50 protein-coding genes (1 of these 50 running past the window's edge) are annotated in these 57,671 nt (G+C 49.8%); 23 read left to right on the top strand and 27 right to left on the bottom strand.

Translation table 11 applies throughout. The features are described 5' to 3' along the window. The 10 genes from trbG to G006_RS0124095 all read left to right on the top strand — a co-directional run. A protein-coding gene (gene trbG, locus G006_RS0124140; protein ID WP_020485798.1) for a P-type conjugative transfer protein TrbG crosses the window boundary here: on the top strand, positions 1–132 show its 3' end. It extends 771 nt beyond the left edge of the window; the window shows 132 of its 903 coding nt (coding positions 772–903); its start codon lies off the left edge, out of view; its stop codon occupies positions 130–132. Position 133: 1 nt separating this feature from the next. Beyond that, positions 134–574, top strand: coding sequence for a hypothetical protein (locus G006_RS0124135; protein ID WP_020485797.1), 441 nt, complete (start codon positions 134–136; stop codon positions 572–574). A 4-nt stretch (positions 575–578) separates the two neighbouring features. Further along, the gene (locus tag G006_RS0124130) at positions 579–1,982 is read left to right on the top strand and encodes a TrbI/VirB10 family protein (protein WP_020485796.1); all 1,404 of its coding nucleotides are present in this window, start codon (positions 579–581) and stop codon (positions 1,980–1,982) included. Between the two features lie 23 nt (positions 1,983–2,005). Further along, the gene (gene trbJ / locus G006_RS0124125) at positions 2,006–2,809 is read left to right on the top strand and encodes a P-type conjugative transfer protein TrbJ (RefSeq protein ID WP_020485795.1); all 804 of its coding nucleotides are present in this window, start codon (positions 2,006–2,008) and stop codon (positions 2,807–2,809) included. Positions 2,810–2,815: 6 nt separating this feature from the next. Then, positions 2,816–3,100 (top strand): entry exclusion lipoprotein TrbK, encoded by a 285-nt coding sequence (gene trbK, locus G006_RS0124120; protein ID WP_020485794.1) that lies wholly within the window; start codon positions 2,816–2,818, stop codon positions 3,098–3,100. Positions 3,101–3,115: 15 nt separating this feature from the next. Further along, complete coding sequence (gene trbL, locus G006_RS0124115) at positions 3,116–4,507, top strand: P-type conjugative transfer protein TrbL (protein WP_020485793.1); 1,392 nt, start codon at positions 3,116–3,118, stop codon at positions 4,505–4,507. Between the two features lie 14 nt (positions 4,508–4,521). Continuing rightward, complete coding sequence (locus G006_RS26450) at positions 4,522–5,160, top strand: transglycosylase SLT domain-containing protein (RefSeq protein WP_020485792.1); 639 nt, start codon at positions 4,522–4,524, stop codon at positions 5,158–5,160. Between the two features lie 38 nt (positions 5,161–5,198). Continuing rightward, the gene (locus tag G006_RS0124105) at positions 5,199–5,897 is read left to right on the top strand and encodes a TraX family protein (protein ID WP_020485791.1); all 699 of its coding nucleotides are present in this window, start codon (positions 5,199–5,201) and stop codon (positions 5,895–5,897) included. Between the two features lie 10 nt (positions 5,898–5,907). Then, positions 5,908–6,396: an OmpA family protein gene (locus tag G006_RS26445; protein ID WP_020485790.1), complete on the top strand. Its 489-nt coding sequence runs from the start codon at positions 5,908–5,910 to the stop codon at positions 6,394–6,396. A gap of 151 nt (positions 6,397–6,547) precedes the next feature. After that, a complete protein-coding gene (locus tag G006_RS0124095; RefSeq protein ID WP_026147275.1) occupies positions 6,548–6,757 on the top strand; it encodes a cold-shock protein in 210 nt (69 codons plus the stop codon). A gap of 376 nt (positions 6,758–7,133) precedes the next feature. On the opposite strand, the gene G006_RS29570 is transcribed toward G006_RS0124095, so the two are convergent. The 11 genes from G006_RS29570 to G006_RS0124045 form a co-directional block, all read right to left on the bottom strand. Further along, positions 7,134–7,337, bottom strand: a complete 204-nt coding sequence (locus G006_RS29570; RefSeq protein ID WP_442785770.1) for a KTSC domain-containing protein — start codon at positions 7,335–7,337, stop codon at positions 7,134–7,136. Between the two features lie 23 nt (positions 7,338–7,360). Continuing rightward, on the bottom strand, positions 7,361–9,136 hold the full coding sequence (locus G006_RS0124090; RefSeq protein ID WP_020485787.1) for an ATP-binding protein: 1,776 nt from the start codon (positions 9,134–9,136) through the stop codon (positions 7,361–7,363). Then, positions 9,133–10,422, bottom strand: coding sequence for an SIR2 family NAD-dependent protein deacylase (locus tag G006_RS0124085; protein WP_020485786.1), 1,290 nt, complete (start codon positions 10,420–10,422; stop codon positions 9,133–9,135). The genes G006_RS0124090 and G006_RS0124085 overlap by 4 nt, the downstream gene beginning before the upstream one ends. 83 nt (positions 10,423–10,505) lie before the next feature. Beyond that, entirely contained in the window at positions 10,506–12,506 is a 2,001-nt protein-coding gene (gene recD / locus G006_RS0124080) for an exodeoxyribonuclease V subunit alpha (RefSeq protein WP_020485785.1), read from the bottom strand. Then, positions 12,503–16,216, bottom strand: coding sequence for an exodeoxyribonuclease V subunit beta (gene recB, locus G006_RS0124075; RefSeq protein ID WP_020485784.1), 3,714 nt, complete (start codon positions 16,214–16,216; stop codon positions 12,503–12,505). The genes recD and recB overlap by 4 nt, the downstream gene beginning before the upstream one ends. Next, positions 16,213–19,779: an exodeoxyribonuclease V subunit gamma gene (gene recC / locus G006_RS0124070; protein WP_020485783.1), complete on the bottom strand. Its 3,567-nt coding sequence runs from the start codon at positions 19,777–19,779 to the stop codon at positions 16,213–16,215. Before recC ends, recB begins: the two co-directional genes overlap by 4 nt. Before the next feature lie 398 nt (positions 19,780–20,177). Beyond that, on the bottom strand, positions 20,178–20,702 hold the full coding sequence (locus G006_RS26440; protein WP_020485782.1) for a DUF6527 family protein: 525 nt from the start codon (positions 20,700–20,702) through the stop codon (positions 20,178–20,180). Then, positions 20,699–22,228: a hypothetical protein gene (locus G006_RS0124060; protein ID WP_152429039.1), complete on the bottom strand. Its 1,530-nt coding sequence runs from the start codon at positions 22,226–22,228 to the stop codon at positions 20,699–20,701. The genes G006_RS26440 and G006_RS0124060 overlap by 4 nt, the downstream gene beginning before the upstream one ends. 13 nt (positions 22,229–22,241) lie before the next feature. Beyond that, positions 22,242–23,558 carry a HesA/MoeB/ThiF family protein gene (locus G006_RS0124055; RefSeq protein WP_020485780.1) on the bottom strand — a complete coding sequence of 439 codons (1,317 nt, stop codon included), beginning with the start codon at positions 23,556–23,558 and terminating at the stop codon, positions 22,242–22,244. Continuing rightward, positions 23,555–23,941 carry an E2/UBC family protein gene (locus tag G006_RS0124050; RefSeq protein WP_020485779.1) on the bottom strand — a complete coding sequence of 129 codons (387 nt, stop codon included), beginning with the start codon at positions 23,939–23,941 and terminating at the stop codon, positions 23,555–23,557. Before G006_RS0124050 ends, G006_RS0124055 begins: the two co-directional genes overlap by 4 nt. Continuing rightward, positions 23,938–24,606 (bottom strand): multiubiquitin domain-containing protein, encoded by a 669-nt coding sequence (locus G006_RS0124045; RefSeq protein ID WP_020485778.1) that lies wholly within the window; start codon positions 24,604–24,606, stop codon positions 23,938–23,940. Before G006_RS0124045 ends, G006_RS0124050 begins: the two co-directional genes overlap by 4 nt. A 198-nt stretch (positions 24,607–24,804) precedes the next feature. Between G006_RS0124045 and G006_RS0124040 the strand changes: the two genes are divergently transcribed. After that, the gene (locus G006_RS0124040; RefSeq protein WP_020485777.1) at positions 24,805–25,728 is read left to right on the top strand and encodes a WYL domain-containing protein; all 924 of its coding nucleotides are present in this window, start codon (positions 24,805–24,807) and stop codon (positions 25,726–25,728) included. A 139-nt stretch (positions 25,729–25,867) separates the two neighbouring features. Here G006_RS0124040 and G006_RS0124035 read toward each other — a convergent pair whose 3' ends face one another. The 7 genes from G006_RS0124035 to G006_RS0124005 all read right to left on the bottom strand — a co-directional run bounded on the left by G006_RS0124035 (position 25,868) and on the right by G006_RS0124005 (position 35,189). Then, complete coding sequence (locus G006_RS0124035; protein ID WP_020485776.1) at positions 25,868–29,002, bottom strand: type I restriction endonuclease subunit R; 3,135 nt, start codon at positions 29,000–29,002, stop codon at positions 25,868–25,870. A gap of 43 nt (positions 29,003–29,045) precedes the next feature. Beyond that, on the bottom strand, positions 29,046–30,194 hold the full coding sequence (locus G006_RS0124030; protein ID WP_020485775.1) for a Fic family protein: 1,149 nt from the start codon (positions 30,192–30,194) through the stop codon (positions 29,046–29,048). A 101-nt stretch (positions 30,195–30,295) separates the two neighbouring features. Beyond that, entirely contained in the window at positions 30,296–31,669 is a 1,374-nt protein-coding gene (locus G006_RS0124025) for a restriction endonuclease subunit S (RefSeq protein ID WP_020485774.1), read from the bottom strand. Further along, positions 31,666–32,730, bottom strand: a complete 1,065-nt coding sequence (locus tag G006_RS0124020) for a PDDEXK nuclease domain-containing protein (protein ID WP_026147274.1) — start codon at positions 32,728–32,730, stop codon at positions 31,666–31,668. Before G006_RS0124020 ends, G006_RS0124025 begins: the two co-directional genes overlap by 4 nt. Then, the gene (locus G006_RS0124015; protein ID WP_020485772.1) at positions 32,720–34,273 is read right to left on the bottom strand and encodes a class I SAM-dependent DNA methyltransferase; all 1,554 of its coding nucleotides are present in this window, start codon (positions 34,271–34,273) and stop codon (positions 32,720–32,722) included. The genes G006_RS0124020 and G006_RS0124015 overlap by 11 nt, the downstream gene beginning before the upstream one ends. Positions 34,274–34,334: 61 nt before the next feature. Continuing rightward, on the bottom strand, positions 34,335–34,565 hold the full coding sequence (locus G006_RS0124010) for a WGR domain-containing protein (protein WP_020485771.1): 231 nt from the start codon (positions 34,563–34,565) through the stop codon (positions 34,335–34,337). A 3-nt stretch (positions 34,566–34,568) separates the two neighbouring features. Then, the gene (locus G006_RS0124005) at positions 34,569–35,189 is read right to left on the bottom strand and encodes a recombinase family protein (RefSeq protein ID WP_020485770.1); all 621 of its coding nucleotides are present in this window, start codon (positions 35,187–35,189) and stop codon (positions 34,569–34,571) included. 228 nt (positions 35,190–35,417) lie between these two features. On the opposite strand from G006_RS0124005, the gene G006_RS0124000 reads away from it, so the two are divergent. The 4 genes from G006_RS0124000 (at position 35,418) to G006_RS28530 (ending at position 38,820) form a co-directional block, all read left to right on the top strand. Further along, positions 35,418–37,061, top strand: a complete 1,644-nt coding sequence (locus G006_RS0124000; protein ID WP_020485769.1) for a Mu transposase C-terminal domain-containing protein — start codon at positions 35,418–35,420, stop codon at positions 37,059–37,061. 38 nt (positions 37,062–37,099) lie between these two features. Continuing rightward, positions 37,100–37,957, top strand: coding sequence for a TniB family NTP-binding protein (locus G006_RS0123995; RefSeq protein ID WP_235048920.1), 858 nt, complete (start codon positions 37,100–37,102; stop codon positions 37,955–37,957). Next, positions 37,958–38,314, top strand: coding sequence for a TniQ family protein (locus G006_RS29565; protein ID WP_020485767.1), 357 nt, complete (start codon positions 37,958–37,960; stop codon positions 38,312–38,314). A gap of 269 nt (positions 38,315–38,583) precedes the next feature. After that, entirely contained in the window at positions 38,584–38,820 is a 237-nt protein-coding gene (locus G006_RS28530; RefSeq protein ID WP_152429037.1) for a hypothetical protein, read from the top strand. A 225-nt stretch (positions 38,821–39,045) separates the two neighbouring features. On the opposite strand, the gene G006_RS0123985 is transcribed toward G006_RS28530, so the two are convergent. Further along, on the bottom strand, positions 39,046–39,921 hold the full coding sequence (locus G006_RS0123985; RefSeq protein ID WP_020485766.1) for a LysR family transcriptional regulator: 876 nt from the start codon (positions 39,919–39,921) through the stop codon (positions 39,046–39,048). A 115-nt stretch (positions 39,922–40,036) separates the two neighbouring features. Between G006_RS0123985 and G006_RS0123980 the strand changes: the two genes are divergently transcribed. Genes G006_RS0123980 through G006_RS0123970 form a run of 3 tightly spaced genes read left to right on the top strand, consistent with a single transcriptional unit; the run spans position 40,037 to position 41,914 of the window. Next, positions 40,037–40,363: an EthD family reductase gene (locus G006_RS0123980; RefSeq protein ID WP_020485765.1), complete on the top strand. Its 327-nt coding sequence runs from the start codon at positions 40,037–40,039 to the stop codon at positions 40,361–40,363. Positions 40,364–40,407: 44 nt separating this feature from the next. Further along, a complete protein-coding gene (locus tag G006_RS0123975) occupies positions 40,408–40,995 on the top strand; it encodes a hypothetical protein (RefSeq protein ID WP_020485764.1) in 588 nt (195 codons plus the stop codon). A gap of 34 nt (positions 40,996–41,029) precedes the next feature. Then, positions 41,030–41,914 carry an alpha/beta hydrolase family esterase gene (locus G006_RS0123970; protein ID WP_020485763.1) on the top strand — a complete coding sequence of 295 codons (885 nt, stop codon included), beginning with the start codon at positions 41,030–41,032 and terminating at the stop codon, positions 41,912–41,914. A gap of 49 nt (positions 41,915–41,963) precedes the next feature. On the opposite strand, the gene G006_RS0123965 is transcribed toward G006_RS0123970, so the two are convergent. From G006_RS0123965 to G006_RS0123940, 5 genes are all read right to left on the bottom strand, one after another. After that, positions 41,964–42,311, bottom strand: coding sequence for a Y-family DNA polymerase (locus G006_RS0123965; RefSeq protein ID WP_081608005.1), 348 nt, complete (start codon positions 42,309–42,311; stop codon positions 41,964–41,966). 254 nt (positions 42,312–42,565) lie between these two features. After that, positions 42,566–44,365 carry a hypothetical protein gene (locus G006_RS0123955; protein WP_020485760.1) on the bottom strand — a complete coding sequence of 600 codons (1,800 nt, stop codon included), beginning with the start codon at positions 44,363–44,365 and terminating at the stop codon, positions 42,566–42,568. A 385-nt stretch (positions 44,366–44,750) separates the two neighbouring features. Continuing rightward, positions 44,751–44,933 (bottom strand): hypothetical protein, encoded by a 183-nt coding sequence (locus tag G006_RS26435; RefSeq protein ID WP_020485759.1) that lies wholly within the window; start codon positions 44,931–44,933, stop codon positions 44,751–44,753. Positions 44,934–45,080: 147 nt separating this feature from the next. Continuing rightward, entirely contained in the window at positions 45,081–45,698 is a 618-nt protein-coding gene (locus tag G006_RS0123945; RefSeq protein ID WP_020485758.1) for a recombinase family protein, read from the bottom strand. A gap of 1,097 nt (positions 45,699–46,795) precedes the next feature. Then, the gene (locus tag G006_RS0123940; protein ID WP_020485757.1) at positions 46,796–47,761 is read right to left on the bottom strand and encodes a DNA-binding protein; all 966 of its coding nucleotides are present in this window, start codon (positions 47,759–47,761) and stop codon (positions 46,796–46,798) included. A 206-nt stretch (positions 47,762–47,967) separates the two neighbouring features. On the opposite strand from G006_RS0123940, the gene G006_RS0123935 reads away from it, so the two are divergent. Further along, positions 47,968–49,338, top strand: coding sequence for an SEC-C metal-binding domain-containing protein (locus G006_RS0123935; RefSeq protein ID WP_020485756.1), 1,371 nt, complete (start codon positions 47,968–47,970; stop codon positions 49,336–49,338). A 116-nt stretch (positions 49,339–49,454) separates the two neighbouring features. Here the strand turns inward: G006_RS0123935 and G006_RS0123930 are convergent, their stop codons facing one another. Beyond that, complete coding sequence (locus G006_RS0123930; RefSeq protein ID WP_020485755.1) at positions 49,455–49,766, bottom strand: integration host factor subunit beta; 312 nt, start codon at positions 49,764–49,766, stop codon at positions 49,455–49,457. A gap of 97 nt (positions 49,767–49,863) precedes the next feature. Then, positions 49,864–50,139, bottom strand: a complete 276-nt coding sequence (locus G006_RS0123925; protein ID WP_020485754.1) for an HU family DNA-binding protein — start codon at positions 50,137–50,139, stop codon at positions 49,864–49,866. A 228-nt stretch (positions 50,140–50,367) separates the two neighbouring features. Between G006_RS0123925 and G006_RS28975 the strand changes: the two genes are divergently transcribed. After that, positions 50,368–51,744 carry a hypothetical protein gene (locus G006_RS28975; protein ID WP_200860498.1) on the top strand — a complete coding sequence of 459 codons (1,377 nt, stop codon included), beginning with the start codon at positions 50,368–50,370 and terminating at the stop codon, positions 51,742–51,744. Between the two features lie 252 nt (positions 51,745–51,996). Here the strand turns inward: G006_RS28975 and G006_RS0123910 are convergent. Next, a protein-coding gene (locus G006_RS0123910; protein WP_235048809.1) for an IS3 family transposase occupies positions 51,997–53,180 on the bottom strand; the annotation gives its coding sequence in 2 pieces (ribosomal slippage) (positions 51,997–52,916 and positions 52,916–53,180; 1,185 coding nt in all). Positions 53,181–54,221: 1,041 nt separating this feature from the next. Between G006_RS0123910 and G006_RS0123900 the strand changes: the two genes are divergently transcribed. The 3 genes from G006_RS0123900 to G006_RS26425 all read left to right on the top strand — a co-directional run. Beyond that, positions 54,222–55,505, top strand: coding sequence for a TolC family protein (locus tag G006_RS0123900; protein WP_152429036.1), 1,284 nt, complete (start codon positions 54,222–54,224; stop codon positions 55,503–55,505). After that, a complete protein-coding gene (locus tag G006_RS0123895) occupies positions 55,498–56,934 on the top strand; it encodes an efflux RND transporter periplasmic adaptor subunit (RefSeq protein ID WP_020485751.1) in 1,437 nt (478 codons plus the stop codon). The genes G006_RS0123900 and G006_RS0123895 overlap by 8 nt, the downstream gene beginning before the upstream one ends. Continuing rightward, a partial coding sequence (locus G006_RS26425; protein ID WP_020485750.1) for an efflux RND transporter permease subunit occupies positions 56,927–57,671 on the top strand: 745 nt, incomplete at its 3' end. The genes G006_RS0123895 and G006_RS26425, both read left to right, overlap by 8 nt.

Raw genomic sequence — 57,671 nt, 5'->3', positions numbered from 1 at the left:
GATGAAACCGTGATGGTGAATTATCGTGTACAGGGCGACCGTTACATTGTCGACACTGTATTCGATAGAGCAATCATGATTGCAGGTGTTGGCTCTAACCAAGACACCGTAACCATTCAACGGGTGAAATAACATGATCAGGATCTTAGCGTTCGTCATCAGTATTGCCGGACTGGTTGGATGCGCAACGGAACGATTCGGCAATTTCGAATCAAATGCGCCTTCTGGGCTTCATGAAGGCATTGCGGCAGATACCATTCATCATTTGGAAAAGATATATCCACCTGCTCAAACTCAATTCAATTTCGGCCAAAGCATTCCAAAATCAGATAGATTCGGAATGTTATTGGTGGATTCGCTGAGAGCAAAAGGCTATGCAGTGAAGGAGTATAGCCCGAAGCAAAGCGTTAGCGGCACGGGGTTGAGGCTTCAGTACGTCGTTGATAAGCCGTCTATCAATGTGACCGACTTGTACCGCATTAAGCTCAAGATTGACGACGTGACGTTTACTCATGCTTATGAGGCGAAGAACAACACCGCCTTATCAGCAGGCGCTTGGGCAAAAATGGAGTAAGGCAATGGAATCGACAGCAAATACCGTCAATGAAGAATACATGTCGCCTGAATTGTCACCGGATGAACCAGAAGCCAGTCACGGCGTTCGTCGGGTAAATAACTTACCCGTACTTATCCTGGGTGTAGCCATATCGATCTTCTTAATCATAATGGTTCTGGTGGCCGCTGACCGTGCAAACCAGCAAAACAAACCAGAAACGGCGGACCGGCAAAAAGCAGGAAACGCCAATATGCTCGCCAAAGAAATAGTGGGCAATAACCTGGGCGGTATTATTCCCCCCGAATCCAATCCGCAACCTGATCCGCAGCTAGAGCCCGCACCGCCAGTCAAAATAGTACGGGCCGATATGCCTCCAACGCCGCCATCCGCCGCACCCAATAGAGCGCGTACCCCGGAAGAGGATGCAGCCGCACGTATTGCCGCAATGAAGCGACAACAATTCGAAGATGCAATTAAAGCAAGAACGATGGTGACGGTTACAGCTCCGCGCAGCTCCGGTTCACCTCCTGGCGTAATTGCAGCATCACAAGTGCAAACAACCGGAAGAGATGGGGTACTTGCTAAGCTTGCCGCAGTCAGAGAACAGATGACAGATACCGACCCTATGACCGCATATAAGAAACGGCTCGCGGCATTGCAGGATTCGGGAATCGTGGGAGCAGACGGGGAAAATGAAACTGGCGGCAACGAAAGATCGCCGCAACTTGTTAGTTCCGAGACTCTGGGCGAAAAAAATAATATTAGCCAATTCGGCAAATCAGGATCAAGCGATAGATGGCGACTGGACTCACTACCGGAAGCGCCAAGAACGCCATTCGAACTTCGGGCCGGTTTCATTATTCCTGGGACGTTAATTTCTGGAATCAATTCCGAGTTACCTGGGCAGATCATGGCCCAAGTTTCACAGGACGTGTTTGATACGGCAACCGGAAAATATCTATTGGTTCCGCAAGGCTCCCGATTAGTTGGTGTTTATTCAAGTGAAGTGGAATATGGGCAATCTCGGGTTCTTGTTGCATGGCAACGTATCGTATTCCCCGATGGTAAGGCAATGGATATTGGCGCTATGCCGGGCGCAGATAGTGCCGGTTATGCGGGATTCACCGACCAAGTTAATCATCATTTTGTCCGGATATTTGGGTCTGCGTTGTTAATGTCCGCCATTACAGCAGGCATTACTTATAACCAGCAACAAAACCAACAAAACGGGGTTTATACAGCTCCGAACGCCAATAGTGCGATGAGTAATGCGCTGGGACAACAACTAGGTCGAGTCACCTCACAAATGATCGCGAAAAACATGAATATCGCGCCGACTTTGGAAATAAGACCTGGCTATAGATTCAATATTATCGTGACGAAAGACTTAACTCTAACCAAACCGTATCAAGCATTTGATTATTAAGGTTTACACCACAGGAGTCATTTATGAAAAACAATAGCATTTTAGCCGCTAAAAAAATATTGGTAGGGGTGTTGACCGCAACTGTCATGTTTAGTCCATCCATTTCAGTCGCGGGAGTTCCTGTAATCGACGGTACGAACTTGACACAAAACATTATGACCGCGGTCGAAGAAATCGCTCAGACAATAAAGCAGGTTCAAGAATATGGTACTCAATTGGAACAGTATTCAACGCAGATACAGCAATATGAAAATATGTTGCAAAACACAGCGTCGCCAGCGGTCAATATTTGGGATAGAGCGACCGCAACTATGGGACGGCTTCGTGGAACCATTGATACCGTCACCCGGTATAAAGACAGATTCGGTAACATTGATAACTATTTGGCAAAGTTTAAAGACATAAACACCTATCGGGGGTCGCGTTGTTTTAACGGCGACGCCTGCACGAATGCCGATTTAGCCGACTTACGCGACTCTGTACACCTTGGCTCGGAGGCGCAACAGTCAGCAAACAAGGCCGCAATAGAAGGCCTAGATAGCCAACAAACAGCACTAGAAGCGGATGCCGCAACTCTCGAAGATATTCAAGCAGCGGCACAAGGCGCCGATGGTCAAGTCAAGGCTATCGGATATACCAATCAAATTGCCAGCCAACAGGCCAATCAGCTTCTACAAATACGTGGATTGCTGATAGCGCAACAAAACGCCGAAATAACCCGCAATCAGGCCTTGGCCAATAAAGAAGCGCAACAACAAGCCGCATCCGACAAGGCCCACGAAGTGCCCTATGCATACCGGGATAATGATGGCTGGGCCATCAGGTAATTGCGCATGTCCATTAAATATACCTTGGTCGTTATTTTTATCGTGGCCGCTATTGCAACAACCGTCAGTAACTGGGATGAGTTGGTCAATCAAGGCGAAGACTCCTTGCCAGTGGCTGAGGATACCGAGACGGATGCAGATGCGGATGCGCTTATTGTTAATGAAATAAATTGTAGGCACGAAAACCTCATTCGCATCGCCAATGAAAAAAAGCGGAGACGACTAGCCTCCGCTTGCGCCCGCCGTGTGACTTTCGGTGCTGCGAACAATCGAAACTGGTCAATCAAATAGCGCGAGAAACGGCAAATGAATAGACAAATATTCTTGTTTTTAGCCTTCTTGATGCTCGCATCCACTGACGCCTTAGCGGCAATAGATGGGCCGAACATTATGGACGATGTTCAAGGTCGGTTTGCCGGTGCTGCGGCGGGGTGGGCCGCCGCCATTACTGCACGAGCGACCTGGCTATTCTGGGTATTGGCCTTAATTTCTATGGTATGGACGCATGGTTTTTTACTATTGAGAAAGGCAGATATTGGCGAGTTCTATGCCGAATTCCTCCGTTTCACTATTACCACAGGGTTTTTCTGGTGGCTTTTGAGTAACGGGCCTGCAATGGCAACCAGCATTTTTGCATCAATGCAAACGTTAGGGTCAAATGCGGCCGGATTGGGCGCGGTAACGCCGTCCGGCATTATCGATGCAGGATTCCAAGTATTTGGAAAAGCGATTACCGCTTCATCAATCTGGGAACCGGTAGAGGGCGCGGCGCTAATTATCATGGGCGCAGTCGTGCTAGTGATCATGGCCCTGATCGCCACTAATATGCTTGTGCTCTTTGTTAGTGGATGGATTCTTGCCTACGCAGGCGTTATATATCTTGGCTTCGGCGGTGGTCGATGGACCACGGACATGGCCATCGGCTTTTACAAAACGGTATTGAACGTCGCCATCCAATTGATGGCAATGATTCTGATTGTTGGAATTGGACAAGCCTTTATCAATGATTATGTGGCGGCAATGGAAGCCGATATGACCTACGCGGATATGGGTTCATTTCTCGTAGCAGCAGTGGTCTTGCTGCTATTGGTCAATAAAGTGCCCCCAATGCTTGGGCAAGTCGCATTCGGAGGGGGAACCGGCGCACTTGGTAATGGATTTGGAGCCGGCTCGGCAATGGCGGCTGCCGCAACTGCCGGGGCGGCTATTGGCGTTGCCGGTGGAGCGATTGCTGCCGGAGCAACAAATATTAGCGGTGGCATTCAAGCCATTATGGCGGCATCAAATAAAGCAGCGGAATTCGCCGGCAGTGGGGCGGACGGAGCTTCCAGAATGACAGCCGACTATCTTCAAAGCAGTCAGAGCACCGCTAACGGTGGTTCTACCTCAAACTCAACAACTCCACTTGGCGAAGCAATGGGGGGTAGTGGTTCGTCAAAGCAGGCAAATGATTCCAAATATGGACCATCAATGGTTAAAAATCTTGCAACCGGAATTGGAGAGGTTGCAAAGCAAAAAATTAAGGACAGAACCAACAATACGTTTGGCGGACAAGTCGCGGCTGCAATTAGCAACAGTGCTCAATCAACACCCACGTTTGGCGGCGATAGCCTATCGGGATCTGATGAAACAGTAGATCCGGATGAAGAGGTCGCGGCATTCACCAACAACGATAGCGGTAATGCACATTCAGCATAACAGGAGAGCAATTCATGAATGCTATAAAGCTTTGTATTGTTGCAATCAGCATACTCCCGATGCTAGTGCATGCTCAGCCTAACAATCAGAGTCCACAACAACAAGAGCGGATCGTATGCTCTATCACTGCTGCCGCGAAATACGATATACCTGCAAATATTGTGCTGGCAATCGCCGAGAAAGAAGGCGGAAAGCCTGGGCAATGGGTAAGGAATACCAACGGCACTCACGATGTGGGACCAATGCAATTCAACACCTCGTACCTAACCCAATTGGCGAAATATGGCATTACGCCAGAAGACGTAGCCCGCTCAGGTTGCTATCCCTACGATTTAGCCGCATGGCGACTGGCCGTTCATATCAAAGACGATAAGGGTGATTTATGGACAAAAGTCGCCAATTATCATTCAAGAACCCCTTATTACAACGGAGTGTACAAAGCCGATTTGATGGTAAGGGCCAACAAATGGGCCGATTGGCTGGATGCATTTTTAAAGGGCGGAATAGTAGAGGTTGTTCAGGTACAGAAAACAGACTCGACACCTGTTCAAGCACAACCCGAGCCCATAACGCCGGTATATAAAAAACCGATGCAAATACACGCCGCAAGCATGGCATATATCCCTCGCAAAATTATGGTTAGTTCTGACTAACAACCATATTTTAGCCGCTAAAAAAGAGGAAGCACGAAATGAACTATCCTCGTGTAGTTGTCGCAGATGGCACCATCGAAGCCATCAAGTGGTTTTCCCTGATCCTAATGGTGATCGATCACACCAACAAATATCTATATAAGGGAGCCATTCCTGTTTTATTCAACATAGGCCGTTTGGCAATGCCGCTATTTGTTTTGGTCCTTGCCTATAACCTTGCAAGGCCAATGGCCTTCGAACGTGGTGTGCATATCCGGATAATAAAGCGATTAGCTTTGTGTGGATCGCTGGCAACACCGGCCTTCCTTGCCCTCGGTGGATTACTTGCTGGGTGGTGGCCGTTAAATTTTATGTTTGCGTTGTTGGTTCTCACCCTCACCATTTATCTAATTGAGTATCAAACAATCACGGGCTACCTAGCTGCTGCGTTAGTGTTTGTGCTGGGCGGTTCAGTGGTCGAATATTGGTGGCCTGGACTTGTGCTGGGCTTATCGGCATGGTGGTACTGTAAAACACCAAGGCTTGCTCCAGTGATTATTGCAGTTATATCCATTCTTTCCTTACGCTTGATCAGTGGCAATTATTGGGCACTGGCCGTACTGCCAGTTGCATTGTTGGCATGCTTAGTGAGATTGCCAATCCCGCGCGTTCAATGGGCTTTCTATGCCTTTTACCCATTGCACCTAACCGTTCTGTGGATCATTTCCATGACAGACACCGCATTTACCAATCTATAAGGAAATATTTATGACCAAGAAACGACTAGCAATATTCGCATTACTTTCGACCTGCGCAAACGTTGGCAATTCACAAACATTCCACGTTGAACCGATTACAGCGAACGTAGTAGCTGAAGATGCTTACGGAACCCCGCAATCAAATACCGTAACAGTCTTATTCGACAATTGTAGTGTTATTTTCCGCCCGAACTTTAGCGACTCAACCATTCTTGACGGTGCCCAGAATGCCGCCTTGATAACGGTCCGAGGGAGAACCAGTACACCTATACCCAGCGTCAAAGATGAACAGCTTGCATTGTCAAGGGCGTTATCTGCCCGAAAATATCTGATAGAGCGCGGCGTGTCTCCTTTGAAAATTCACGTGAATTACGCTTCCGGATCTGATTTTATCGCAGACAATTCAACACCCAAGGGAAAGCGTCAAAACCAGAGGGTTGAAATTGAACTGGTGTACGTCACACCGACAAGCAGTTACTCGTCGGTCCCCCAATTGTAGGAAAGTAAAGTACCTACCCACAGTAACCTTGCCGGCATTTTTTGTGGTTTTATTTTATCGATCACGCATTTCACCTTAAATAAGCGATAATCGGCATTCTGTCCGTATGAACAATACGCCAGCAATGGTTTTTTTAAAGAAAGAGAATTTTATGGCAGCACTAGTAGAAGGCAAAGTAAAGTGGTTCAACGATGAAAAAGGCTTTGGTTTCATTGAGCAAGCCGGCGGCAAAGATGTCTTTGTCCACTTTAGTGTGATCCAAGGCAGCGGTCGGAAAAGCCTGATCGAAGGCCAGCGCGTGACCATGGAAGTGACCTCTGGGGCTAAGGGCCCACAAGCTGAAAACGTGACGCCTTTATAGTCGTCTCATCAGAGGTCTGCCAAGCGTGACCCCGATCCGGTCTAAACGCTTGTTTTGTAGGAAGGCAATCAAGAATCCTACCGGGTAATCAAGTCGCATACTGGCGAGGTAATACTGTTGCATGCCATCGCACCATCAACCCCAGTGGTGGATCGGGTCTGCAACGAAACCCCGCGTTCAGTAGGCAGCTTGATTTCCTAACTACCTATTTTTATTATAAAAACAGACGGTAAAAATCAACAATTTAACATAATCGATCTTATGCGAAGTCATAAACAATGTTAGTGCAATAGAGTCATGTCCTGTTTTAGCAAAGTTGAAATGTCCTATCCGGAGTCACTTAACAACGTGGGTTAATTTACCCGGGGGTCGGTAGCTAAACTCGCTCGTAAGGATAGACGTTTTTATAGTTCCTATTGAGATAGGAACCAACGGATGAAGCAGTTCTCAGATTTTCAAACTCGTATTCGGTTACGCCTTTATATACATATACTGAACCATCAAGGAACTGAACATATACCCCCTGATTCTCTGCATCGTAACCTACAGCTGATATGTTTGATGAGCTAACTGATTGCATTTCTGGCAATGACATAATTTCTCCTAATTGAATGTTTGGTTTCTCCAGTTACGGACACTAATTTTGTATTCTTCCTCGTTTGGTCGTGCGTTTGTCCAGAGTTTCGAGGCAATCGGATCAGAACTTTTTACCGCATTATCGGCCTGGAAGAATTTGATGCGTGAAGGAATGCGAACGGCCTCGCCACTAACAATGGCTTCACCAGTTCTCAAGCTTGATAATACATCTGCCATTTCTCGCAACTCGTCCTGCATTGCTGATGAAACATGCCCCTTATCACGTGTATTCGTCATTCTCAGAGCGATAATTGAGCCACATTGGCTTAAAACAGTTTCGTCTAACTCTGATGGTCGTTGTGTGACGAGCAGCATACCAACTCCATACTTTCTCCCCTCTTTTGCAATCACTTGAACAGTCCGTGAAGAGATGGAGTCCTCGCCAGACTTTAGGTAGGCATGAGCCTCATCCAAAACAACGAGCAACGGTTGCTTTTTCCCCCCGACGAGAGTGTTTTGTCCCCAATAAAGTGCGTCGTAGGTGATCTTTAAAATGCAGCCTGCAATTGTCTGCATAATATTTGATGGAATTGTAGATAAATCCAAAATTGAAATTGGAGTGCCGTGGCTGAACCAAGTTGAAAACAATTGTGGTAAGTCATTAGCAGTCATCCCGCTGATGTCTGGAGAATAGCCACTCGGCCTGAATAAAAAATTATAGCGTTGATCCAAAAGACGAGAACGCATGCCGTCTAGGAATCCAAGGATTCCTTTTGCTTTGGTGTTTAGAAATGGAGCACTACTTCCTAAACCGGCTGGTGGATACTGATTTGATCTCAGTGTCTCTGCGTCTCCTTGAACTATAAGTTCTTCTGGTGTTATTCGGTCAGCCTTAAGGGTTGTTCGTTCAAAATTATCCAATTCGAACCATAGTTGGTTAATAGAAAATGGAATTGGGCTATCCGCAGTAATTGCTTCTTCCCGCAAGTCGCCAATGGCCGTAGCCGAGACTCGCTTAAGCTCCAGAACTCTACTGCGAATATAATCTTCATTCTGATCGGAGAGTTTCCCCGGAAATATTGCCATTAGCTCCTTAAACGGAAGTGCCCAGAAAGGAACGCACAACTCCCCTTCACCGAGTTTGGCATTTGCCTCCACTCTAAAAACACGGCACTTTCCAGACAATGAGCTTGCATACTCACCATGGGGATCGATCATAAGAATTCTATTGCTCGGAAGCGGTTTTTCAGCAATTGCGTTAACGACAATGCTTACAGCGTTTGATTTGCCGCTACCTGTTGAGCCAATAATCGCACAGTGTCTGGATATGAGCTTGTCCATATCCAGTTGCGCGGAGAGACCTTCAGATGCACTTTGATTGCCAATAACAATCGACGACTGGGCATCGTATCCCCCATATACAATACGAAGGTCTTCATTTGTTACGAGGTGTACTTGGTCACCAGAAGTTGGTGATTGCAATACTCCTCTCTCAAAGGAAGCGCCAATCTGCTCACCGACTAGTATCATTCGTAACCAGCGATGTCCGTCAACGATTGATGGATTTTCTTTGTACGCGATTAGTAGAGGCTCTGGCATTGCCAGCATGCCAGCCTGTGTAATGAGGCCATACAGGTTAGCGTATCCGAGTGGGATTTTAAGGAATGAGCCTATTTGTCCAATTCTATAAACAGTGCCATCTACTATTGGCATGTTAGATGGATAGCTACTGGCCATTTTGATCGTCACTGTATTGCCACTGACGCTTTCAACTTCTCCAATATGTGTAGGGTTATGTTTCATACTGATTTCGCAGAATCACGAACGGTTTCAGTTGTCGATAATCCATAGAGGAATTCAGTTAGCTGGCAAAAATCTGGGAGAAGAAATCTACCGGCCCCCGTCCATTTTTCATTTCCTTTATGCTCGCCTGTTTCTTCGGATGGTATGGCTGCGTCTTCATCAAAGTATTGATCGATCCGAATTGATTCATCGGATTTCGGCTCACTTCTTAGTTGCCATTCACCGAACTTGCCACCGATCACTGCATGTCTTAACCCATAAACTGACATTTTTCCACCAGTGCCATGTGTAGCCATGGATCGGACTTTGTCGGTTACATTAGTAAGCCCAAAAACTGTCGTCTTATTGTCGATATCCTTATATTGGTCGTAATATAATGCAATAACGTGTGAGTTGGCTCCGCGTCGCAGTGAGGTCGCTATCCGTTCGTTAATATGGTTATCTCCAAAGGAATAACCGCAGGTAATAAGAACCGCATCATCCTGTTGTAGAAATGAACAAAGGCGATCAATGAGACCAACATAGGGTTGCTTTTTTGATGTGTTGTATTTTAGGTGAGACGGATAAATCAAAATTGATTCCGCAGCTGCTGAGTTATTTCGAATTACCGCTTTATCGCTATCGCGGTATGTCCACCCGAGAGAACCGTGCATTTTCCACAGCTTCACCAAATGCGGATATGCCTCGACATCTTCAACGGCCTCAGGGCAGAAGAACGGCTCATAACTTCCCGAAAATCCGTCAAAATAAGGGATTCCAGAACCTTCCAGAGCTATTTCAAAAAGATAGTCATAGTTAGTGGTAAAGATTTCTGCTGGGAAGCTCCTCCTTGCTTTTGAAATCCAATTTGAAAGTTTTGAATGTGCTAAATTGTTTCTATCCTCTGGCTTTAAAGTATTATGGATCGATACAAGATTTACTACATGACCTTTCACGCAAGTGGCGAGGTCTGTAAAACCTGAGGAATCGAGTCCATTTAGCATTCCGGATCCAATGACCGCTCTTTTAGCTTCAATGCTAGAAAGGAGCGATTCAATGTTGAAAAGCTCGTCGCCGATCTCTCCACGTATCTCCTTAACGGCGGCGGCAAATATTTCAGAACACTTTTCAACTTCAGAGACTATCTTAGTTGTCATGTCAGCGACGGCTGGCACGCGAGTTGACGGGATGCCAGTTGCAAAAGATGAACCCGCTCCGAAGAGAAAACCGATGCGTTTTTTGTCGGAAATTAATATTTGATGGATGCCGCGAATATATTCGCGTGGGTCGTGTGTGTGCAAATTCATAGTGTTTTTTCCGAACCAGTTAGTTGAAGTTTTGGGGCTCGCTCGATAACCCGCAGACGACAAGGGCTTGCGTCAATCATCCACTATATGCAAGATGCCAAAATAGCTTGATTAAACACATCCCCACTACTTTCCAGCAAGGTGAAGTTTTCTTTCGCTCGGGTGATGCCCGTGTAGATCAGTTCACGGGTGATAACAGGACTTCTGTTTTCAGGCAGTACCAAGGCAACGTGGCTAAACTCTGAGCCCTGGGATTTATGGACCGTGATGGCAAAAGCCGTTTCCACATCCGGCAGCCGCATCGGTGATATCCAGCGTATCTTTATATCGGCCAAGGGATCGTCGTTTGGAAATGCCACCCTCAGTTTTCCGTTGCTGTCTTTAAGCGCAATGCCGATATCGCCGTTCATCAGGCCCAAATTGTAATCATTCCGAGTCACCATGACGGGACGGCCTTCATACCAAAGGCTGGGTTTTTGTTGTAGAAACAACCAGTCTTCGATACGCTGATTGAGCTCTTCTATCCCCCAGACGCTACGGCGCAGAGCGCAGAGCACCTGGAAGGTATCAAAGGCTACCAGTACTTGTTTAGCCCAGTCATCGTATTGGGTGCTATCGGCTGGACGATTTTCCTCGATCACGGCCAGATAATAGCCATAGCCTTGACGATCATTGGGTTTGCCGTTGTCATTGACGCCGGCATTCAAGGTCACCAGCTTTTTTAACAAGCGGTTTGCCGCATCCGGATTAGGCTGTTCTCTCAGCTTTAAATACTCTGTACGCGGTTCAGGTATTAAATCCGCATAGGTGCTTAGATTATTCAAGACGGTTTGGGCTTGCTCGGCATTCCCTAGATTCACCGCTTTGGCCAGCTGGCCAATACCACTGAGTTCATTAAACCGGTGGCTATAACGAAGCATGATGGTTTGTTGGTTGATCGCCGAACCGGTAATGGCGGGCGCATCTAACAGCGCACCCGCATACTGGCTAATCCATGCCCGTGTTGATTCGTCGTAGGCACTGTTTTCGGCGCCAAAGCATAAATCCCCCATCACAGAACCGGCTTCGACAGATGCCAATTGATCCTTGTCGCCCAGCAATATTAATTGGGCGGCATCTGGCAGCGCCTCGAGCAACGAGGCCATCATTTCCAGATCTATCATCGAGCCCTCATCGACAACCACTATATCCGCGACGATGGGATTATCTCGATGATGAATAAATTGCCGAGAGTCGTGCCGGCTTCCCAATAAGCGATGCAAAGTGCTGGCTTTCTTGGGGATGGCTTGTTTGATGTCCTCACTGACGTTCAGATGATCGAGCGCCTTGCCAATGGATTCACTGACCCTAGCGGCCGCTTTGCCGGTGGGTGCGGCCAATAAAATATTCAGCTTTTTCGTGTGGTTTGATTCGTATTGCGTCAGGTTAATCAATAGTGCTAAGAGCTTCGTCAAAGTCGTGGTTTTACCGGTACCCGGTCCACCGGTAATGATGGTAAACCGCGAACGCAAAGCCAACACACAGGCGATTTTTTGCCAATCTGGGATCTTTGAGTTTTCAGCTGTTTCAGGGATAGCAGGAAACAAGGCTGTTAATTGATCGAGCAACGCTACGGGCAAATGCTCTCGGATTGGCAACAAGCGTTGTTGAATACTCGTATTCAGGGTTTGCTGATAGTGCCAGTAACGTCGTAAATATAAACGCCCCCCTTCCAAAACCAAAGGTGTGCTGCCCTGCCCCAACGCAACCAGCTTCGATTGTTTCAGCGCCGATAGCCAATGTTCCAAATTAAATGCTTGCAGCGCCGATAACTCGCGGTTTGCAAATTCATGCTCGACTATCCAGGCATCATCGGTCGGAATGGCCAGCGTCAAGCCAGGCTGTTGACAGAGTTTTTCCAAATCCAGATACACTTCGCCGCGATCCAACTGGTGACTGACCAGGGCTCCGGCCCACAGGACGGCATCGCTCGCCTCCTGATCCTGATCGAGCAGAAATCGGACGAAAGCTCTGTTCAAGTGGCTTAACCAACCCCGCACTATCCATTGATCCATGTTTTCAAGTACGGATAATCCCTGCGTCATAGTGTGTCTCCATTCAGCGTCGATGCCGAAAAAAGTTTATCCAGGTCTTCGATGAGTTCACGCGGCGGTTTAGTAAACAGCCTGCCACCGCTTGGGCTTTCCGATCCACGCAGAAACAAGTAAAGCCCGCCGCCAATATGTGTTTCGTAATCGTACTGCGTACCCAGCCGAACCTTCAGCAAACGGTGCAACGCCAGTAAATAGAGTGAATATTGCAAATCGTAGCGTTTTGACAGCATCGCCTTTTCTAGCGCCGCCGGCGTATAACTCGCATCATCATTGCCCAGGCTATTAAATTTGTAATCAACCACGTAATATTGCTGGTTATATACAAACACCAGATCCATAAAGCCTTTTAATAAGCCGTTGACATATCTCGGCAGCAAACTTGGCCGAGGTTGTCCAGCAAACGTATGTCGGGTCACCAGCTGGTCTAAGACTTGAACATCCACGGAGTCTGCACCCAGCAAAAACTCCATTTCAGCTTGATAGGCGTCGGCACCGAGTTGGGCCAAACTTAGATTTTCACCTTCCAACAAGGGCATACTTAACCAGACCGACAACGCCGAGGCAATAATGTCCTGTTTGTGGGTCCATTCACTGGCGGTAAAGCCCTTTTGGATTAACTGTAGACCGAGCGCCGAATTGGCCTGCACGGCCGAAAAGCCTAGCTGTGCGCATTGCTCCAGCAGGTCATGAATTAATACCCCAGGCCCTGAGCCCCTGGCTAAACCATGGATGCCGGTCAGTGTTTTTAGCGTCGGCGATACATTTAGGTCTGCTTCATCGTTTTGCTTATCGTCCCGAGCGGTTTCCAGTTCTTGCGGCAGATGCGGCTGCTCCTCGCTAATCAATTGGGTCTCTTCAATTTGCAAGGCGCTATAGCTTGCCACCCACCAATTATTCGTAATTCTAGCGGCGGCGACACGCGTGGGCTCCAACTGTTCGGTTTGTTGCGGGGCGAGGTAAGGCTCATCGTTGATGGCGGGTAGTCCGGTCAACGTGATGGACTCGCAATCGCCTTTCAGTTGCGTCAGTTGAGGACTCAGCTCGCCGGCGGGCTGCCCGGCTTGCCAGTTCAACAGAGAACCCATGGCGGATTTTTCCAGCTGGCATTCTTTGGTATTACCGAATTTAACCGGCGCAATCCCTAACCAGCAAGCATAACGCGCTCGGGTCATGGCGACATACAGTAGCCGCAAATCTTCCTGCAGGCGTTCTTCATCGCTTAACGCTCTGATGTCATCCGTCTTCGTCAAATCAATGTTGAGGATTTGATGTTCATCGTGGTAGCGGTAGTGGGTATTGAAACGGCTGCTGATCTCTCTAAAGCTACAAATAAAAGGCAGAAAAACCAAGGGATACTCAAGTCCCTTGGATTTATGGATGGTAATGATTTTGATCAGATTGGCATCGCTTTCCAGCCGGATAATGCCCTCGTCTCCGGATTGACTGCTCTCGGCTTCGATGGCCTCCGCCAGATAGCGGATTAAAGCCTGCTCGCCTTCGAGCTGACCACTGGCTTGCTGCAGCAGCTCTGCCAGATGCAATAGATTGGTGATACAGCGTTCGCCCTCACTTTCCGCGGTGAGTCGCGCATGCAAGCCATAATCGCTCATCAGTTGCCGTAAGGTCGGTAAAATGCCATCCTGCTGCCAGCGTGCCTGATAGCCCAAGAAACGTTCTAGTTGCTGTTCCCAGCCGGGTTCATCCAAAGCCAGTTGATGCAGTGTTTGGTAAGGCCAGCCAAAGGTGGCGGTACTTAACGCGGTGCGCACCTTGCGTTCATTACGCGGTTCGGCGAGCGCTTTCAGCCACAGCAAGAGGTCTGTAGCCTCACGGCTGGCAAAGATCGAGTCGCGCTCGGACAGATAGACGCTACGCAATTGGCGTCTGGCCAGTGCGTTTCGCATCACTTTGGCTTCGGCGCCGCTTCTGACTAAAATCGCAATATCCGAGGGCTGTAAGGACTTTAACTTTTTTAACGATTTAAAACCGGTACGGCCTTGCGTCGCCAAATTCAGCAAGCCCACAATCTCGCTGGCCGTCACTTCGGCCATGGTTTGCCGATATTCCGGCAGTCCCACGGGCTTTAGCTGGCCATCGGCATCGGTGATATCCCAATGCCAGAGCGTTAAGGCCGGCGCCGCCAGATCGTTGATGACCCATTCATCCTCACGGCCTTTGGCGGCCACCGGAATGAAAGGTAAGGGGTTGTCGTCCTCACGCTTGAAACGAAAAGCCCCATTGGGTTGCTGATCGGCTTGCAGAAAGACCTGATTCACCGCGTCCACCAAGTTCTGGGTAGAACGGTAGTTGGTGCCTAGCGTGTAATGCTTCCCCGCCGTATCCTGATGAGCCCTGAGATAGGTATAAATATCGGCGCCCCGGAACGAGTAGATCGCTTGTTTGGGATCGCCAATCATCAAGCAGCCCACTTCAGCATCACCCTCTGCCGGGTACAGGGTGGAAAAAATACGGTATTGAACCGGGTCGGTATCCTGAAACTCATCGATTAACGCGATGGGGTATTGCTGGCGAATCACGCTTGCCAAACGCTGACCGTTGTTGCCTTGCAGGGCTTGATCAAGACGGGTCAGCATGTCATCGAACGTCATCCGCGCCACACGTTGCTTTTCACTGTCGTAACGGTTGCGAATCCAGTGGATGGCGTGTTTGATCAGTTCGATTTTTAAATTCGGTAGTGCAGCCAGCTGTCCCGGCAATTGGCTAATCGCCTCAAAGCCGGGATGCACGGGTGGCGTTTGGCCCGATTTGGCGAGGTTTGCCATACCGGCCGGGGATAGGCTTTTAAAACCCGTTAAAAGATCAAGCGATTCCTGATTCGGATCAGAACTCCAGGTGATTATTTTATCGATCCAGCTCTTAATGGAATTAGACTTATAGTTTGTGCCGGGCAGCACTTTGTTTTTAACCGCTGTTTCCACTAACTCTTTAATTTCACCTGCCCATTGTCCCCAAGGTTGCTTGAGTAATTGCAAAACCTCTTGTTTGGCGGTATTGACTGTTGTCATCAAGGTTTTGATGTCTTGATCGGGAGTCAGGCAGTTCGCAATCGGATCGGCGTTATTTAACAGCGTGCGAATTTCCTTCAGCAAGTTATCCGGTTGCTGAAAAAGGCTATAGAGCGACTGAAAATCCGGGTCGTCATACACCATGTCGTAATAGAAAGTGCGCCAATAATCCCTGACGACTTCATTTAACAGCTCGGTATCATCGGTATTAACCTCTTGATGAAACAGGCTGCCACTATCGAACGCATGTTGTTGCAACATGCGATTACACCAGCTGTGGATGGTGTAGACGGCCGCTTCATCCATCCAGTTGGCGGCCAGTTCCAGACGCCGGGCACACGCTGACCAGAGAGCGGGATCATAATCCGCGCGGATGGCTTCCAGAAAGGCATCGTTTTTCACCGGTTGCTCACGGAAAAAACGCGCTACCTGGCTAAGGCGTTCTCGAATCCGTTCGCGCAATTCTTTAGTCGAAGCTTCGGTAAAGGTAACGACCAGAATTTCCGGTGGCAATAACTCGCGTCTTGGGACAGACTCGTCGAGCTGATGTCCCAGTATCAAGCGCACATAGAGTGCCGCAATGGTATAGGTCTTACCCGTCCCGGCGCTGGCTTCAATCAAACGGGTACCGGACAAGGGAAAAGTCACCGGATTTAACGCAATCGCCGTGGTCATTCTGACGCTCCCTGTGCCGTTTCGTATTGCTGGATTTGATTAAAAGCCGGCTGATACAACGTTTCAGCCCAATACTGAAAAGCCTTGTCCTGATCGGAGTTTAGATCCGACTTTTGAGCGGTTTCCAGATGGCTTTGATTTAAACTGGCAAAATTCGGAAAGAATCGTGTCAGATAAGCATCATATTTTACCTCCCCTGACGTCCAATCGTCCCCTTGGTATCGGCTAAGGGCTTTTTCCAGGGCTTTGTCCTGATCACTGCCGGCAGAGGCGGCCAACCAGGCAAAAGCCGTTTTGCAGGCTACCGGCAACGGAGCTTGCATCCCTTGGTGATAGGCTTCGACCAGTGATTTTAGCGTGGCATAAGCCTCGGCTTGATCAATGGTGGGGATTTCTATCACCACATCTGCAGCAATCACCAGCGTTTGTACCGGTAAATGATCCGCACACGCGGCTAAGTGCTGCACCCAATGCAACAACAAATTGGGGTATTTGAGGGTTTTGTCTTTATCTTTATTGATTAAGCGCTGGGCGGTTAAATAAATCAAACCATCCCCCTGCTGATCACTACTGCGCCGTAATTGACTCAGGTCACCTGTCAATTGCACAGTCACCCCATCGGCCAGGGTAAAGGGCGGCAAATGGGTGGCATGAGCATCAAGTTCGGTGGACCAGACCGGCAGCACTGATTGATACTGCTGCCACGCCAATTTGACCGGTTCGCTAATGGCGTCATACGTTGCCTGAGCAAACCCACCTAGAGGCAGCAGGCCCTGCTGTGCCATGGCGGATTGTTGCTGAGCAAAAAACGCATCGGTGTTTTTGAGATCGGCGCCGTTAGCCAGTTCACTGTTTAAGCTTTGCAGCAAGGCTTCACTTAATACAAACGATTGCAGAGTGTTAAAGCCAAACGGTTCATGATCTTCGCTGGTGACCGTTTCCTCGTCGAAACCAAACTTGAGCGTATGATTACAGAAAGCTTTGACTGGGGCTTTCAAAAAACGGGCCAGCGACTCCAGGGAAAGAGTGAACCCTTTTTCTTCCGGCTTGGGTGCGGATAGCTCAGACAAGGGGCTATCCGTTGCCGGCTCATACCATTCCCGCGCATAAGTAAACAAGCGTGGATCGCGATTTTGCAGCACATAGGCCAGACTAAACGGTTGCAGGGGATGTTCAACCGTCAATGACGCCAGTAAGGAGACTTCATCCGCAAGCCTCCACCCCTGAGCCAACACCTCGCGTAATTGACTGATCAACACCGAAGGCGGCCGCTCACTGTTATCGCGGATGCTGCGCCCTACCCAGCTGATATACAGTTGCTGTCTTGCCGATAATAAGGCTTCCAGAAACAGGTATTGATCGTCCTGCCGGCGCGAACGGTCGCCGGGACGATACTGACCACGGTGGCTCATCAAATCAAAGCTGGGCGCTTGTTGATTGCGCGGATAATCGCCGTCGTTCATGCCCAATAGGCAAATCAACCGGAACGGAATGGCACGCATCGGCATCAAGGTACAGAAATTAACGCGGCCACTGAGAAATCTTTGATGCAAGGAAGGTTCATCCACGCTGGTAAGCCAGGCCTCTCGCACGACATTGATCGGCATCACATCCGTTTTCGTTAAGCCCGCTTGTTCACAGGACTGGCCCCACTTGGCTAAGGAACTGGTCAGCGTTTCCAGGGTTTTTCGTTCCTGGTCGTTGCTGATGCTAAAAAAATCCTCCAGTAGTGCTAAGAGGGTCAATTGCCAATCCTTCGTATTTTGTTCACGTCTGAGCAAACTGGCGTATTTCTCAAGGGACTCCAACAGAAAGGACAGATCTCCGACCCATTGTGCCTCCAGCCCGCCGATTTCCGCATATGGCTCAATCTGTGCAAAAGCTTCGCCGGCGCCCACCGCATAACCCAATAACATTCGGCGTAAACCAAACTGCCAGGTATTCGCCTCCAGATTGGACGGCATACTCACCGATTGAGTCCGTTGTTCGGCATTTAAGCCCCAACGGATGCCTGCTTCTTCAATCCATTGATGTAATTTTGGAATAGCCGATTCATCGATATCAAAACGCGCCCGCAGTGCCGGCACTTCCAGTAAGCCCAGAAACTCACTGACGGTAAAACGCGATTCCGGTAAGTTCAGTAAAGCCTCGACGGCCACCAGCATGGGGTTTTGACCGCGTTGTTGCTGGTCGGCCAAGCTGTAGGGAATATAGCGCGGATCATCCGCTTGAATCTGCCCGAACACCGCGCGGATATGCGGCGCATATTGATTGATGTCCGGCACCATCACAATCACATCGCGCGGGTAAAGCGGTTCCCGGTTTTGTTTTGCCGCAGCAAAACGGGCGAGCAATTGATCATGCAGAATTTCGACTTCACGCTGCGGACTGTGGGCAATATGAAAGGCGATGGAATCATCCGCTGCGAGTAAGAGTATGGGCTCTTCAGGCAAAGGCTCCAGATCGAGAATGGACTGCTGGAGATTTTGCAATAAACTGCGTTGACTGGGCTCCCCATAGTCTTTGAATAGATCGATTTTGTTCTGTGGCCAATGCCAGTGCTCATAGTGCTGGGTTTCATCAAAATGGTCCAGCAATCGAATGTAATCACGGCCCTGTTTACCCCAGGCAGCCAGTAAAGGTGGCGCATGCAGATGCAGTTCTTCGGCGGTCAATGAAGAGGTCATCCCCGCTTTATAGGACTGACGCCGGCGCTCGGCTTTGAGGAGCTCTTTGTCTTCGATGATGTCAGCCCAGTAATGCTGGCAAGGGTTATGGACAAACAACACAATCTGACAAAACTTGCCAAGCTTGGCCAACACTTCAAGCGATTGTTGCGGCAGGGACGATAGCCCAAACAGAATAATCCGCCGTGGAATCCCCGCAGGACGCTGTTCCAGCGTATCGATATGCGTCATAAACTGCGCATGTACTGATGCTCGACTGGCGAACTGCATGGACGCCTCGCCCAAATCCTCAAGCACCGCCCGCCATAAAAGGGCTTGCCAGTGCTGTTGTTCGGGCAGAGGCTTGATCTCACCGTGGGCGTTGCGCAACACATCATTCCCTTCGGCCCAATCCGAAATCCAGTCCGAACGGTACACCTGATATTGGTCGAACAAATCCGCGAGTTGTTCGGCCAGTTGGTAACGTTTACGGCTGTTGCTGTCATCAGCCAAAAAGCTGGCCAGGGTTTCAAAACCGGATTGCGTAACCAGAATTGGCAACAAACGATACAAGCGCCAAATCAGCGGGGCTTTTGCCAGAAGTTGCTCTTTAGGAATTTGCTCGCCCAATACCGCACGATAGGCACCCCAGATGAACAACGAGGGCAATTGCATTTTAGTAGCGGCGGCAATGCCTAATAAGGCATTTTGGGCCAAATTTTGTTTTAACCACTGCCCCATGCCATTGCTCTGCACCAGGAAAATCTCATTCTCCAAGGGGGCTAGCGGGTGTTGGCGTAGCCAATATTCCACGACATCACGGAGTTCTTCCAATTGATTCGAATGAATCACGGCAATACCGCTATCCAGTGGGCTGATGTGATTTGATTCGGTCATGTCAGTTGTTCTATGGTTTTAGTGGTCGACTCAGTGCATCTCGCCAATGATCAACTTGGCTACTGTCATCCCTTGTATGTTATGTGAGAACGATCCATAAAGATTTTGAAGAAAGATAGACGTTATCCCACGAAGCCGAAACATCGTGCTTGTAGAAAGCCTGGGGCGTCTTTCTTCATTTGTTGTCAGAGCCCGAACAGTTGCAGGGGCATCAATCCGAATTTTTACAAGTTGGGACGTGTACAACGTGAATAAAGAAGAATTTTTTGCTGGAATCGACATATCCAAGAGCCATTTTGATTTAGGTTTTAACCCGTCAGGACAATTCCGGGTACAGCCGACATATGTGTAAAAATGGGACTTAGCGACTAAGAGCTAAAATTTCAATGAGCGCAAAACTAAGACAGCTTGAAGAACCCTTGCAGCTTATCTCTTCCCTCAACTAAGGCGTTAACTCTTCGCGCCAGTTGAGAGCATGCCCAGTTCACATCCCACGGCACTTCATCCAGTTTTTCTGCTATCTCGGTATAGTGTTGCCACTCTTTTGTACAAACTGACAACACTTTTTTGCGTAATTCGATATCGTCTTCCACAACGACCCCACTATCATCCCAATACTTGTCACACCAGACAATAACATGGTTCCAAATAACGAAATGGCTACAGCAGCCATTATCGCGCCATACTGAGGGAAATACGGAAATCTGGTTGCGTTTTCGATAAAATCGCCAAGCTTTGTCTGTTCGAGGGTCAAGGTTGATCGTGAGAGTTTCACCGCAGCCATCTGGACAACGAATGACAAATGATCTGTGTACTCCCCGAGTTACAAGAACGAAATCGCCAGGCTGTTCCATCAAGGTATCGGCATCTCGACGGTGAGATACTGTTCCTCTGTCGCGAATCCTCTTGACTCTGTTTTTCATGTCGATTTTCTTCTTTCGGCTTCAATTTGGCTGATTAACTTAGCTCCAATATCCAGAGCAATAACGCGGCGCCCTCTATCGGTTTTGGATAGCGATGGAAACTTGCACAAACGCCACATAGCGATTACTAAGGCAATCGCATATTCATGTTTATCGCTCTGCTCATAAATACCGAAGGCTCGCACGCGTCTCAGGCAACCAAAAAGCCAAAAGTAATCGTCCTGTTTAGGTTTTGGATTCGGCTTAGGAGGGTTCAAAATAGCATTAAGGTCATAGAATCGTCGAATAGCATTTTCCCATTCTGGTTGATTGAATTGATCTTTCCTATTTTCATCATCTGTACAGGTAAAAACCAATGCCACCTCAAGCATCGCTACGTCGAAACAAATAGGTGCCCCCTTTCCATATTCATCTGTACCCTTTACCGCGCCAAGATCAATCAGAATTGCATCGTCTCCGCGCACACGGATATTGTCACCATGCAGATCACCGTGAATAGTGGCTGCGCGATGTTCAAATGAAATGTCTACTAAAGTCGCCCATAACGTATTGACATCAATTGCGGCATCTTCAATTAGTACTGATTCCAAATATTCATTTTCAATTATATCGGGATAAATGATTTCGAGGCGCTTGGCCGCCAATGCGAGTGATTCTATAGATGGTGGAGTACACTGCCAAGCGCGATCACGCCAGAGTTGAAGTGTGCGGTTGAATAAATTTGAAATCGCCGCTTCTGCACGACCAGCTCTTGCGGCTTCAAGCATAGATTCTGATTTTTCTACGAAATCGGCTACGTAAACAGATTTTGAAAATCCTTCAATATACACCTCCAAATTTGGCCGCAACTCAAAAGGCACAAAAGGAGATACTTCTTTCATGGCCTTGATCTCATTGGCAAGATTATTGCTTTCACCAATTTTTACCAATCGAGGCTGTGTCCAATGAGCTATAGAGCTCACTCTCATTTTTTCATATGCCAAAAATACGCGAGAAGGAGTGAAACCCGATTTCAGTTCACGAATATGTAATTCTTCGGCTTTCTGAAATGCGCGACAAACTAATAATTTTTCATCCTGTTTTAATTCTTCAGAAAGGTCGAGTTTCTCAATTTTTATATTTTTCCACGGTTGGACGCGTTGATACGAAACAATGTTGTCGAAATTTATCCCTTTCAGATCGGTTAAGAATCTTATTTCTTCATCCCAGGTAAAATTCGGATGAAGTCGTTTTAAATCCTCTTTGAGGGTAGACCATCTCCCGCGATCAGATAAAATAAGAATAAGAAGTCCATGATTTATGAACAACGGTAGCTGTTTATAAGTATCGTAATGTATGTTGCTATCATCCACCTCCCCACTGTGGTTGAAGACCACAATTGACGCTGAGCTAAGTAATGGATTAAGTAGTTGAATATTGATATTAGCTACGTCGGGATTTTCTGATAACTCAAATCCACGCATATCCAATTTATAAATGGTGCCAGGTAAGGGGGGGTCGCCATACCACAGAATTATTCCAGGCATTTTCATACTCTCCTTATTGCAAAAAGCTCAAAGGCCGTGAGTCCCCAGAGCCTATTACACCCAATGATCCACAGATAGGGCAGTCTGGATTAGTTTCGGTACGGAGTACGCGCACATTCCCCGTCAACGCATCATAGGACTGCCATCTGGCGTGAGCAGGGATGCCTGTGAAAGCGGCTAGGAACATTGATACAGCCAAAGAAACCATCGTACTATTGATTGAAATTACGGCAGGTTGGTTAACGCCAACTCCATTGTTAAAGTAGGGATCAGATGCACGTTGTTCGGGGGTCATCAATTCTTCACGGATGACCTGGGCATTGAGTGCATTACTGCATAGGAGGCATGGTAGGCCTGGAGCTAACATCTGGGTGCGCCCCGTAACCGCGTGAACGTGACTATCCTTTATTGTGATTGATACGCCGACATCGAACGCGGGAATAAGATACTGAAATGCAAATTCGGATAAAAATGCTCTACTGACATGAGAATCAGTACACATAAAAATGCAGTCAGCCATACACATCAACTGCCTTGCGCTTTCTGTAAGGACAGATTCGGCGTGAATATGAACGCTAGCCAATGGGTTAACTCGACGAATAAGGTCTGCCGCCACATCAACCTTCAATTTTCCAATGGACTCAAACTGCGTACCAACCACACGATTCAAATTGGTTTCCTCTACAGTATCGGGATCAATAAGAATAAAATTTCCAACGCCAAGGTGCACTAATTGTTGTATGGCAATCGACCCCGTTCCGCCGAGACCAACGATTACAACTGACAAGTCTCGTAAAATACTTTGACCGTGTTTACCGAAGGCCTGAATTTGTCGGTCATAGCGCTCGTCATTTTTGCTTTCTGAATTCTTCCCTTCTGGAAAAGTAATTACCGAGCCAATTTGCCGTATAGAAATGTATTCATTAGTTCCAAACCATCTTGCCTTCAATTTTCCTTCGCAAAGTATCATTGAGAACACCTTCCCTTCGGAGATGCGTCTTTGCATGAATCCGGCAAGCCCTTGTTCGGTAATGTTATCTACCGATGAAAATTCTGAAGCTCCCTTGGGGTGAGTATGCAGCAGCGCTAGGTGTTGCTTACGTTCTCTAGCGCGCCTTGTTACACGGGTTAGGAACTGCGGCGCAAACGTGATTTCGATTTCGGTAGCAGAAAGTACGTCTGCTTCATTCGCTATTTCTATCTCTTGTACCAGATAGCGATTACTTACGGCGTCATAACGCAAATATAACGCTGCTCCTCGCTCTGTATCAGCTTGAAGCGAGGTTAGTATGGCGTTAATTGTTGGTGCACCGATAGCAATCTCAGTCATTTCAACTCCTCAAATCTGCTTCTGATAATCTTCACGTAGGTTAATAGATCGCAGGTCGCAGCATTCCAAGCTCCATTAGCGATGTGCCAAGAAAACCAAAGTGTTTGCGCATTCGGTTGACTTGGTACAACTTGACCGATTTGCGTATTTTGGGGCATTTGTCCCTGTTCTAACCTTAAAGAATAATCAGCCCAAAAACAGTCGGGAGCTGCATATGGGTATCCATTAGGAATGACAAAACGAATATGAGTTTCGTTGGCTGACCAGCCTTTTGGCAGTGTTATTCGTGGAATAATTACAAGATAACACCCATTCTCATAAGTCATTGTTGAGCCAGGAAAAGCCGTGACGATGGCTGTAAACTGCTCCTGAACAGACTTCATAACATTCCAAAAGTCGCAGGTGGAACGATAGCGAAATGCGCAGGAGTCTCGCGCCCTTTAAATACCACCACTGTCGTCGGGTGAATCACCTCGTCTGGTTCGGCTTCATCCCCTTCCAATACTAGAGAGTTGGCGGGGTCCCAGTCTGGAATTTTCGCCATAATCTGAGCACCAGTGAGCTCTGGTTGGTCGGTGCAGTATTCGACAGCATCTACGAAATAGTGATATTCGACTTCTGCTTTAGTACGAGTTTTTAGGTGTTCGATACCTTTATCGTGTAGATTAAAGTGACCATGTAGGCCAAGTACTTCGTTCTCCTCGTCAATGCGCACCCATATGAGATCGTCATTGTCCGATACATTTCCAAGGTGGCGTATCTCTTTAATATCAATTTTTGGGCTTCCCCACCAAATTGAATGTCCATTGACCGTTAACTCAAAAATAGTGCCAGTCGCGAAGGCAAAAAATTCTTCGGATAAAGTCAGATCAAGAACGTCATCCGACGAAACTACGCTAGTTCCATGCTCAGTGCGTTTGATCAATACAAAATCTTCCGCTGGTTCGAAACCAGCATCGGCTAATACCTGAGCCGATGTGGGAGTCTTATCATCGGTGCTAGCAGTTTTGCCGTTAATTTGGTAGGGATAGCCCTGTTCAGTTGTCATTTGCGTCTCCTCTTGTGAGAAATTTAGCGTTAATGAGCATTCTTACATCATAGGGTGAAGCAGTTTGACCCATTGATGCGGGTGCTTAATTTACTGTGGAGTGAAAGCTATTAATTTTTTATTCGCCACATTAGTACAATTTCATTATACAATAAAGAAAGTTAATGCGTATAGTTTTTTTACTGACAAGGGGTGAAAATGGAGCAATCAATACAAAAAAAGCGCTGGGGAGTGGAGCGACGCCTTGAATTTATTGAGTTTGTTTCTTATTGGGAAGGCACAATCAATCGATCTCATATAATGGAGCGCTTCGGCGTATCTGCGCCACAGGCATCTAGTGACTTAACGGCTTATCAACAACTTGCCCCAAAAAATCTGCGGTATGACCTAAGCTCCAAGCGATACATTTCGACAGATGAGTTCGAATGTAAGCTTATCAAGCCAGATGCTGATCGTTATCTTAAACAACTGACTGCGCTATCCACTGAATCGGTTGAACCAGAAGATACTTGGTTAAATAGCACTCCGGCAGCTGAAGTTATTCCGATTCCGACGCGTAAAGTCGAACCAATTATCCTGTTCGGAATTCTTAAAGCTATTAGATTGAGAAGATCCATTGAGATTGAATATCAGTCGTTAAACCCAACTACGTCTGATATTCTATGGCGTCGCGTCACTCCACATGCTTTTGCTTCTGATGGATTTCGTTGGCATATGAGGGCATATTGTCATAGAGACAATAGATTCAAGGACTTTCTCCTTTCCCGATGCAGCGGCACGAGAGGAGAGGCAGAGCCAGGACTAGGTGTGGAAGCTGATGAGAAATGGCGTACCTATTTCGAGGTTAAGCTTGCACCTAATCCGCGACTCTCTACTTCTCAAAAAAAGGCAATTGAGCATGACTATGCAATGCAAAACGGCCAAGCTGTACTACCTGTTCGTTATGCACTACTGTACTATTTCGATAAACGCCTAAGATATGACTTATTGCCTCAACATTCAACGAATTCTCAGGGTGACCCAAGGGAGATACCTATCGTTATAGCAAATCAAGCTGAATACGCAGCGGCGTTGGCGACTGTAGGCGTTCAATTTCGCACTAACCCTGACAAAACAGCCTAAACTACTTTTATGAGGGCTTTACACCGGAACTTGATATAAGTTCGGCAATGTTGGGTCTATATAGGGATGGCTATTATCTGGCACCCAGCCAATCAAATAATTATTGTAGTGGGGTTCGGGCTTAGAACCCCAATTAGCCCTACATCCATGCTTCACCTAACGCCTGAGCCTGCAGTAAGACCAGCTCAATCGCAGCCTCCTGTTGGTCTGGCGGATATTTGTACTTACGAAGGATACGTTTCACCATCAAGCGTAGCTTGGCCCTAACGCTTTCCCGTTGCGACCAATCCACCGTAATGTTCTGGCGAAGATTCTCTGTAAGCTCATGGGCGATAAGCTTCAGGGTTTCATCGGTCAGTTCGCGGACAGCCGATTCATTGTCGGCCAGGGCATCGTAAAAGCGGATTTCATCTTCACTCAACCCCAGAGACTCCCCTCGTCCGGCGGCTTCCCTAAACTTCTTAGCCATCTGAATCAGCTCTTCAATGACCTGTGCGGTTTCAATGGCTCGGTTTTGATAACGCTTGATCACGTTGACCAACAGCTCGGAGAACTTTTTCTCCTGTACCACGTTGCCGGCAAAGCGGGATTTGATTTCGCCTTCCAACAGCCGTTCCAGCAACTCCACAGCCAGATTGCGTTCCGGCAAATTACGCACATCAGCTAGGAAGTCGTCATCCAGAATACCAATGTTGGGCTTGTCCAGGCCAACGGCTTCGAAGATGTCCACCACATCTTCCGAGACCACGGCGGAATTGATGATTTGCCGGATCGCCAGATCACGTTCCTCGTCGCTGCGTTTTTTCCGGCTGATGTCGGGCTTGGTCAGAATGACTTTCACCGCCTGAAAAAACGCCACTTCCTCCCGTACCGCCTTGGCTTCATCCAGCGTACAGCACAAGGTAAAGGCCTTGCTCATAGCTAGCGCGGTATCGGCAAACCGCTTCTTGCCGTCTTTCTGGCCCAAAACATGGTTGGCTGCTCCGGCCAGTCGCTTGTGACCGGTGCTTAAAAAGTCGCTGTAGTCATAGCCGTGCAGCATGCCCCGCAGAATATCGAGCTTTTCCTCCAGCACGGCATAGGCTTCGGCGGCATCGACGGTGGGGCGACCACGGCCTTGGCTGGCGGTGTAGTCCTTCAACGCCGACTTCAATTCGTTGGCGATGCCGATGTAATCCACCACCAGCCCGCCTTGCTTGTCCTTGAAAACCCGATTGACGCGGGCGATGGCTTGCATCAGGTTGTGGCCCTTCATCGGTTTATCGACATACAGCGTATGCACACACGGCGCATCAAACCCAGTCAGCCACATATCCCGCACGATCACCAAACGCAACGGATCTGCTGGGTCTTTAAAGCGCTTTTCAAGGCGCTTTTTCTGCTGTTTGCTGTAGATATGCGGACGCAGCAAAGCCTTGTCACTGGCGGAGCCGGTCATCACGATCTTGATGGCGCCTTGCTCCGGATCGTCGTTATGCCAGTCCGGCCGCAGCTTGATTATCTCGTTATACAGATGCACACAGATTTCCCGGCTCATCGCCACCACCATGGCCTTGCCGTCCTGTGCCTTGTTGCGTTCCTCGAAATGGGCGACCAAGTCCGCCGCTACACTGGCGATACGCGGCTCGGCACCGACCACCTTTTCCAGCGCAGCCCAACGGCTTTTCAAATTGGCTTTTTGATCGTCTTCCTCGTCCTCGGCCAATTCGTCGACTTCATCATCAATCTGCGGCAATTGTTCCGGCTTCAATGCCAGTTTGGCCAGCCGCGATTCAAAGTAAATCGCCACGGTCGCGCCGTCTTCCTTGGCTTGCTGCATGTCGTAAACATGGATGTATTCGCCAAACACCGCTCGGGTGTCTCGATCTTCCAACGATACCGGCGTGCCGGTAAAGGCCACGAAGGTGGCGTTGGGTAAGGCGTCGCGTAAATGCTGGGCATAGCCGACTTGATAGACGGCACTAGGTTCGGCGGCCATGGCCAGGGTGTCATCGTTGGCGCTGGGTTTGGGGGATTTGACCGTCTTGAGTTTGGCCTCAAAACCATACTGGGTGCGGTGTGCCTCGTCGGCAATCACCACAATATTGCTCCGGTCTGACAGCACAGGAAAACTGTCTTCATCGGCACCGGGCATGAATTTCTGGATGGTGGCGAAGACGATGCCACCGGAGGGCCGGTTAGCCAGTTTTGCGCGCAAGTCCTGACGGGTTTCGGCTTGCACCGGCTGTTCACGTAATAAATCCTGCCCCAGCGAGAACACCCCGAACAACTGGCCGTCCAGGTCGTTGCGGTCGGTAATCACCACGATGGTGGGGTTTTCCATCGCCGCTTCCTGCATCACTCGCGCGGCAAAACAGGTCATGGTGATACTCTTGCCGCTGCCTTGGGTGTGCCAGACCACACCGCCTTTATGATTGCCATCCGGTCGGGAGGCAGTCACCACGTGTTGAATGGCGGCCCGTACCGCATGGTATTGATGATAGCCGGCGACTTTCTTGACCAAGCCGCCGTCATCCTCGAACAGGACGAAAAAACGCAAGTAATCGAGCAAAGTCGCCGGGTTCAATAAACCGTGTATCAGCGTTTCCAGTTCGTTGAATTGGCCTAACGGATCCAGCGCCACGCCGTCGATGGTGCGCCACTGCATGAAACGTTCGGCATCGCTGGACAACGAACCCAGCCGCGCTTCGCTGCCATCGGAAATCACCAGCACCTCGTTGTACTGGAACACGTCCGGGATTTGTTCCTTGTAGGTTTGAATCTGATCGAAAGCTTTCCAGATGTCAGCTTTCTCATCGGCCGGATTTTTCAGCTCTAACAACACCATCGGCAGGCCGTTAATGAATAAGATGATGTCAGGTCGGCGCGAGTGTTTAGGTCCCTTGATGGCAAACTGGTTGATCGCCAACCATTCATTATTGGAAGGTTCGGCAAAGTCGATCAATCGCACTCTATCACCTCGGGTATCACCGTCCTTCTGATACTCCACCGGCACGCCATTGACCAACAAACGATGAAAGTGGCGATTGGCGGCTAACAGCCCCGGAACTTCAAGGTTCAACACCTGCTGCAAAGCATCTTCCCGTGCTACCAACGGAATCGCCGGGTTTAAGCGGGCAATCGCCGAGCGTAAGCGTTCGACCAACAGCACTTGCAGATAGCTTCCACGTTCTGGACTTTCACCGTCCGGAGCTAGGTTGGGGCCGTACAGCGTAGAGTATCCAACCTCAGCCAGCCAGCCGAGTGCTTCCTGTTCCAGTTGGTCTTCGGTCATGGCCTGTCTCCGATAGGCTAGTGGTGTGTGGTGCTAGTTTTCATCAGCGCGTCAGCAACTCGATGTAAGCTTGGTAACTGTAGCTGCGGTTTTTTTTCTGTCCGGTAAATTCCACCACGATTCCCAACTCCTCCAGGACTTTGACCGCCGCCGTGGCGGTTGGGAAGGTGGTGTTGAGTTTCTGACGCACCTGCTCGATGCTGAAGCGCGGCATCATCGGCAGCAGCTCAAACAAGCGATAGCTGGCCGGGCCGATTTTCGCCGCACCCAGCAGACGCCGCCGGTCCGTCGCTACTAGGCTGGCTATCGCCACAATGCTACGTTCGGCATCGGTAGCCGCTACTGCCACCGCTTCCAAAAAGAAAGACACCCAGCCCTCCCAGTCGCCATCGGTGCGGATGGCCGACAAGCGCCGGTAATACTCGCTTTGGTATTGTTTCAAGTAGCCGCTGAGATACATCAAGGGTTCCGGCAATAAGCCCCAATGCTCCATCAACGCCGCGATCAGCAAGCGGCCAATCCGGCCATTGCCATCCAGAAACGGGTGGATGGTTTCAAATTGAGCATGGACCAAAGCAATCTTCACCAACGGCGGCAAATCATCCGGCTGGCTGGCGTGAATGAAGCGTTCCACATCGGCCAACAAATCCGCCACCCGTTCCGCCGGTGGCGGTACAAACGCCGCATTACCGGGCCTGGTGCCGCCTATCCAGTTTTGCGAACGGCGCAACTCGCCGGGTTGTTTTCCCGCGCCTCTCGCCCCATTCAATAGCAAGTGGTGAGCATTGCACAACAAGCGGACGCTGATCGGCAAGCCATCGGCGGCGCGTAAATTGTCCTGCACCAGGCGGAAGGCGCGTAGGTAATTGGTGACCTCCTCCACATCGTCGGTGTTGCTGACGGCAAAGCCGGCTTCCTCATCGAACAAGTCGGTCAGCGTCGCTTGCGTGCCCTCGATCTGCGAGGTCAGCAACGCCTCTTTGCGGATCGCGCTGTAAAGCAACCAGTCCACCGATGGCACCAGTCCGGAAACCCCCGACAACCGGGCCAAGGCCAGCTCGGCGGCATGGTTCAGCGTGGAATAACTCTCAACGGCCAAAACTGGATCGTTGGGCGGTAACGGATGCGGGACAAACGCCCGCACCGGCTCGCCCAAAGTCGTGGAAGTGAAGTAATCGCCGGTGCTGCGCATGGTATGCAAATCTTCTTTAATAGAGAGTTGCCATATTAAAGCATTCTTTAATATTCGGCGCGAGTATCAAAGAAAACTTGAATAAGCGCAGGGTCGACATCTCAGACAGACTCCAGCATGGCTTCGGCTTCCGGCAGGCGGAGCTGGCCGGAAATTAGGCGGGGTAACAAGGTGTCGCGGAGGGTGGCGAGATTCCGCATTTGATCAACGTTTGTTTGCCGTCTTGACGTAATAGCATCTGCAATAACTGCAAATGCACGAATTACCATTATTGGTGGGCAAACAAATCTAAACGAACCTATACCATCTTTCGCAAGATGAAGGACTGTCGTGCCAGAAGTGTGCGCTAGCGTGTGAGATTGAAACGCATCGGTTTTGAATAGTCCGTAGAGAAACTGTCTATCACTAAGGGCAGCGTTAGGCCGAACAATTCCCACATCCAGCGAAGCAACAAGTGTTTTATACTCATCTACACCTATAACAATCGCAGGTTTTCCAATCAGCTCGGCAGCTTGAGTAACGTCTGTGTATGCGACGATCAGGTCTCCCGGCAAAACAACCTGATTCGGTTTGTAATTGCCGATGTAGGGCTTGAACCCATCGAGTCGAAAGCCTCCGCCACGCTCAAACGATTTCAGAGTTACCAGAGCAGTATCGCGGTTTTCAATGAGGTCTTTGCTGGAATATGACTTGCCTTTTACGATTTCAGCCACGTCACCAATTGGAACAGCCCGCCACCCCCTTGGCATCAATCCCAATTCCGATTCATCAAAACTATCGGGAAACAGCGCGGCGGTGGCTTCGTCCATTCCTTCTGGGGTGCGGCCTTGTTGCTTGGCGTGGACGGGATCGAAATCGACAAACCACGATTTGAACAGCGCCTGGGCAATGGCTTCGAGCGTGGCATTGGTTTCGCGCAGGAGGGAGATGCGGTCATCGAGTGCACCGACTGTTTCTGCTATTGCCTCCTGCGTGCTAATTGGTGGCAGAGTGATCGGAAGCTTTCGTTGCGCAGTTATTCCCAGATATGCCCTTGTTGAGCCAGATCCCGCCCATGCCGCCAAAGTTTCTTGAAATGGCTGCGAGTCAAAGTAATACTTGAGGAAACGGTTGTTCAGCAGTGTTGGTTTGAGGACACGGTAATAGGTAACTTGTGGCGTCAGCACCAAATACGGATAGCCCATATCCCCGACAAGCGCAGTTCGACCTATCGTCGCCTTGTGGGAAAGCAATACATCACCAGATTTGGAAAAGCCTTTACGCAAGCTTGATGCCTGCTTCTGGGAAATGAAGGCGCAGTTCGTGGTATCGACACGACCATCGTGCATATCTGAGGCCATAATGAATGGGATACCAGATGGCACAAAATCTGAAGCCTTGGGATGAATCGCACCGTGGTTGCCATCAAGGGGTGGGGCCAGAATCCCGCTTGCCACCAGTTCTTCGACCGTACATGTATGGGATTCAGAACTCATACCCCAGCCCCCTCATCATCCATCTCGCCCCATCCCTTTAGCCGTTCGGCAATTTGTTCCGGGCTGGGCAGGTCGTTGCGGTAGTCTGCCGGGAGTTGCGGGGTGACGGTGTAAGTCGCAATACCCAACGGGTGGTTGGTGGTGCGTAGCGCATATTCGACCACGGTTCTGGTTTTGCTGCGGCAAATAACGATGCCAATGGCGGGGTTTTCGCCGTCCAACCGGTGGTGCTGGTCGAGCTGATCGAGGTAGAACTCAATCTGGCCTTTGTGTTCGGGTTTGAATTCGCCAATTTTCAGTTCAATAGCGACCAGACAACGCAGGCGGCGGTGGAAGAGCAGCAGGTCAATGAAGTAGTCCTTACCATCTGCCTCCAGCCGGTACTGGTTGCCGACAAAGGCAAAATTGCCGCCCATTTCGTCAAGGAAGCGGCGCAGGTTGCGGACCAGTGCTTCTTCCAGTTCGCGCTCGGAATGCTTGTCGGCCAGCCCGAGAAAATCGAAGGTGTAGTGATCTTTGACCGCCAGCATGGCTTGCGCCTTGACGCTTTCCGGTACGGCGGCGTCAAAGTTGGTTTGCCCACTGAGATATTGCCGGTAACTTTGGTTGTCGAGCTGGTGTTGCAGCACCTTGGTTGTCCAGCCGAAACGGGCAGTGGCGCGCAGGTAAAACTCGCGTTCCAGATCCTCCTTGCAGCGGGCCATGATCAGCAGATTTTTTGCCCAGCTGATTTCTCCTATCAGTGATTGGAGAATTGGCTTGTCCTTGTATTCGCCGTAAAACTGGCGCATCGCCCACAAGTTCTGGACGGAAAACCCGTTGCGCCCCGGAAACTCTGCTTGCAAGTCGGCAGCCAGATTTTCGACAACCGACTTGCCCCAGCCTTGTTCAGACTGACGGCGGCTGATGTTTTCGCCCAACCACCAGTACAGAGCCAACAGTTCCTTGTTGACTGCCCGGAGAGCCTGATGTTGGCACTGGCGGATTTGCTTTTTGATATCGACGAGAAAGTCGCCATAACCCGCTGGCCTTGCTGGCATCACAAGACGATCAGAACTCATACCCCAGCCCTCCCAGCTTCAGCCGGATCAACTGATCGAGCTCCGCGCCTTTCGCCATCTGCTCGCCCAGCTTCTCGGTGAGCTTTTGCATCTTGTCGGCAAAGGCTTCGTCGTCATCTTCGACTTCCTCGGCACCGACATAGCGGCCGGGTGTGAGTACGTGGCCGTGTTCGGCGATGTCGGTCAGTTTGACGCTGCGGCAGTAGCCGGGAATATCTTGATAGTCGGTTGCCCCGTCTTCACCACGCCACGCTGCCACCGTCCCGGCAATGCGTTCGATAACTTCATCAGTCAATTCCGCCTGCACCCGGCTGATCATACTGCCCAGCTTGCGGGCATCGATGAATAACACTTCGCCTTGGCGGCTAACTTTTTGTTTAGACAGGAACCACAAGCAGGCTGGGATCTGGGTGTTAAAGAACAACTGACCGGGTAAGGCGATCATTACTTCCACTACGTCGGCATCGACCATCGCGCGGCGTATGTCGCCTTCGCTGTTCTGGCTGGAACTCATCGAGCCGTTGGCCAGCACGATACCGGCGCGGCCGTTGGGCTTAAGCTGGTAGAGCATGTGCTGCAGCCAGGCATAGTTGGCGTTGCCTTGCGGCGGCGTGCCGTACACCCAGCGCGGGTCGCCTTCCAGACTGCCGTGCCACCAGTCGCTGATGTTGAACGGCGGATTGGCCAGGATGAAATCGGCGCGTAAATCCGGATGTTGGTTTCGGGTGAAGGTGTCTGAAGGTTCGCGGCCCAGATTGAAGTCAATACCGCGTATCGCCAGATTCATCGCCGCCAAGCGCCAGGTGGTGGGGTTGGATTCCTGGCCGTAGATCGATACATCGCCAAGCTTGCCGCCGTGGGCTTCGATGAACTTTTCCGATTGCACAAACATACCGCCGGAACCGCAGCAAGGGTCGTAAACCTTGCCATGATGCGGGGCCAACACGGCGACCAGGGTCTTAACAATGCTGGCCGGGGTATAGAACTGGCCGCCTTTCTTGCCCTCGGCGCTGGCGAACTGGCCGAGGAAGTATTCATACACCTGCCCCAACACATCGCGGGCTTGACCGGGATCGTCGCCAAAGCCGATGGTGGACACCAAGTCGACCAGTTCACCCAGCTTGCCGTCCGGCAGTTGAGCGCGGGCGTAGCGTTTATCCAGGATGCCTTTCAGTTTGGGGTTTTCGGTTTCGATAATCGCCAGGGCGTCGTCGATGCGTTTGCCGATGTCGGCTTGCTTGGCGGCTGCACGGATGGCTTCCCAGCGGGCTGTTTCCGGCACCCAGAACACATTGACCTCTTTATAGTAGTCGCGGTCTTCCAGTTCATCGGCCAACATGTCGTCGTCGCATTCATGCAGGAAATACTCGTCGCTTTCGTCGGTAAAGCGGCGGGTGAGTTCGGCACGGCGGGCAGCGAAGGTATCTGAGATGTATTTGACGAAGATCAGGCCGAGCACCAAATGTTTGTATTCGGCGGCGTCCATGTTGGCCCGCAGCTTATCGGCGGCGGCCCAGAGTGTCCTTTTAATGTCGTCCAGCATGATTTTTAAGTGTACTAGGTAAAAAGCCTCTGATTATGTAACGAAATCAGCCCCCATTGCGTTATTTTAAACGATACCCCTTTTTAATTTTCTTGCTGCTGATTTTTTGGCTGGCCGATTCCGCTTCTTGTTCCGTGGTAAACCACTCCTTTCTGACGGTACCGGGTGAACCAACCCTACCCCATTCCTTTATCAGCGACCAATCGTCAAACAAGCCAGGTGTCACAAACATCTGATAAAAACGATGCATGTTGTTTTCGGTATCGTGCCTTTCCAGATATAGATGATTCATCAGTTACTCTCCAGAAGAGTGGATCGTATTGTCGACTTCTTGTGATTTCAACGCAGCTTCCCTAATCCGCATAATGGTTTGCCGGGTGGTTTTGAATTCCCGAGCCAACTCCGAAACGTTGCTGCCAGCGGCCAAGCGTTTGACAACGTCAGCACGGGCTTCGGCATTAAGTGCCGGCGGCCGTCCGAACTGTTTACCCGCCGCCTTCGCGCGACTAATGCCGGCTTGGGTTCGCTCAATTAACAGGTCACGCTCAAATTCAGCGACCGCTGCAATGACCTGCATAGTCATCTTGCCGGCAGAACTTGTTAGATCAACCCCGCCTAACGCCAGACAATGGACCCGCACCCCAAAATCCGAAAGGTGCTCGACCGTGGCTCTGACATCCATGGCGTTGCGACCGAGTCGATCCAGTTTGGTCACCACCAACACATCGCCCGCTTCCAGCCGTTCGATCAGTTTATTAAAACCTGGTCGTTCTTTAGCCGCGACTGAACCACTGATACTTTCTTCAATCAAACGATGTGGCTGAATGGCAAAACCAGCAGATTGAATTTCCCGGCTTTGATTTTGGGTAGTCTGGTCCGTGGTCGACACTCGACAGTAGGCAAAGACGCGTGACATGCGCTAATTCCGTCCGAAAGGGATGTACGAATTATAACACATGTACGAAATCCGTTTTGACTACTTGTGACTTTCCGAAGCCGTTGTCAGCAGTCATTAGCAAAGCTCGCGTATTACCTTGCTATCCACAAACTAAAATGTCATAGTCGATGACAGCAGCCATCTAACCCGATGTCAGTAAGCTGCAAATTGTTAAAGTCGACGTCAGCACGTCGCAAAGGGGGCACTATGACTGACCTTTCTCAGATTGCAGAATGCGAATGGAATGAAGCGTATCGCCGTGCTGTCGTCTTGCGTCCGTTGTTTGAAATCCAGTATTGTTCTCGCGAGAAAGCGCATGAAGCCGCCGTTGAATTGGGGTTATCCGAAAGGCAGGTGTACCGGCTAATTCAACGGTTACGCGAGTCCGGCGGCGAACTCACTGCGCTATTGCCGGGTGGCTCCAATGGTGGGCGAGGTAAACAGCGACTTGCCGCACCTCGCGAAAATTTGCTCCGTGGCCTGATAGCCGAAATTTTTCTTACGCGGCAAAAACGGTCAGCAGCCGAACTCGTGTTTGCAATCCGGAATCAATGCTTAAAAGCTGGATTAGCGCCGCCTTCTGAGAGTACTATCCGCCGCCGCTTGAAAACCTTATCTCCGGCTGAACACTGTCAACGCGGCGAGCCCCATCCTGAAATCAAGCCGATTTACGGCATCACGCCAACCTCTGATATTCCCCTTGACTGGCTACAAATAGACCATACGCCAGTCGATCTGATTATCGTCGATCCAGTGGATCGTTCACCGATTGGCCGACCATGGCTAACGGTGGCCATTGACGTTTTTAGTCGCTGCATTGCCGGGTTCCATCTATCGCTTGAGGCGCCCTCGGCCACCAGTGTTGGCCTTTGTCTGGCCCTGGTAGCCAGTGATAAGGCGCCGTGGTTACAACAGCGGGACATTGAAGCAAGCTGGCCCGTCAACGGTAAGCCGCGTCGTATCGGCGTCGATAACGCCTCAGAATTTCATTCGCTAGCATTTGAACGGGGCTGTGCTCAGCATGGCATTGCCATCGAATGGCGACCACCTGGCCTGCCTCATTACGGCGGAGTCGTCGAGCGCGTTATTGGCACGTTGATGCAGCTAGTTCATGCTTTGCCCGGTACAACCTTTTCAAATCCAACCCAACGCGGTGGCTATGATAGTGACAAGACGGCCTGTCTAACACTTGAGGAACTTGAACGCTGGTTTGCCGTCGCGATTACCAAGTATTACCACCTGCGGCCGCACGAAGGTATGGATGACGATATTCCCTTGCATCGCTACCAGCAAGGTCTCCAGTCGCTTATTGCCGCCAACAAAACGATACCAATACCACGTGACCCACGCACCTTCCTGATCGACTTCCTGCCAGTAGTGCGCCGCTCTTTACAACGGGACGGTATTACGATTGATCACATTACTTACTACAGCAATGCGCTACGTCCATGGATACAGTTGCGCAATCAGCCAACTCCTTTGCTGATTCGCCGCGATCCCCGCGATTTGTCACGAATTTTCGTGCTTGATGAAGAGCATAATGTCTACCTGGAAGTACCGTATCGCATGTTGTCTCGACCGGCTATCAGCCTATGGGAGCACAAACTAGCGCGAAAACGTCTGCGTGAACAGCGACGCACTGCGGTCGACGAAGCCAGTTTGTTCGCCGCCATTGATGAAATGCGTGAGATTGAGCGTAAGGCCGAGACGCTTACGCGCACAGCCCGCCGCAACCGGACGCGCCGCCAATTGGGTTCGAAGCTAGAGAGGGAGTCATCTCAAATTGAGAATACCACGTCGACAGTTGATATTGGTCCAGTACGCCCGTTTGATGACATCGAAGCATGGTAAGCCTTAGCCATTTAGGTCCAGAAGCGCGCTCACTGGCCATGTTACCCAGTGCAGAGCGTCTAGCTCGCCTTCGAATCGAGCGATGGATCGGCTACACCTGTGCCCACCAAGCATTGTTACAACTTGAAGCGTTACTTTCCGACGAGCCTGGCAAACTGCGTCCGAAAAACATCCTTATAGTAGGCCCAAGCAACAACGGCAAAACCATGATTGCCGAAAAGTTTCATCGCGCGCATCCCCAGCGGATGTCAGAGGACGGTGAACACGAGGTCATTCCGGTCCTCATGCTACAAATGCCAGCCGAGGCAACCGCTAACCGACTACACACCGCATTGCAGGCTACACTGGGTACGCCAGTTGGCTTTTATGGTCGGCACGACGTGCGTGAGGCCTTGACATTACGACTGATGCGAACCGTCGGCGTCCGCATGCTGATAATTGACGAGGTACACAATTTACTCGGCGCAACGGCTAGGCGGCAACGCGAACTGTTGAATCTGCTCCGTTTTATTGGCAACGATCTGCGCATTCCTATCGTTTGCCTGGGTATCCGTGACGCTTATCTTGCGATTCGTAGCGACGACCAGCTTGAAAATCGGTTTCATCCTCTGTTACTACCACTCTGGGAGGCTGGCGAGGAATTAGCACGTCTGCTGGCCAGCTTCGAAACTGTTTTGCCCTTGCGTGAACCCTCACATTTAGCAACTGCACCGCTGTGCGAGCTGATTTTGCGGCGATCTGAAGGTACTATTGGTGAAATTACCGCACTCTTGAACAGTGCCACGGTAGCTGCGCTATTGCAGGGAGAAGAACGCATTAATTGCGCCGTCATTGAGCGCGCTGATTATCATCCTCCTAGCGTGCGTCGGCGCATGGTTGAGCGGGAATTGCGTTGAGTGCAAAAGCGCTGGCCGTTGCATCCGAAACCTCATGATGCCGAAACGTTAGAACACTATGTCCGCCGACTGGCTGAGTGTTACGGTGTTCGTTATGAACTCTTTTGCCTTCGCGCTCTTGGTATCCCTGTCGCCGATAGCCGAGCGAGACAATTTCAGGCTCCCACACCGGAACTACTCCAGCGACTATCCAATGGCACGGGAATTTCTGTTGAACTGCTTGAGCAGATGACTTGGCGGCGTGTTTGGGATCGACTTATGGACAAAGTGCGTCAATATGTAGAAACTGCTGAAGGCAAAGCTGCGTTAGAACTTGTCGCGAACAGGCGGTTGGTAGGAAATCCACCGCATAAATGAATAATCAGCATCATTCAACAATATCCGTGAGGCTGGCATGGCTAAAGACGTTCAAATGTCCATCAAGATGGAGCACGAATTACGCGACCGTTTCATGGTCATTGCAGCGGTTCACCGATGCCCAACCGCTCAGATCGCAGTTTCGGCCACTTGTTGACGGTCGAAGTTTTTGAAATCCCTCAATTGACTGGCTGATTATCCCGTCACTGCTGCCCGTGTTATATCGGGATAGTTAGCGACCATTTTAATTAATCCTGAACTTTAGAGAAGTGGCTATCGCTTCTCGAGATCGTGTCTATGATGATTGGGTAACTTGTGGGATTGTTGAAAGGGTAACTATTGACGATGCCAAATTGCTTTGGCAGAAAACGCCAGAAGAAAGAAAAAACGAGATTCTCTGGGAAGTGCCCGACACCCTTCGTGAACAAGTTGCAGGTATTCAGGAACCAGATTTTGCTGACTTTTTAGCAAGCCACTACCAGCATCCCAATTCGAAAAATTGTTGAAACTCGGCTGTAACTGTTTTTCAAAGTAATCCGATAGTATTTTGGGCTTTGTGTCTAAGCTCCCCCGGCTTGTTAATGAGTGACACCAGTGATTAAAACAGAGGTGGTGCCGGAGCGTGGGAACGATGATTAATCTGGGTTCGCCCGGCTAAGCGGCGGCGGTTTGGTTTGCGCGCAAATTAACACAATTGCTTAGCCAAGACGCGGATAAGCTAATCGCTCCCGTCAAAACCCAACTTTTAACTTTTCCAGCAACTGGTTTACTTCCGGATTTGTCGCCGCCGAGTCCTGGTAAACCGCAAAAATCGTGCGCCGAATTTCCGGATCGGATAAATACCGGGTTTTGAGCTTATCGCCCCGCTTCGGCACACTGAATTCCGGCATCAACGCCACGCCTAACCCGGCCCGCACCATGCTCAATATCCATTCCTCGCTGTTGCTTCTATAAGCCGCATAGAGATTGATCTGCCGGCCCAGGCAAACGCCGCGCAAGGTTTCGCGTAATTCGCAGTTTAGGCGATCCAGATAAGGCTCGGATTGGATGGTCGCCAAATCGATGACCTCCAATTGATTGAAGCGATGCTTGTCGTTAAAAACCACTACATAACGCTCCTCGTACAGCTTTAAGGACTGTAAATGCGCCGGCAGCGGCGAGGTCGGCGCACTGACCATCAAATCCAGCCTTCCCTCATCCAATTGCTGCGCCAGATTACACTCGTTATCCACCACCAGTTCCAATTCCACATGCGGCCGTTCTTGCTGGAAGTCGGCAAAGAACGTGCTGAGATGTTGCGCGGCAATAGTAGCCATCACGCCTATGCGCAGCGGCACGGTGTTCAAGCGGCTGAAGCGGACAGCCTCGGCCTTGATGGTTTGCGCCTCGTGAAAAATCTGCCTCAGGGTCGGCTCCACCAAACGCCCCAGCGATGTCAAACGACAGCCGCTGCGTTCGCGGCTGAATAACTCCCCGCCCAGTTCGTCCTCCAGCTTTTTAATTGCTTGCGTCAACGACGGCTGCGCAACAAAAGCCGATTGCGCGGCCCGCGTAAACGATCCCTTATCGCATACCGCCAGAAAATAGCGTATTTGTTGCATTTCCATATCTACCCCAATTGAATAGGAAAAACCTATTGTTTCATAGAAAACCGGTATTTTACTAATTGGAAAAATAGGCGTTTCATAGCATCTACTTTTTACAAAAACATTCGAGAAACCTATGAAAGCAGCAAAATTAATTGTGATGTACCCAGTACCGACCGATCTGGAAACCTTCGAACGCCGCTATGCCGACGAACACGTGCCGATGGCCGTGGAAAAGTTGGCTGGGAAGACCCGCTTCGTCGCCTCTCTGATCAAATCCAATGCCGACCAAAGCGCCGCGCAGTTTCATCGTATCGCCGAAGTGTACTTCCCATCGATTGGCGATTTACAAGCCTGCCTAAGTTCGCCCGGCGGCCAGGAAACGGCGGCGCATGCGGTGGATATTTCCAGCGGCGGCGCGCCGACGTTTTTGATTTCCGAAGTGGAAACCTTCGATTTCTAATTGCGTTGATCAGCTTAAGTTAAATGCTTTGCTGGAGGAAACCGATGAACACCGGACATAACCGTTATAAAAGCCAGGGCGCAAAGATAGCCTTGATCTTGGCGCTAACGTGCCTACCCTTGGGCAATATCCACGCTCATCGCGGCGCGGCCGAAGTGGTCGACAACTGCAATGCGCGAGTGGGCTTTGAACGCGTGCATCTTACGGCGTATACCCCGACATTGTCCGGCAACCTGGAATACTGCAACATCATTCCAGGCGTCGGCCCCACCAAGTTAGTGTTCGATTACGAGGGCAAAAGCCTGCGCCATGTCAGCGTCGAATTCGAGATCACCAAAGAGCCGGATGGTACTCGGGTGTTTTATCGAGAACCACAAAAAGTCAAAACCGGCACGGCGAACCTCTCGGTGGACTTTAGCCGTTATGGCGCCGGCAATTACTTGGCGCATATTGCTATCGTTGATAAGGATAAGCGCCTGGATACCCATATTCCGTTCTCCGTCGGGCTGGAGTCGGTGCCGGGTAAAAACTATACGCCGCTGCTGATAACGATAGCCAGCCTGTCTTTGCTGGCTTACGGCTTGTTCCGGGCCGCGTTAAAGCATACGCCCGAGCAAAATCCGGAAGCCTAAACCCAGCGCCGAACCCATCAAGGGAGCCATCAAAATGAATATTGCACAGTTAAAGTCCTATCTTCTTGAAAGCAATCGTTGGCAAAAAGTCTTGTTCGGATTGCCGGTAATAGCGCTGGCCGGCATGCTTTGGCTGGATCATAGCGGCGTTCCGGTGGAACTAGGGCAAACCGTTTACCGACCGGATATGCCGCGCGGCACTTGCCAGCCTGACCTATTGAGTGGCGATACCGGAGAAACGTACGGAGAAGAAACCGAAAACGGCATAAATTACAACGTCCGCACCCCTAAGAATTATGATGCATCGATAGCCCATCCTTTATTACTGGTATTTTCACCGGCGGGTGCGAATCGCGCCAAAACGGAGAAGATGACAGGATTCACCTTACCCGCAACCCGCTCCGGTTTTATCGTTGCTTATGCCGATCATCCCGAGCTTTCGCCGAGCACCACCGTGGAACTGGGTACGATCCCCCATGCGATGGCTAAAAAATGGTGTATCGATGAAAAACAGGTCTATGTAACCGGTCATTCCGATGGCGGCACCTCGGCAATGGCTTTAGCTTTTATGACCGGCACCCGGCACATTCCTACAGCAATCGCCCCCAGTGCCGCCGGCGTAACCTATGAGGACTTACGCGACCGCAAATGCCCGGAACCCTTGCCGGTTATGATTATACACAGCAGCAAGGACCGGCTGTTTCCGGGTTACGGACAGCAAACAGCCGGCTGGTGGGCGGCCTGTAACAAATGCGAGCCGATTCCCGATACGATCGGCAACGGTTGCGTGGCTTATTCCGGTTGCGCCAATGGCGTAAAAACCGTGTATTGCGAAGGCGACAAACCGCATGCGCAATGGCCGGAACAGCGTAGCGATGCCATCATCGATTTTTTCTTGCATCACCATACCAATATGTAACCGGCGGCTGCGAGACAATGAACACTATCAATTCTGATGGCTTACTGTATCAAAAAATCAGCTGTTGCGGGCCAATCCCCCAGACCTCGTTGACCGGTACGATACGCATTAGCTTTTCCCTGCGCAACTGGTCCGATACATCCAATACGCCGTGAGTTTTGGGCCATTTCTTGGCGGCGAAGTTAGCCAGTTTGGCCAAGGTCTTGGTCGGCCCCATGCCGACACAGACTGGAATGCCGGTCGCGCGGAACACCGCTTGCTTGATGCGCTGTCCGTAAGCAATCGGGTCGGATTGACACGGATAGACGCCGGTCAAATCAAGAAACGCTTCGTCAATTGAATAGATTTCCATGCAGGGGGTAAAGGTCCCCAGGGTCGCCATGACCCTGGTTGACATGTCCGCATTTATGTGAAATTAAAAAGCAAGCTATTTTTGAAAACAAACAGTTATCATTTTGACGAACGTCAAAAATTGGTTAAAATTTTAATAAAACCGACTTTTCAACAGAATCGGCCATTATGCCGCCAGACGAATCAAAAGCGCCAATGGCAAATGTCCAGCCAAAAGCAGCTGTAGGGGGGTGAATTTACGAGTCGCGCCAATCGCTAAAGTGCGGTGCATGCTGTTAACCGCCTACGGGCTAGAGACATTCACAAAGGGCTACGGGCAACTATTTTGTCACCTTCAACTTTGAGAAGGAATTTTGTTGCGCCGTGTTTATCCTGTACCAACGATTCTACAGAACGGATATTCGCGTCAATTTCACTTCTAGTATATGTAATTTCTTCTATCAATTTGTCTTGCCACTTTAATAAATCCAGTTTTCGTTCATTAAGCGTTTGCGCAGTATTGGTAATTGCTGAAAGGCTGCGGATTTTTTTATCCATTTCAGCAATGGTCTGCTTCACCAATTCGCCATCAACATTTAGCACTGCAAGTGATTCATCAATATTCTGTTTACGGCTTTTTGCAATTTCTTCAGTTCTAGGAAATGCAAGCAAAAGCTGCCAACCACATGCGCGTGCTCGAATGCAAAGGAACAGTTGCTGATATAGGTTGAAAAGTTCATTCTGATGCTTCTTTATCAACGCCTTCATCCCTTCCGTACCAAATATATGACCATCTTTTAGATTTTCGATTTCATGATTTTGATTTTTAATATCCTTCAACAAATGATTTCTAATAGAAAGCAACTCACCTTCATATTTTTCAATTTGGTGTTCATAAGAATCTCTTAACTCACCAGCCAAAATTGAAGGGGCTATTTGTTTGAAATAATCGACCGCTCCTGTTATATCTGTTTCTCGTTTATCTTTCTGATGCTTATGAATATCATCAACTGTTTTTTTAATTTCAGTCAATTTTTGGCTTATATCTGCCAAATGTTTTTGAGCGACAATTACAGATGCAACCTGAAATAATGCGCCCGCATTAACAATTTTCTCGAGGTTCTCTGGAGAGAGTAGTTTCGCCTGCTCTGTAATACGACCGTTAGAACCTATAACATAGCCTCTTAATTCATCGGTGCTATTTTTTACTGGTGTCAAAGAGTCCAGCCGAATATTCACCTCTACATATTGCGTCGTAGCAATATGCATCTTGGTGACCATGCTGGGAACTGCTTGCAATAGTGGATTAAAACTGCTAATTCCTGTGCCGTCAGATTCTGAAACAGGTTGCCAATTTACGGGAGAGTGTTTTGAAATTTTAGCCAAGGCAAATGTCAGAACAGGTTTATCAGCATCTTCCCCGATAATAAGCGGTGAATCACGATTTACGACTAATTGACTATTGGTTGACGCACTGACATTAGCGATTTGTAACGTTTTCTTCCTGTGGTTTTCGATGTAGTTGAGCACTTTCCACCGAAGATATGCAATGTGTAAAACACAGGGAATAGTCACTTCAAATGCCGGGTCAGCAACACCTTTAGCAATTAAGCCTACGCCAACTGGTACAGCGATTGTTCTAATAGCAGTTGCAAAAATTGTTGCAGTTCCTACACCAGTTGTAACTATGCCGCCCGTAGTTGCGTATGTATCCCTAGCCTTCTTTACAGCGGCTTGTTGATTAACCGGACTAAGAGCTTCCCAACCATAAGGAAGGCAAATTCTTAATAAATTTGATTCATTATCAAGAATTCTTCCTTTAGTTGATGGAATGCCTATCTTCTGACAAACATCAAATAAAACCTCATCATAATCAGGCCCCACCCCTCCGCGAGCTATATTGCTTACCGAATTTCCGCCATAAAGTCGAATTTCGCTCGCGATTAATTTGGTATATTTTGTGTGATCTGGACTATGCCTTTTGTAGATATCATCAGTTACAAGATAATTCGAAAGCTTATCGGTTATATAGCTAACCAGAGGAGCCAAATCCTCGTTACTGCAACTTGCTAGTAAGCTATATAAGTCGCCTGATTTGATTTTTGAAAACACGTCATTCATTGAATTTTTCTTATCCCATTTAAACCAGAAGTCGATAGCCTGCTTTGATTAGCGATAGCGTATCCGGAGGAATTGTTGGCTTCGAAATGTGCTGTTACGCAAGCTAATCTACATTTTGAAGGGCAGCTTATTTGCCTTTTCCTGTCACCGCAAATTAAATCTTATCTGACAGCTCAGGGTCGATCGCGACATTTCGCCACTTTCAAAAGCTATCATTCACTACTGACGTAATCGTCTCGGAATCGGTGGCTGGATTGGGGTGGAATATGCAGGGCGCCCCAGAATTCGGAAAAAATCGTCCGCCAAGGGGATGAGGTGTCCGGTTGTGCGAATAGACGTTGAGCCGGAATCGGCAAGAAATGCACGAACCCAGCTAACTCTGACGCTATTTCTCCGTTCGTACAGACACCAAGTCGATGTGTGCTCCAATCTGACACCCTCTGATTGGCGTTAGACACAGTTCGTCGAATTTGCGCATGGTACGCTTATCCATGACGCCAGCCTCATGCAAGCCTTCGGCGGTTTCATGTACGGAGACCATCAAACGGCTACGGTATTCTTTTTTCATTGCAGATCACCTCTATCAATATCTGGTTTGTCAATGCGCAGTCCAGTGCCGCTTCGTCATACTTCTGCATTGCCAGTCGCCAATTTCCGCAAAGCAACCCTTGCCTTGCAGGGGCATGAAAGCAGACCACTTGAACAGGATTATAATTTAGTGACTGCCCTTATGCTCTGCCCATATGCGCTTGACCTGGCTTTGGCTACATCCAGCCAGCTCAGCGGTCCGTTTGATAGTATGTCCTGCTCCACGCAGCGCAACGATACGCTGATGTGTCGTGGTATCAGGGATGCGACCCGCATACTTACCGGCGATCTTGGCAAGCTGAACACCTTGGCGCTGTCGCTCTCGGCGAGTCTCATAGTCATCACGTGTCATTTGCAGGGCAAGTTTAAGTAATAATTCCTGCACCGACTCCAAAACGATCTTGGCCACACCGTCGGCCTCAGCCGCAAAATCGGATAAATCGACTAGGCCCGGCACAGCCAGTCTTGCTCCCTTGGCCCGGATTGATCCAACCAGTTGCTCGGCTTCGGCCAAGGGAAGCCGACTGATGCGGTCAATTTTCTCAGCTACGACGACTTCGCCTGATTGTAGGTCTGCAATCATTCGTAGTAGCTCGGGCCGATCAGCACGGGCACCCGAAGCCTTTTCACGGTAGATGCCGGCGATGTAATACCCTTCTGCCCGAGCACTGTGGACGATTTCGGTTTGACGGGTAAGGTCTTGTTCTTCGGTACTGACGCGAAGGTAGATACGAGCAACTTTCATGGTTGGATGGCCAAAATGGGTATACTTAATTTAGCCCAGTATAAATCATATGGCCAATAATTAGAACCGCAATGTAATTTGGCCATCACCTACTTGGCTATCTATTTTGGCTACTACCGCTGTCAGAAGACGACTGCAAGAATATCAGAAGCCAACTTCATTACTTAAGATACCTTTTAATATAGGTGGGTTGGCTAGAAATCTTTCGGGGAGAGAGTGCGAACATAGGGTTCGACCTTAAAACAAAAATAACTAAAAAATAAGCCGGCATGTCGCAACTGACAGAATTACTTATTGTTGATTAATCTGCTGACATCAACTTTGACCATCCGCTGACTGCAGCTTTGAAAAGTGACACTACTTTAGTACATATTTTTTAAGCCCTGTCCGAAACCGGTCGATTTCGGGCATCAATGTCAGAAGACGACTGCACGAATATCAGAAGTTGACTGCACGACTTTAGATACCATTAATATTGGCGGTGTCATTTTCAGAAGCCGGCTTCACACACTAAGAAAACCTTTCATGGTTCATCGGACAACGCCAAAAAACTATTCAGCGCCCCAAACCATATTCTTATGAAGAGAAGTGCTGAGCAAAATGACGCACTGTGCAGATGTCTATTGACATTTTTTTGCTCAATAGTTGACTTCACTTAGTGGTTCTAGCCCAATAAGATGGTGCAGTCATCTTCTGACATTGACACCGGTCGATTTTGGACACCAATATCAGAAGACGACTGCACGCCTTTAGATACCATTAATATAGGCGGTGTCATTTTCAGAGTCCGGCTTCACACATCAAGCCCCCAGACACGACCACGCCAATCCCGGATTCATTGCCCTGACCTTCTAAGGGCCAACAATGACAGACATGCACCATGCGGCTCCTTTATGCCCAACAAGTAATCACGGGCAGTATAGGTGTGCGCCCAATAATAAGAGCGAAAGCCATACGGTTTAACAACCGAGCCTTTAAAACCAATGAAAGTCCGACAACGATAACTGCTTATCCATCGATGCATAACCACTTTGGCCTGTTGCAATTGATTCACGTTCATCATCACTGAGTTCTCCGTTTTTTAGCCGCAAAATGCCTTATACCTTTTTCGGTTTTTCGGCTTTTTCGGCTTTTTCGGCTTTTTCGGCTTTTTCCGGTTGTTGGTTTCCAATGGCCTGCATCAACTGAGCGGCCTGGGATTTCATGGCTTCCAATTGGCCTGTTAGCTTGGCAAGCTCTTCTCGGGCTTTACCCGCCTCCCCTTTGGCGCCATCTCTTTCCGCTTCAAGCTTTATAAGCTTATCGGCGGCTCGCTGTAGCTCAGTGGCCGCCCTTTTTCTCTCTTCCTTATGGGACTCTTCAGCGGCTTCCGCCTTAGTCTGTACTTTAGTCAGTTCCGTTTTCACTTTATCCCGTTCTACCGCCAATTCTTGCGCCGCCCGCTTTTGATCCGCCAAGGCTTGCCGGAATTGCGCTTGTTCGGCAACATGCTGCTCGCCCGCTACCTTCGCGTTTTTTTCGACCGCCTCTAGCCGTTCGCGTAAGGTAGCCAGTTCAACCGCTTTAGCTTGATCAGCCGCTAACACGTCGGCCAGACGTTTTTCCAACTCCCCTACCCTGGACCGTTCTTCCGCCAGCATTGCCTCTAACTCATCGACAGCTTGCGAAGCATCGGCAAGTTCGCGCTCCGCTTGGGCCTGCTGTTCGCCCGCAGCCCGCAAGACATCCGCCACGCGGCGCTCTTGGGTCTTGACGGCTTTGTCGTTTAACTCCACGGTCAACGTATTGATTTTGTCCACCAAGGCCTTGGTCATTGCCGCCAAAGTTTCAGCCACCTCTACAGGCAACTCTGACACCGGCTCTGCATTGGTCACAGACTGACTGACATTGTGCTTATCCCAAACTTCTTTCAGTCTTTTGGGGTCACCGCCGCCAGTAATTTTGCGCAATGCAAAGCCCGTTACATTCCGATTGGCCCTCACCAAAGTCTCGCCGGCTTCAATAATGCGTTCATCTGTTATGTCGACGGGACGACCCACAACGGAATCAAACTCTTCTTTCATGACGGCCTCCCTAAAATTGACTGTGTAGATAGTCTAGCACAAAACAACAAACAAAGAAACTAAGTAATAAAGAAAGTAATAAATAAACTAAGTAACAACGAAAGAAAGATAGATAGAAAGTGATTGGAAAGAAAGTAATCAGTGTCGGGTTATGCAGCAAAAATTTCTATGCAATAATTCTGGCGTGTGTTTAAAGTCACCCTGATATGAAAAAACTGGGCCGAAACGATCCCTGTCCCTGTGGCAGCGGTAAAAAATATAAGCAGTGCTGCTTGCAGGCCGCAGACGCCCAGATAGCGAACGATCGTTCTGAAGCCGTCCCGAAAGCCATACAGTGGCTGTTCACGAAGTATGAGCAGCCGGCCCATGCCGCGCTCGATGAAGGTTTTTTTGGTGGGCTCGACGACGATGAATATGCCGGGATTCAGGACCTGCCCGACGACTCGTATACCGGCATTATGATCAATGCCATGGAATGGCTGCTGGCCGATGGTGTAGTGACAATCAAAGACCAGGACTGTCGTGTTGCGGCATTGTTACTCGGAAAGGGTGGTCCGCTATTGTCTGCTGACCAGCGGCAATGGCTTGAGACTCTAACGGCCCTACCCCTCAGACTTTACGAAATTGTGGAGGTGGTGCCCGGCAAATGCATGACCTTACGGGATGTGATGCTGCCCGAACGTCCGCCCGTCCTCGTCCAGGAAAAATCGGGCTCACAACAAGCCAACCGGTACGACCTGATCGCGGCACGCATCGTGCCGATTGACGCTCATTTTGAACTGTCCGGCGCCGTGTATGGCTTCCCCCGCCAGCGAAGCTGGGATTTGTTGGAAGAACTCACAGACGAATTAGAGGGCGTCGAGCCGGATTCTCCTCTCGCCAAAGAAATCACCAGTGCCATCATTCCATATCACTGGCTCCAGTTATTTGTCAGGGCCTTTGAAATGCCGCCAGTGGTTGATCGTGTAACGGGTGAATCGCTCCTGTTCGTGACCGATCATTACCGGGTTCTGCACTGGGACGCACTGGGCCAGGCGTTGTCCGGTGAAGCGGATATCGAAGGTAATCGTGATGCGGGTTGGAGCCGCCTTTTTGTAGGCGAAGATGGGCTGACACGGCGAAGTCTCAGTATTAATCCCGGCAAACGCCCGGATCGGATCAAAGTGTCCTATCATACTCAACAGTATGCGGACGAAGGCAGACCGTGGTTCGAAGCGGTATCAGGCGCTGCTGTGGCCTTTATCAGCCGGGAACTAGCCGCCCCCAAAGGCATACTGGCTAATATGCAGCCTAATGACACCCAGGAAAGATCGGAACCGATACCCCTGCCACCCGAGATAATAACCGAGCTCATAGAGAAGAGAATTAGGCAGCTTTACGCTGACTGGGCTGACAAGCCATTACCGATATTGAACGATCAAACGCCGCGCGAGGCCATCAGAACGCCGGAAGGACTGGAGCACGTTAAATTCTTGCTGCATACCTACGAACATGGCGAAGCTCAGCAAGCCAGAGATCAACACCGCCCTCCGGTTTCCTATGAATTTCTTTGGCAGTCAATAGGGATAACGCCGTAGTGAATTTTCCATCGCTGCGAGACCCAAGACCGGGCTTCGAGCAGCTGGAATAGACAGGACGCCGCCGCAGGCAAACGTTATACCGATGGAGGGCTGATCAGGTACCCAGGACGGGGTTACAGGTCTTTAATGGTGGGGAACGCCTGTTTCGAAGCGTTTACCCGGTGTCGCAAATCAAGGCCCGGTTTAAAGTGAACAGCGTGTCGATTAGGTAGACTGACAGATTCCCCGGTTTTTGGATTCCTGCCGATACGGGCTTGGCGGGGAATCGTTGAAAAACCACCAAATCCGCGAATTTCAATTCGTTCGCCAGTGGCGACAGCGCTGATCAAAGCCTCAATGATCGTGTTGACAGCGAGCTCTACGTCTTCTTGCAGCAGGGTTGCTTGCTTGGCGGCCAGCGCCCCGATCAGTTCCGATTTTATCATCTGAAATGCGAATGTTCGACAGTGAGTTAACCGCCGAATCATAGCGCAGTTTCAAGAGGACTTCGAGTCATTCAAAGCCCTTTTTCCTAAAGAGAATTTAACCGTTAACGGCGTCTTTTAAGGTCTTTCCGGCTTTAAAGCCTGGTAGTTTTGCCGCAGCAATGGTCAGTTCAGCGCCGGTTTGCGGGTTGCGGCCCTGACGCTCGGCACGTTCCTTGACTTCGAAAGTGCCAAACCCCACTAACGATACCGAATCGCCGTTTTTCAAGGCGTTTTGAATGGCACTGAGGATGCCATCCAGACCGCGTCCAGCGTCGGCTTTGTTGAGATTCGCATGGCTGGCAATAGCGTCAATGAGTTCGGATTTATGCATGGTTTCCTCAAAAGATGGGATGTAAAAAAACTAGCCGGCGAAAACGGCGGCGTCTAAGATCAAATCAGCCATAAGCGATCATTACACTATGGAATTGTGGCGCTGATCATCGCAGTTTCAACACCTTCCTTCAAGCAAGCATCACACCGTACAGCGGATTTAGTGATCACTCCAACTCCGGGTATGATTTATCATCCCAACGCCCCCTGCCTAACCCAGTGATGTCCCATGAGCAACGTCTATCCCCTACTCCCACGGCTTACCGTCAATAGTCAGTTTATCGATGACTTTATCTCCGCCGAAGCACCCTGCTGTGCGTTGGGCCTCGTTGAAGAACGGAAACAAACCTTCGGCGTTTTAGCACTTCGGCTCGAAATGGTTATTCCTGAGGAGTACACCCGCACTGGTTTTAGTTTCGGGCATTCGTTGTACGGTAATGCCGACTTCATCGTGGTTCACTTTGGCTTCCACTTCTACCATTACGCCACATTCAACCTACTGGTAAACCCGAACAACCCGGTCGTGCAGACTGTCTTAAATAAAATGCTCGAAACCGGTAATTACTTTATTTTCGCGGTCGATCCCAAAGGGAGTGTCACCGCTTTCCGGTCGGAACTGGGGGAGGATGATTTAATCGAGTTGAAAAACAACCTGCCGCGCATTCAAAACGCCAAGACCACCGATGCCCAATACAGGAAAACGGTAGCCCTGTTCGAGCGCAATCCAAACCCGTCAGGGCAAATGCTCCACTGGGTTTGCCGCGATAACACCGATTATCTTGACCTCTCCCAGCATCGGCTAGAACTGAATCCTGTCGCCCAACCCGACACACCCAAGTACTCACCACCCGAAGACCTCTTTGAAAGTAGCCTCATTCCCTGCGATCACTGCGGGGAGTGGGCGGCGCAATTGATCTTTGCCGACGATAGTGCCGATGAAAACGTACTTGAAGTTTGCGCTCAAACCATGGTCCACCAATATAGTGAAATCAATGTGCCGACTTGGGTCATCGGCGAACCACTGGGAACACCAGGCTTCGATACCAAAACCAGAGTATTGAAAGTATGGCCGAACCGTGAGCCCATTCAGCTAAAGACGGCCAATGAATTTGATGAGGAACTGGATGAATTAATGGCACGTCACTGTCAACCGGGTGATGACACTACACAGGACCCGGCACCGGCAGATCAACAAATTCAGTGGCACCCTATTAGTATGTTGCCTACCTTCACCTTTATGGTGGACGGCATGCTGGAGGAATCCATGATTCAGTTGGACAACCTACGTCAGGCAATAGCCAAGCCTTATGTATTGGACGATGCCACCCTGAATAGGGTCTTTGAGCTCTATGACAAGCAATTGGACGACCAAAGGTATTTCCTGGAACAGTTTTCCCGATGGCAGCAGGATCGACTAAGCGCTGCACAAACCAAGGAAGTTAATCGTCTGATTAAACAATCGGCAACCTTGAAGGAAGTCAACGAAGAAATTCTACAGATCGCGAACAGCATCAAACATGAAACGATTGATCAAATCCTGGCAATGGATGAAGTGGAACTGGCTATAGCCGTGTTATCGGGCAAAATAAAACCGCCGATGCTGTAAGGTGTTCCGAGACTATTACGCCAGTAGTGAATGGCGGCTTTTGGAAGTGGCGAATTTACAGTTTCGACCCCTATGTATAGTGCGCAACTATGTATAGCCGTAAATTACCATCGGTGGCAAAGCCTGGTTTCACTGGCATTTCAAACAACCCTCGGCCCAGAAGCTTTACATAGTTTTACCGAATTTCTGAGGTGAAAATATATTCGCTTCCGAAAATTCAACGACCTCTATCAACCGCCGCATATGTAGTGGTCAACTTTTTTCGGACACCAAAATAGGTTGTTGATCTGCCATTTTCATTTCATAGCCGTTGGGCGGCAGGTAGCCCAATGACGAATGCAAGCGCCGACTGTTGTAGAAATTGACGATATAGTCGGTCACGTCTCGGATGGCCTCGGTATGGTTGGCATACTGGCGGTGCCAGACGCGCTCCATTTTAAGATTCAGAAAGAATCGCTCCATTACGGCATTGTCCCAGCAGTTGCCCTTACGACTCATGCTGCCCTGAAAACCATGATGGGCCAGTAACGCCCGATATTCGTGACTGGCGTACTGACTACCCCGGTCGGAATGGACGATCAGGCCCGGCGGCGGTCGGCGCTGGGCGATGGCGATTTGCAAGGCGGTGCAGACCAGTTCTGTCGGCATGTTGGGTGCCATGGCCCAACCGACGATTTTGCGCGAATAAAGATCCAACACCACCGCCAGATACAGCCAACCGCTCAGGGTCCGTATGTAAGTAATGTCCGAGACCCAAGCTCGGTTGGCCTCGGCTTGCTCAAACTGGCGATCCAACACGTTCTCGTACACCGGCAGGTTGTGGTTGCTATCGGTGGTATGCACAAACTTGGGTTTCCAGATCGGCTTGATCTGGAGTTCCTTCATCAGGCTGCGCACCCGATGACGGCCAATCTCGATTCCCTGTTCCGCCAGTTCCTTGCGCAGACGACGACTGCCATAGCATTGACCGGTGGCTTCGAACAGACTGCGCAGTCGAACCCGCGTGCCGCAAAGCGCTTGAGGCTGCCGTGCTCGTCTCTGGGCCGCATACCATCCCGACCGACTGACGCCCAGTAACTGACAACCCTGCTGCACCGTGACGACCTTCTCTGCCGTTAACTGGTGAATCACTTGGTGTTTCATCGCAGTTCCTTGGCAAAGAAGGCCGAAACCTTTTTTAGCAATTCGTTATCCGAACGCAGTTGCCGATTTTCTAATTCCAGCTGCCGAATCCGCTGCTGGTCAGGGGTTAACGGCTTACCTATGCCCGGTTGACCGGATTGCTCGGCCTGCACCTGCTTCAGCCAGCGACGTACCGCAGTCTCGCCCAGCTTCAGCTCCTGACAAACCTGAGGAACCGTGAGTCCCTGTTCATGGATCATTTGTACTACTTGCAGCTTGAACGCCGCATCAAAACTTCGCCTTTCTCGTTTCATTCGTTTCACCTTGAAGGTTGATAGTTTATCAACCTATTCGGGTGTCCGTTTTTATTAGACCACTACAATATGCAGACAATAGTTTGAGTGCAAATTCGCTCCCGTTTTTATGATTTCATGCTTCATTTACATTAATGACACCGTGAATTTCATCGTTTAAAGCTATCGTCCAACAGGGAAAGAATTTACGCAGTCCGCCAAGCATTAAAACTATGCGTAGCGCTCCACTGGCAACCGCTGATGGCTCGCGGGGTACACGTCGAAATAAATCCCATCTATTCATAGTTGGGCACTATACATAGGGGTCGCTATGGATAGCTATCCATAGCGACCCTCAGCCGCCAGTCGTGATCCTACAACGTAGGTGTCTGGTTTTAATTACTAAACGGACAGTTAATTTATCTCAAAGCGAAATCTTACTGGCTGTACTGCTGCTATTTGGCTCTTGACATTTCAACAATGGCAACCACATGACGTAATAGGCCAAAAAGTAATACCTGAAAGTTAGCAACAAATCAGACGGGTGATCTCAACACCTACAAAGTTTCACATACAAAATCATTCGTGAGTTAAAATTGGGGATATGATGAAGCAGCGCCTAACCACAATCCTACTGGTACTCATGGCTATCATGCCTGTTGCGGTGGCGTTTGCTCATTATTCTGAGCTTGCAAGTCAGTTGTCTGCTTCACAAATTGTTGCTGCTGTCGAGATGAATGACGGAGGTAATCCTATTTCACCCCATTCCGAGCATTGCCAGCCTGCTAAGGCACACCTAGCAAGTTGCAGTTTTCATGTTTGCGTCGATTGCGCAATCACATCATCCTATAGGTTTATTTCCACCCATAGCGCTAATTTTTATAGCTCTGGGGCAGTACCCACCTCAAACTCATTGCTTGTTCCCCCCGATATAAAGCCGCCGATTATTACCCTATAAGCCGTGTAACGGCGGTGTTTTACTGTGCCGCCATTAGGATGATCAACAGTGGCTAGAGTCCGCGCGTTGTTTGTCATTGCTATAACGAGCTTATGAGGACGATCATGAGATCTTTTCGTTTAAGGCGTCTGCTAATGGCGACGCTGTTTTTCGTCTGTAGCGTTGCCGACGCTACGGAACAGTCGCTATTAACCCTTGAGGCGGCCACTCAAAAAGTCGCTCAGGATAATCCCGACCTGGCGCAAATGCTGGCTCGCGCCAAGGCGATGGCCGCGATTCCTTCGCAAGAGGGCAGCCTGCCCGATCCGCAAATCAGTTTCAATGCCATGAGCTTGCCGACCAATAGTTTCAGCACCCGGCCGGAAGACATGACGCAAATCGGTTTCGGCCTTTCCCAAGCCATTCCTTTTCCCGGCAAACTGGCGCTACGCGAACAGGCGGCGCTGTATGAAGCTGAAGCGGCAACGCTCAGCGCTGATGAATTACGGCTACGTTTGCTGAGCGATGTGAAAACGCTTTGGTGGCAGGTTTTTTATCTGGACCGGACAATGGAGATTGTCGATAACAATCACACCTTATTGCATCAGTTCGTCGATATTGCCAGAAGCAAATATGAAGTCGGCGAAGGGTTGCAACAGGATGTATTGCTGGCCCAGCTCGAATTATCCAAATTGCTCGATCAAAAAATCAATCTGAGCGGTATGCGGCGTAGCACTGCGGCCAAGCTCAACGCATTGCTGGATCAACCCGCCAACAATCCCGTGCAATTACCCGCCACACTTTCAATACAGATGCCGGAAATCAGGCAGGAAGACCGGCTGTATCAACAAGCGGAAACGTCGAGACCACTGCTGGAAAGCGACCGCCAAGGCATAAACGCGGCGCAATCCAAACTGGAACTGGCTCAAAAAGAGGTATTGCCCGATTTCAATGTCGAAGCGGCGTATGGTGCTCGCAATAACATGCCAGACGGTACCCGGCGTTCCGATTTGCTCAGTTTAGGCGTCAGCATGAATGTGCCGATTTTTGCCGGCAGCAAACAGAACAAGATGATAGACCAGCGCAATAGCGAATTGATGCAACAACGCTATGCGCTACAAGATCGCTGGAATACGGTTCGTTCTGAAATTACCCAGAGCCATAGCGATTACCAGCGGGCCAAACAGCAATTCGTGTTGTTCGATACCGGCATCATTCCGCAGGCTAGGCAAACCGTCGCCTCCATGTTGGCCGGTTATCAGGTCAACAAAGTCGATTTTTTGAATCTGGTGCGTAGCCAGATCACCTTGTTCGAATACGAAACTCAATACTGGAAAGCCTTCACGGAAGCCCAACAAGCACTGGCGCAACTCTGCGCGAATGTGGGCGGGGACGACATTTATGAATAAGCAACTGTTATTAACCGCCACGGTGACGTTGGGGATAGGCCTGGCTGGCGGCTATTGGATGGCTCAGCAACCTAAACAGGAATCGGCGATTCAACCGGCAGAAGGCAAGAAGCCTTTATTTTACAGAAATACCATGAATCCATCGGCAACGTCCCCGGTGCCAACCAAGGATGCCATGGGCATGGACTATGAGCCGGTTTATGCCGACGCTAATGCGCCCAAGCAACCCAAAATTCTGTTTTACCGCAATCCGATGAATCCCTCGGTCACGTCACCGATTCCGGCCAAAGACAACATGGGCATGGATTATCTACCCGTGTATGCCGACGGCGAGGCGAAAACTGACGAGTCCGCCGGTGCGGTTCGAATTGATGCGGCGACAGTACAAAACATCGGCGTGCGGACCGCGCTAGCCAAACAAACCTTGCTTTCGCATGTGGTCCGAGCCGTTGGCCGGGTAGCCTATGATGAAGAGCATATTGTACGCCTGCACCCCAAAACCGAAGGCTGGATCGAAACCTTGCGTGCCGACAAGACCGGACAAAGGGTCAGGAAGAATGAAGAGCTATTGAGCATTTACTCCCCACAACTGGTGGCCAGTCAGCAGGAATACGTGCTGGCACTGAATAATCTGAAAGTGCTGGAAAAAAGCCCTATCGAAGACATCCGCCGAGGTGCGGAAGAGTTGGTTAAAAGCTCCCGCGAACGCTTAAATCTGCTGGATGTGCCGGCGCATCAACTACATGAGCTGACGGATAGCCAAGCTATCAAAAAGAGCCTGCATATTCACACCCCGGCGGATGGCATTGTCATCAACATCGGTGCTCGCGAAGGCCAATATGTTACCCCGGAAACCGAGCTGTACATGATCGCCGATCTATCCACGGTCTGGGTATATGCCGAAATTTACGAGTACGAACTGCCTTGGGTTAAGGAAGGCGACCCGGTTGAAATGCGCTTGGCCGGGGTTCCGGGCCGCATCTTCAAAGGCCGCCTGGCGTTTATCTACCCTTATGCCGAAGCCAAGACCCGGACCATCAAAGTACGTCTGGTCTTCGATAATGCCGACTTACTGTTAAAACCCGATATGTTCGCCGAAGTCACGATCCATGCCGGCAAACAACTGGATGCTGTGGTGATTCCTTCCGAAGCGGTGATCCGTTCCGGCGCGCAAACCCAGGTTTTGGTGGTGCGCGGTCCCGGTAAATTCGAGCCGCGTCAAGTGACGACGGGTTTGTCGTCCAATAACGACATTGCCATTATTGACGGCTTAGCCGCTGGGGAAGAAGTCGTCACTTCGGCGCAATTTCTGATCGACTCCGAATCCAAGCTGAATGAAGCTACCGCTAAAATGACGGAACCTTCGGTACCGCAACAACCGGCAACCAAGTCGTTGCCAGTTGAGCAGGGAGCGCATAACCATGACTGATTTCATCATCAATAGCGTGTTGAAAGACCGCTTCATGGTATTGCTGGGAGCGATTATCCTGGCCATCGGCGGCGTTTGGTCGTTCAAGAACATGCCCCTGGATGCCATACCGGACTTGTCCGATGTGCAGGTGATCATCTTCACCGACTATGCCGACCAATCGCCGCAGGTAGTCGAAAACCAAGTGACTTATCCATTGACCACCGCCATGCTGGCCGTGCCGCATGCCAAGGTGGTACGTGGTTATTCCTTCTTCGGTCTGTCCTTCGTCTATGTGATTTTCGAAGACGGCACGGATATGTATTGGGCCAGGTCGCGGGTGCTGGAATACCTCAACTATGTAAAAAATCGTTTGCCGCAAGGTGTCACACCGGCATTGGGTCCGGATGCCACCGGTGTCGGCTGGATTTACGAATATGCCTTGGTGGACAAGACCGGCAAGCATGATTTGGCGCAATTGCGCTCGATTCAGGACTGGTATCTACGCTATCCACTACAGACTGTTCCCGGCGTTTCCGAAGTCGCCTCGGTCGGCGGCTACGTCAAGCAATATCAAGTGGAAGTCGATCCCAACGCGTTGCAAGCCTATGAGATTTCGTTATCCACGGTGATGATGGCCATCAAACGCTCTAATAACGATGTCGGTGGCCGCTTGCTGGAAGTTGGCGAAACCGAATACATGGTTAGAGGCTTGGGTTACATCAAATCCATCGCCGATCTGAATACCATACCGGTTG

The organism is Methylomonas sp. MK1 (genome assembly GCF_000365425.1).
In the GTDB taxonomy this organism is placed as follows: Bacteria; Pseudomonadota; Gammaproteobacteria; order Methylococcales; family Methylomonadaceae; genus Methylomonas.
Note: the sequence above shows the minus strand (reverse complement) of the source record. Positions and strands in the feature narration are given on the sequence as shown.

Excerpts from the sequence above, each read along its gene's own strand:
- G006_RS0124135 (WP_020485797.1), top strand. The coding sequence starts at position 134 with ATGATCAGGATCTTAGCGTTCGTCATCAGTATTGCCGGACTGGTTGGA.
- G006_RS0124130 (WP_020485796.1), top strand. The coding sequence starts at position 579 with ATGGAATCGACAGCAAATACCGTCAATGAAGAATACATGTCGCCTGAA.
- trbJ (WP_020485795.1), top strand. The coding sequence starts at position 2,006 with ATGAAAAACAATAGCATTTTAGCCGCTAAAAAAATATTGGTAGGGGTG.
- trbK (WP_020485794.1), top strand. The coding sequence starts at position 2,816 with ATGTCCATTAAATATACCTTGGTCGTTATTTTTATCGTGGCCGCTATT.
- trbL (WP_020485793.1), top strand. The coding sequence starts at position 3,116 with ATGAATAGACAAATATTCTTGTTTTTAGCCTTCTTGATGCTCGCATCC.
- G006_RS26450 (WP_020485792.1), top strand. The coding sequence starts at position 4,522 with ATGAATGCTATAAAGCTTTGTATTGTTGCAATCAGCATACTCCCGATG.
- G006_RS0124105 (WP_020485791.1), top strand. The coding sequence starts at position 5,199 with ATGAACTATCCTCGTGTAGTTGTCGCAGATGGCACCATCGAAGCCATC.
- G006_RS26445 (WP_020485790.1), top strand. The coding sequence starts at position 5,908 with ATGACCAAGAAACGACTAGCAATATTCGCATTACTTTCGACCTGCGCA.
- G006_RS0124095 (WP_026147275.1), top strand. The coding sequence starts at position 6,548 with ATGGCAGCACTAGTAGAAGGCAAAGTAAAGTGGTTCAACGATGAAAAA.
- G006_RS29570 (WP_442785770.1), bottom strand. The coding sequence starts at position 7,337 with ATGCAATCAGTTAGCTCATCAAACATATCAGCTGTAGGTTACGATGCA.
- G006_RS0124090 (WP_020485787.1), bottom strand. The coding sequence starts at position 9,136 with ATGAAACATAACCCTACACATATTGGAGAAGTTGAAAGCGTCAGTGGC.
- G006_RS0124085 (WP_020485786.1), bottom strand. The coding sequence starts at position 10,422 with ATGAATTTGCACACACACGACCCACGCGAATATATTCGCGGCATCCAT.
- recD (WP_020485785.1), bottom strand. The coding sequence starts at position 12,506 with ATGACGCAGGGATTATCCGTACTTGAAAACATGGATCAATGGATAGTG.
- recB (WP_020485784.1), bottom strand. The coding sequence starts at position 16,216 with ATGACCACGGCGATTGCGTTAAATCCGGTGACTTTTCCCTTGTCCGGT.
- recC (WP_020485783.1), bottom strand. The coding sequence starts at position 19,779 with ATGACCGAATCAAATCACATCAGCCCACTGGATAGCGGTATTGCCGTG.
- G006_RS26440 (WP_020485782.1), bottom strand. The coding sequence starts at position 20,702 with ATGAAAAACAGAGTCAAGAGGATTCGCGACAGAGGAACAGTATCTCAC.
- G006_RS0124060 (WP_152429039.1), bottom strand. The coding sequence starts at position 22,228 with ATGCCTGGAATAATTCTGTGGTATGGCGACCCCCCCTTACCTGGCACC.
- G006_RS0124055 (WP_020485780.1), bottom strand. The coding sequence starts at position 23,558 with ATGACTGAGATTGCTATCGGTGCACCAACAATTAACGCCATACTAACC.
- G006_RS0124050 (WP_020485779.1), bottom strand. The coding sequence starts at position 23,941 with ATGAAGTCTGTTCAGGAGCAGTTTACAGCCATCGTCACGGCTTTTCCT.
- G006_RS0124045 (WP_020485778.1), bottom strand. The coding sequence starts at position 24,606 with ATGACAACTGAACAGGGCTATCCCTACCAAATTAACGGCAAAACTGCT.
- G006_RS0124040 (WP_020485777.1), top strand. The coding sequence starts at position 24,805 with ATGGAGCAATCAATACAAAAAAAGCGCTGGGGAGTGGAGCGACGCCTT.
- G006_RS0124035 (WP_020485776.1), bottom strand. The coding sequence starts at position 29,002 with ATGACCGAAGACCAACTGGAACAGGAAGCACTCGGCTGGCTGGCTGAG.
- G006_RS0124030 (WP_020485775.1), bottom strand. The coding sequence starts at position 30,194 with ATGCGCAGCACCGGCGATTACTTCACTTCCACGACTTTGGGCGAGCCG.
- G006_RS0124025 (WP_020485774.1), bottom strand. The coding sequence starts at position 31,669 with ATGAGTTCTGAATCCCATACATGTACGGTCGAAGAACTGGTGGCAAGC.
- G006_RS0124020 (WP_026147274.1), bottom strand. The coding sequence starts at position 32,730 with ATGAGTTCTGATCGTCTTGTGATGCCAGCAAGGCCAGCGGGTTATGGC.
- G006_RS0124015 (WP_020485772.1), bottom strand. The coding sequence starts at position 34,273 with ATGCTGGACGACATTAAAAGGACACTCTGGGCCGCCGCCGATAAGCTG.
- G006_RS0124010 (WP_020485771.1), bottom strand. The coding sequence starts at position 34,565 with ATGAATCATCTATATCTGGAAAGGCACGATACCGAAAACAACATGCAT.
- G006_RS0124005 (WP_020485770.1), bottom strand. The coding sequence starts at position 35,189 with ATGTCACGCGTCTTTGCCTACTGTCGAGTGTCGACCACGGACCAGACT.
- G006_RS0124000 (WP_020485769.1), top strand. The coding sequence starts at position 35,418 with ATGACTGACCTTTCTCAGATTGCAGAATGCGAATGGAATGAAGCGTAT.
- G006_RS0123995 (WP_235048920.1), top strand. The coding sequence starts at position 37,100 with ATGTTACCCAGTGCAGAGCGTCTAGCTCGCCTTCGAATCGAGCGATGG.
- G006_RS0123985 (WP_020485766.1), bottom strand. The coding sequence starts at position 39,921 with ATGGAAATGCAACAAATACGCTATTTTCTGGCGGTATGCGATAAGGGA.
- G006_RS0123980 (WP_020485765.1), top strand. The coding sequence starts at position 40,037 with ATGAAAGCAGCAAAATTAATTGTGATGTACCCAGTACCGACCGATCTG.
- G006_RS0123975 (WP_020485764.1), top strand. The coding sequence starts at position 40,408 with ATGAACACCGGACATAACCGTTATAAAAGCCAGGGCGCAAAGATAGCC.
- G006_RS0123970 (WP_020485763.1), top strand. The coding sequence starts at position 41,030 with ATGAATATTGCACAGTTAAAGTCCTATCTTCTTGAAAGCAATCGTTGG.
- G006_RS0123965 (WP_081608005.1), bottom strand. The coding sequence starts at position 42,311 with ATGTCAACCAGGGTCATGGCGACCCTGGGGACCTTTACCCCCTGCATG.
- G006_RS0123955 (WP_020485760.1), bottom strand. The coding sequence starts at position 44,365 with ATGAATGACGTGTTTTCAAAAATCAAATCAGGCGACTTATATAGCTTA.
- G006_RS26435 (WP_020485759.1), bottom strand. The coding sequence starts at position 44,933 with ATGAAAAAAGAATACCGTAGCCGTTTGATGGTCTCCGTACATGAAACC.
- G006_RS0123945 (WP_020485758.1), bottom strand. The coding sequence starts at position 45,698 with ATGAAAGTTGCTCGTATCTACCTTCGCGTCAGTACCGAAGAACAAGAC.
- G006_RS0123940 (WP_020485757.1), bottom strand. The coding sequence starts at position 47,761 with ATGAAAGAAGAGTTTGATTCCGTTGTGGGTCGTCCCGTCGACATAACA.
- G006_RS0123935 (WP_020485756.1), top strand. The coding sequence starts at position 47,968 with ATGAAAAAACTGGGCCGAAACGATCCCTGTCCCTGTGGCAGCGGTAAA.
- G006_RS0123930 (WP_020485755.1), bottom strand. The coding sequence starts at position 49,766 with ATGATAAAATCGGAACTGATCGGGGCGCTGGCCGCCAAGCAAGCAACC.
- G006_RS0123925 (WP_020485754.1), bottom strand. The coding sequence starts at position 50,139 with ATGCATAAATCCGAACTCATTGACGCTATTGCCAGCCATGCGAATCTC.
- G006_RS28975 (WP_200860498.1), top strand. The coding sequence starts at position 50,368 with ATGAGCAACGTCTATCCCCTACTCCCACGGCTTACCGTCAATAGTCAG.
- G006_RS0123900 (WP_152429036.1), top strand. The coding sequence starts at position 54,222 with ATGAGATCTTTTCGTTTAAGGCGTCTGCTAATGGCGACGCTGTTTTTC.
- G006_RS0123895 (WP_020485751.1), top strand. The coding sequence starts at position 55,498 with ATGAATAAGCAACTGTTATTAACCGCCACGGTGACGTTGGGGATAGGC.